This window comes from Campylobacter concisus (assembly GCF_003048775.2).
In the GTDB taxonomy this organism is placed as follows: domain Bacteria; phylum Campylobacterota; class Campylobacteria; order Campylobacterales; family Campylobacteraceae; genus Campylobacter_A; species Campylobacter_A concisus_I.
Window position 1 is genome coordinate 230687 of record NZ_CP049272.1, and the last position, 57671, is coordinate 288357.

Sequence of the window (57671 nt, forward strand, 5' to 3'; positions counted from 1 at the left end):
ATATCTATTGAGTTTGTCGCTAGATAAAACATCGCTATCGCCATCGCAAAAAAGCCAGCTGAGAGCGAGCCCATAGCAAAGTATTTTATGGCAGCCTCAACGCTTTTTGCTTTGTTGTGAAGGGCGATTAGGGTGTAGAGGCAAAGCGAGCTGATCTCAAGTCCTAAAAAGATGATGAGTAGGTTATTTGAGCTCACCATAAATAAAAATCCAGCGATCATAAACAAAAATAGCGCGTAATACTCATAAATTTTGTACTCAAAATACTCTTTTGTGCTAAGTGCGAGTGGGATAAAAAGGGCTGAGGCGATTAGGATAATGACTTGAGAGATGACCGAAATGCCATCAACTAAAAGCATATCCCAAAAGCTAAGGCTAAGACCGTTAAAATCAAGTATTAGGCCCAAATTTACAAATATTGCGATGATACAAAATACGCAGTAGAAATTTCTTGAAAGATCTTTTTTTATGGTACCAACGATCAAGATAAAAAGCGCAAAGATTATCATGCTAAGCATCGGAGCAACCGAAGATAAAGAAATTTCTTTAAGGTCTAAAAAGGCTATTTCGTTCATAGTTTGCTCCCACCATTTAAAGATGAAATTTTATCCTTTGTACTGCTATCTACCGCTCTAGTTTGCATTTTGCTTATGATATTTTGCACGCTTGGCTCAAGTGGTTTTAGGATTAAATTTGGAGCGATACCAAGGGTGATTATGAGCAAGCAAAGTGGCACAAGAGCGGCTAACTCTTTGAGATTTAGATCCTTTAGGCTTAAATTTTTCTTCTTACACTCGCCAAAAAATACCCTTTTATAAAGCACCAGCATATAAACAGCGCCTACAATGATGCTAAAGCCACCAAGTAGCGCAAAGAGCTTATTTAGCTTAAAGATGCCAAGCAGACTCAAAAACTCGCCTACAAAGCCGATCGTTAGCGGCAGGCCGATACTTGCAAGCGTTGCTATAAAAAATATAAGCGCATACTTTGGCATCACCTTGGCAAGGCCGCCAAATTCGCAAATTTCTTTTGTGTGAGCCCTCTCATATATGACGCCAACTAACAAAAATAGCGCACCACTTACGATGCCGTGGCTTATCATTAAAAATATTGAGCCACCAAGGCCTATTAAATTTAGTGAAAATATGCCAAGCATGATAACGCCCATGTGTGAAATGGAGCTATAAGCGATCACTTGCTTCATATCGCTTTGTGCGTAGGCAACAAGGGCTGCGTAGATGATCATGATGATAGCTATGACGCAGACAAAGCCGCTTAAAATTAGGCTCGCATCTGGAAAAAGTGGAAGTGAAAATCTCACAAAGCCGTAAGTACCCATCTTTAAAAGCACGCTAGCAAGCAGCACTGAGCCGATAGTCGGAGCCTCTCCGTGTGCATAAGGTAGCCACGTGTGAAACGGAAATAGCGGAGTTTTGACGCCAAAAGCGAAGAAAAAAGCTAAAAATAGCCAAATTTGAGCACTTTGTCCGATGCCAAGCTTGTACCAGTCAAGCAGGCTAAAGCTAAAGACGCCGCTTTTTTGATAGCACAGATAGCCGATAAAGATGATCGCTACTAGCATAAAGACAGAGCCTAAAAATGTATAGATGAAAAATTTAATCGCAGCGTAAATTCTATTTTTACTACCAAATGCGCCGATGATATAAAGTAGCGGTATGAGGCTAAGCTCCCAAAAGCTATAAAACAAGATCATATCAAGCGCGCTAAAGACGCCCATCATCGTGCTCTCTAAAAAGAGCACGCTAATAATTAGGTGCTTTAAATTTCCATCATCGCTAAGTGCGGCGATAGAGATGAAGCTCATAAATGCACTAAGTACGATAAGTGCTAGCGAAATGGTGTCGATGCCGACAAAATAGCTGATATTTAGGCTTGGTATGAGCGAGACTTGATGCGTTAAAACAAAGTCATAACCCTGAAAATCGACATTGATGCAGATAAAAATGGCTAGCAAAAGCTCTATGAGAGCGATGCTTGCTCCATAAAATTTTATGCTTTTATTTTCTATTAAAAAGCCAAGTATTGCGCTTATTGCAGGGAAAAATATGATGACACTTAGCATTATTTGGCTCCATTTAATAAAAACATAAAGCTTAAAAGCAAGGCAAATCCTGCGACCATAAATCTAAGCATGATGCTTAAGTCGCCACTTTGCATTTTGTTTGTTAAATTTGCAAATTTATTTAGCACCGTTGCGACTAGATCGACACTACGATCAATTATCATCTCATCAAATTTCTTGCAAATTTGAGAGATTAAAGCGTAGCCATTTATAAAAAATTTCTCATAAAATTTTGGGATAAAGTAGGCATTTTGTAAAATTTTATAAGCTCTGCTCTCACAAATATTCTCTTTAAAAATTTCTTTTTTATAGGCAAATACTGCAAAGCCAGCGCTTGCTAGCACTAGACTAAGTGTTAAAATAAGTAAAAAAATTTCGCTACCGTGAGATAAATTTAGTGAAAAATCTTTTAAGTTTTTTTCTAAAAACTCATTAAAGTTGCTCCAAAAAAAGCCACTTATGACTGAGAGAATTCCAAGTACGCCCATGCCAGCTAGCATATAGTTTTTAGCTTCATGCACGTGTTTCTCGCTCTTTGGCTTTGTAAAAAAGACGAGCATAACAAGCCTAAAGCTATAAAATGCCGTAAGCACCGCACCAAAGAGTAAAATGATCCATAAAAATTTATTTTCACTAAAGGCAACCTCTAAAATTTTATCTTTAGAGAAAAAGCCAGCAAATGGATAAAATCCTGCCAGCGTGCAGCTTGCGATGATAGAAAGAAGTGCGGTTGGCTTCATAAATTTATAAAGCCCGCCCATTTTTTTGATATTTAGCTCGTCATTCATCGCGTGCATGACGTTGCCAGCGCACAAAAAGAGAAGTGACTTAAAAAATGCGTGCGTGACAAGGTGAAAAAGTGCAATCTTATAAGCGCCAAGCCCAGCTGCTACAAACATATAGCCAAGCTGCGAAAGCGTCGAGTAAGCGATGATCTTTTTAAGGTCATTGTGTACTAGCGCGATGCTTGCTGCAAATATCGCTACAAATGCGCCAAGGCAAGCGATAAAATGCGATACTTCAGGTGCGTTTATAAAGATAAAATTTGCACGTATCACTAGATAAACGCCAGCTGTTACCATGGTCGCAGCGTGGATGAGTGCTGAGACTGGAGTTGGCCCCTCCATGGCATTTGCAAGCCAAGTGTGAAATGGAAACTGCGCGCTTTTACCCATGGCACCTATAAAAAGAAGTGTGGCAATAATGCCTAAATTTAGCCCATAAAAGTCGGCTCTAGCGTTAAAAACCTCGCTAAATTTAAGTGAGCCAAAGCTATAAAATATATAAAAAATGCCAACAAGCATCGCTAGATCAGCCACTCTGTTCATCACAAAGGCTTCATTTGCAGCGACGTTTGCACTAGGCCTTTTATACCAAAAGCCAATGAGTAGCCACGAGCAAAGCCCAACGCCCTCCCAGCCAATAAATAGCCCTATAAAGTTATCGCTTGATACAAGGACATTCATGCAAAATACAAAAAGCCCCAAGTAGCTAAAAAAGCGGTTAAAGCTCGCATCGTCTTTCATATAGCCAACTGAGTAGATGTGCACGATGCTTGCGACCACGCCAACGGTGCTAAGCATAACAAGGCTAATGGCATCAAGATAAAAGCCAAAATTTAAATCCAGACCACCGAAATTTATAAATTCTTTTAGTGATAAATGCAGTGGCTCATCTATGCCAAGGCTGGCTGCTAGCATGAGTGAGGCAGTTGTGCTAATAACCATGAGAAGTGAGCAAAAAACACCAATTAGTAAATTTTTACTGCTATGCGAAAAAAGTCCAGAAACGATAAAGCTAAGAAGTGGAAAAAATAGTGAAATGCAAAATAAAGTCATCTCTTAGCCTTTCATATTTGTCATCGAATCTAGGCTAATGCTGCCAGTCTTTTTGTACCAAAGTACGAGTAGGCCAAGCCCTACAGCGACTTCACTAGCAGCGATAGCCACTATAAAAAATGCAACTATTTGTCCAGTTAGATCAAAGTGGTATTTTGAAATGGCAGCAAGTGCGATATTTGCCGAGTTTAGTAAAATTTCACTTGAAAAAAATAGCATGATCAAATTTCTTCTTCGCATTATGCCAATTAGCCCTATGACAAAGACTAGACTTGCAAGGACGAGGTAGTGAGTAAGCCCTATCATAGCATCTCCTCTAGTGTATTTTGAGTATTTAGGTCTTTATGTATCAAGATAATGCCAGCAACCATTGCCACAAGAAGCATTACAGCACACATCTCAAAAGCGATCAAATACTTGCTAAAAAGCAAAATTCCAATAGCCTCGATATTGCCAAGCTCGCTAGCAATGGGACTTAATCCATCAAATTTTGCACCATAAATAGGAGCTAAAAATATAAATATCAAAAGAAGCGCTATAAAACTACTTAAAAGATAGATGGTGATCTTTGCTTTTTTGTTACTTTTTGGCTCACACTCTTTACTGCTATCAAAAAACATCATTGCAAATGCGTATAAAACGACCACAGCACCTGTGTAGACTATTATCTGTACTACGCCTAGAAATTCCGCTCCAAGCAAGAAAAATATAGCCGAGATAAAGACCATGCCAGCAGCTAGCGCAGAGACTGCATTTAGTGCGTTTTGACAAAATACACTAAAAGAAAAACTAACTAAAACCAAGGCGCTAAAAATATAAAATGCAAAGCTCTCATACATCTTTTGCCCTTTTAAAATTTATACTACTCATCACTTTTTGTCTCATTTTCATTTTTGCTTATAAATGTATTTGGCGTCTTTTTGATTAAGCTATCAGCATTTTTAGGAAGCGCTCCGTATCCTTCAAACTCGCTTTGATCTTTTAAAAATTTATCCTTTGTCAAAAATTCATCTTTTGTGCCAAATATAATCCTGCTCTCGCTAGCAACTTCGTACTCTTGCCCGCAGACTATCGCAAGCTCAGGGCAAACATCAGCGCAAAATCCACAATAGACGCACCTACTTAAATTTATCGAGTAGCTTGCGACCTTTTTGCGGCCATCTTCGCCAAGTGAAGTTTTCATCGAAATGCAGTTGCTAACGCAAATTTTCTCACATAGCCCGCACCCAATGCAACGTTCATTTTCACTTTCAACAAATTTTAAAAGCTTATGAATGCCCCTATATCTAGCGTTTAGCTCCATCTTTTGCATAGGGTATTTTAAAGTATGTGACTTGCTAAAGAGCATCTGCTTTATCGTGACTTTTAGTCCGATCAAAAGATCAGGCTTAAATGTGGCAGCGATGAAGTACTTAAATTTATCAAACGCACTCTTTGGCTTTAACTTTTCATCTATTAAAATATATTTTTTCTCACTCATTTTTCGCCTTAGATTAGTAACATAAAGCCAGTGATTACGATATTTAAAATTCCAAGCGGAAGTAAAATTTTCCAGCAAAATGCACTTAACTGATCAACTCTTAAATGTGCCCATGAAGCCCTTACCCAAAGAAAAAAGAAAAAGACAATGCTTGATTTTAAGATGATCATCAAAGCACCTGGGATAAATAAAAATTCGTTAAATCCACCTAAAAATAAAATCGTAATGATGATGCTAGCAGCGATCATATTTGTGTATTCGCCAATAAAAAACATCGCCCATCTCATGCCGCTATACTCGGTGCCATAGCCTGCCACTATCTCTGTTTCGTTTTCTGTTAAGCAAAATGGCGTTCTATTGCACTCCACAAAGCTTGCTATTAAAAATAGCAAAAAGGCAAGTGGCTGCTTAAATATAAGCCAGCCAAAAATTCCTTTTTGATAGTTGTTTATATCCACAAGTGAGAGTGAGCTAGTTACCATTACGACGCTTAAAAGAGCCATGCCAGCTACTATTTCGAAACTAAGGAGTGAGACTACTGCGCGAGCTGCGCTAATTAGTGCAAATTTATTATAACTTGCAAGACCTGCTGCAAGTGGAGAGAAAACGCAAACTGAAGCAACACCAGCGATGTATAAAATACCAACATTTATATCTGAGAGAACCGGACGTAATGTATGTCCAAAAATTTCAAACTCAGGCAAAAACGGCACGGGTGCAAGTGCTGCAAATGCGGCAATGGCTGATATTAGTGGAGCTATTAAAAAGATAAATTTATTCGTATTTGCTGGTACGATGTCCTCTTTTGTAAAGAGTTTTATCATGTCAGCTACTATCTGTAAAATTCCAGCAGGTCCAACCATATCAGGCCCTACGCGGCGCTGCATGTAGGCTAGTACCTTTCTCTCAGCATAAGTCGCAAGCCCTGCAAGGCTTGCCATGACGGCTAAAATGACCACGGCTTTAATGATAGTGCTTAGCACAAAAAATAGTGTTTCACTCATCTTTTGCCTTTATAATTTTAACTGCGGCGTAGTTTTTGCCATTAAATATAACGCCCACATCAAGTTTGTCGTCATAATCGCCTAAATACGCACCAACTCCGCCAAGTTCGCTGTCAAGTTCCACGCAAATGGCAAGCTTGTGCCCATCTTTTTCTAAAATAATTGCTTCATTTTGTGAAATTCTAAATTTAGCCATAAATTCGCTACTTGCATAAAGCTTCGCTCTTTTGGCTGTTTGTGTGGCATAGTTTGCAAAAAATGATGGCAAATTTATAGGATTTGCAAGACTTATAAGTGCCTCGTCGTCTTTTAAATTTACACTCTTGCTATCTTTTAAAAGTGGCTCGGTATCGTCTTTTAGTGTGAAATTTGAAATTTCTAGTTTATAACCTCTGTGACTTGTGCCGTCGTTTGCGTAAAAATTTTCTAAATCATCAAATTTAATGCCTCTATAACCCTTTTCTTTTGGTAAATTTGGCGTGTAATCAATCGTATTTTTAGCCATTAACCCAAGTGCGTTTGCGATGTCGTTTAAAAAATATCCTTTGTGTGGTATCGCCACATTTGTTGGTACTAGGGCGTTATTTATGCTTGTAAATGTGCCTTCTTGCTGATTTAGCGCGCTAGCATCGATATCGCCTTCAAAAATGCTAAATTTATAATCGCCATTCTCGTTATAGCCAAGCGTCTTGCCAGGCTTTTTCTCGCTTGCAAGAGTGCAAATTTTAGCAACGCCAAGTGAGTTTGTGCGTGGTGGTATTAGCATCACACGAAACGGCGTAGCTCTTGCGATCACTCCAGCAAGAGCGGCTAGTAAATTTGCATTTTCATCCGTGTAAAAATCGCTTCCTAAAATGAGCGTAAATTTGCTTTTGCCCTCGCTTAAAGCCGGTATATCTATGTCAAAATTTTCATCAAAATTTTCAAGCTTTGATGTAAGTGCGCTAGGTAAATTTTCACCCCAGTTTTTAAGTATAAAAAGTAAAATTTGCTCTAATTTTCCAGCTTCATGCGTTACGTAGATAAAATTTTTAGAATATTTTTTAACGATTTCATCGGCTATGTGATGAAAGTAAATTCCAGTTGCTTTATTCATTTTTAAAGCGTTATTTAACTTAAAGCTTGTCACTGGGCTTTCGTGTCTTAAGAAACTGCCAGCAGTGATGATAAAATCGCTATTTTTAATATCTTCATAGTCTGCGTTATATGAGCTAAGCCCACTAAATTCGCTAAATTTATTTAAAAATTTTTGATAATTTAGCGCCTCATTGTTTATTAGATTTAGATCAAATTTTTCTCTTAAACGCTCTAAAATAAGGCCCTCTTCGTTCGTGATAAAGCTATTAAATTTTATATTTTTGATCGTACCATTTTTAATATTTAAAACAATCTCTTCAAATTTCTCTTCATTCTTACAGGCAAGCTCGTTGTGAAAGTCATAACTAAACCTAGCTGCTCCACTTACCTCACCAAATGTAAAATCATTGCTGACGCGGTAAATTTGCTTACTTCTGTCGCTAGTGCTCTTTTCTTTTACGTCATAGTAAATTAGCTCGCAGTCGCTTTGATGTGGATTTGCTGCTGGGATAGGGTTTAGCTCCCAGATATTTGTGCTATATTGAAAATGCGAACTAATAAGCGCTCCAGTAGGGCAAACGCTAATACACTCACCGCAAAATGAGCAGTCAAGACTCTCGCCAACGCTTGGACCTATTAAGCTTTTTTGCATCTTGCTAAAAACTGCGTAGGCATCTTTTGGCATACTCTCTTTTAGCTCTTTTGGCACTTCAACGCCCCTTGGTACGGTCTTTAGCGCACTCTCGCCGATCCTATCTTTACAAACAGTGACACATCTTTCGCAGACTATGCAAAGAGCTGGATCGTAGTTGATTAGCCCCCATTTTTTATGCGGTTTGTGCGTGTCAGCGATGGCAAATTTTTGTTCATTTACTTTTAGATGCGTGGTTAAATTTTGTAGTTCACATTCGCCACTTTTGTCACAAACGCCACATTGAATCGGATGATTTACGCAATAAGTCTGCATGATTGCATTTCGCTCGGCAGCGATTTCTGGCGTGTTTGTATAAATTTGCATATCCTCTTTTGCTTTGGCATTACAGCTATAAACTACTTTGCCATTTGCCTCGACCATGCAGAGCCTACAAGCAAGAGTTGGTGAGCAGCCGCTAAGATAGCAAAGAGCTGGGATATAAATTCCATTTGCTCTTGCGATATTTAGGATGCTCTCGCCTTCATCTGCTTCTAAAATTTGATCATTTATGCTTATTTTCATTTACTAACTACTACTTGTTTAAATGCGTATCCATCAAAATTTTTTACGCCAAAAATCGCAACTGTGCCTTTTAGCGAATGGTCTAGTTTAAATTTTGCCGTCACGCTAAAATCTTTTGCTTTAAGCTCTAGCATATCGCCATCTTTTGCCTTTGCTACGATACCAAATTGCATGCCTCCTACGATCTCATCGCTTGCGTTTTTGTTTAGATAAACGACTGCTCCATCAAAATTTTCAAGCTCTTTTAGCTCGTCTATTTTGTGATAATCATTAAATTCTTTCCTGCAACCACCAGCTAAAACGACATTTTTGCCTAAAATTTCAAGTAACCAAAAGATCGCATCTTTATCTGGATGAGTAAAAAATGAATCATCAATAATGATGTTTTTAACGTCCTTTATCCACTCGCCTAGCTCTTCAAATTCCTCTTCACCAACATTGCACTCGCCACTTATCAGCCCATCATCAAGCTCGCTAAAAAATTCATCGCAAGATAAATTTGCGTATTTGCAAAGAAGAGCCAAGACGTAGCTTATTGAGCCTATTTCGCAGCGGATTAAATTTTCGCCGCCAAGCTCGCTATCTTCAAAGCATGAGATGTATTTAAACTCGTGCTCTTTTATCTTTTTTGCTAAATTTTTGTCGCTCAAGCTTAGTAAATTTGCGATGCTTAAGCTTTTGCCTGCTATTAAATCATTAAATTTCATATCTTGCCCTTTTTTATGGTTAATACCCAATCAACTTGGTTAAATTTAAGCGAGTTCATTACTTCGCAGTTTAGATTATAGGCTAAATTTACAGCCTTTGCCACGCCGTTAAAATCGCCTATCTCAAATAAAAATATAATCACTTCATCAGCCTCGCTAGCCTTTATCTGCTGTCCAAGAGCGATCAAAAACTCACTCTTTAAGTGCCTAAGATCGACCCTTCTCATCTATCGACCTCGCCTAAGATGATATTTGTGCTACCAATTATCGTAGCGACATCAGCGACGTACTGACCTACTAATAAATCTTCGTAAATGGCGCAGTGCCAAAAGCTTGGCGTGCGAATTTTTAGGCGATATGGGCTTGCACTGCCATCTGAGTTTATATAAATTCCAAGCTCTCCCTTTGGCGACTCACTGGCAAAGTAAATTTCACCTTTTGGTGGCTTTAGTCCCTGAGTTATTAGCACAAAATGCTGCATTAATGAGTAGTTTTGGCTCATTATCTGCTCTTTTGAAGCGCTCACATACTCTGGCGCATCAGCGATGAGAGCTGGAGCACTTGTGTGATATTTGCCAACACACTGCTTTAAAATTTTCACGCACTCGCGCATCTCTTTCATATAAAGTAGGTATCTCGCGTAGCAATCGCCTTTGGTGGCGTAAGGCACGTCAAATTCCAGCTCATCATAGATGAGATATGGCTCTTCTTTTCTGATATCACGTGCGATGCCGCTTGCTCTTAGCATGATGCCAGAGCAGCCAGTACTAAGGGCTAGCTCTTTGCTAATTACGCCCACATCTACAAGCCTTGCTTGCCAAATTCTATTTTCGCTTAACAGATCTTCATAAAGTGTGATGTCGCTTGGAAATTTCTCACAAAATTTAAGCAGCTCCTCGCACCAGCCATCAGGCAGATCAAGCGGCACACCACCGATCCTTATGGAGCTATGAGTTAGTCTTGCGCCGCAGTATTTTTCTATAAGATCAAGGACGTATTCGCGCTCTCTAAATGCGTATAAAAAGACGCTCATTGCCCCCACATCAAGGGCGTGCGTGGCTAAAAATAAAAGGTGTGAGCTGATGCGGTTTAGCTCTAAAAGCATCACTCTAATAATCTGCGCACGGCGAGGCACTTCGATACCACAAAGCTTCTCTACAGCCGCGCAAAACGCGTAGTTATTAGCGCTCGATGCGATGTAATCAACCCTATCAGTCACTGGGATAAATTCCTGATAGGTCATATTTTCAGCCATCTTTTCAACGCCTCGGTGCATGAAGCCAACCTCTGGCATAGCACGCACGACCTTTTCTCCGTCAAGCTCAAGAACAAGCTTAAGCTGTCCATGTGCGCTTGGGTGCTGTGGGCCAAAATTTAGTATCATCTTGCCATCATTTTGCTCAAATTCTAAATTTTCAAAAAATGGTTTTAAGCGGTTTGGTGACTGACTCAAGGTCTTTCCTTTACTATCTGGCTTTGGTTAAATTTAGCCTTTTTGACAAATTTTACGCCGCCATCTTCTTGATACTCGTACTCTTCGCTAAATACTCTTGAAAATCCAAAGGTATCTTTCTCATCCACATATGCTGGATCGCGGTTCTCTTCGCCAATTTGCTCTCTAAACTCGCTTCCAAAAATTTTATCCACCTCGTACCATTTAGCAGCCTCGTCGCCCACTAGCGGATAGCTCCTTAAGAGCGGGTGTGAGTGCCAGTCATCAGGCATGATGAGACGTTTTAAATTTGGATGATCTTTAATGAGAACGCCGCTTAAATCATACATCTCGCGCTCAGCCCAGTTCGCGCTTTTATAAAGCTCGCAAACGCTTTTTAGCATTTCATCCTTTTTTACAAAGCATTTTACGCGGACGCGTCTATTTTTACTGATACTAAGCAATTGATAAAAAACTTCATATCCGCCTTTTTGACTTGTGAAATCAAGTGCTGCAAGCTCGCTAAGCTGTTCGTAACCAAAGCTTTTTAGTGTCTTAAGAGCTTTAAAATTTTCACTAGAATTTACATAAATTACAAGCTGATCAAACTCCACATAGCTAGATAAAATTTCTACTCCGTTTTGCTCTAAGATGGCTAGCTCTTCATCAAATTTAGAACCTCTTGCCTCATCTTTTGGCGTCTGCTTTTCTATATAAAATTTTTCTTTGTAATACTGCTTTTTTTGCAGATCATTCTTTGGCTTATACTCTCTCATATCTCAAGCTTTCTTGGCTTTTGCGCCCTAAATGCACTTTGCTTTCTTATCTTTTTTTGAAGCATCATAAGTGCGTATTGAAGCGTCTCTGGACGTGGGGCACAGCCTGGGATGTAGATATCAACAGGTATTATCCTATCTACGCCTTGAACGGTAGAGTAGGTATTAAACATGCCGCCAGTGTTCGCGCAGCTACCCATCGAGATGACCCATTTTGGCTCAGGCATCTGGTCGTAAAGACGTCTTGTAAACTCAGCGTGTTTTTTAGTTAGCGTGCCAGCTATAATCATCACCTCTGAGTGTCTTGGACTTGCCCTAAAAATGGTGCCAAATCTATCAAAGTCATATCTGCTAGCGCCACTTGCCATCATCTCGATCGCACAGCAAGCAAGCCCGTAGCTAAGAGCCCAAAGCGAGTTGCTCCTGCCCCATTGAACTAGCTTATCAACGGTTGTTAAAACTACTGGCAAGCCGCCATTTGCAGCGTAGTTTATCTGATGCTTTGCCATTTAAAGACTCCTTTTTGCCAAGCATAAGCAAAGCCGATAAGTAAAATCGCCACAAAAAGCAACATTTCGATTAGTCCAAAAATTCCAAGTAGCCTAAAATCCACCGCCCACGGATACATAAAAATGACCTCAACATCAAACAAAATAAATAAAATTCCATAAAAAAAGTAGTGGATATTTATCTTGTTTGGCTGTTTTACGGTGGTTGGACCACACTCATAAAAGCCAAGTTTTAGACGCTGGGTATTGCGGTTGGCTAATTTTTTACTTATTTTTGAAGATAAGAATGTTATTAAACAAAATGAACAAGTCGCTAGTAAAAGTATGATAAATGCACCAAAATAGGTACTTTCAAGCTCTGAATGTGACATACTTTGCCTTTTTTAATTTTTAAGATTCTACTAAATTTAAATTTATTTGAGCTTGAAACGGCTTAAGAGTAGGGTGAGTATTGTGCTTTTGTGTAAAAATTACTCCTATTTTATCTTCTCAACTGCATCTTTTGCGGCACTTATTCGCTCGCTCTCGTCTAGCTCACGCACAAAGCCATCTTTTACTAAAATGATCCTAGTCGCCACGTCAAAGTAGTTATCATCGTGACTCACGGCGATAACGCTTATGCCCTTGCTTTGCAAAAATGGCAAAATTTCTTTGTAAAATTTACGCTTAAATAGCGGGTCTTGATCGGCCGCCCACTCATCAAGGATAAGGATAGACCTGCGCTCTAAAATGGCTATTAGTAGGCTTAGTCGCTTTCGCTGGCCAGTTGAGAGCTGCGTGGTGCTAAGTTTATTATCAACAACACTTACCTTTTTATCGATCTCAAGCAGCACTAAAAGCTCCTCTATATCGCTTTGGCTGGCAAAGCCATCACGAGAGAGCGTCTGTGAAAATAGATAAAAATCAGCAAATATTGCGCTTATCTTTGCCTGATAGCTTTGTAAATTTGCCTCATCTATCTTTGTGCTATCAAGGTAAATTTCGCCACTGCTTGGGCGAAGAAGGCCACAGAGAATATTTATAAGCGTGCTTTTGCCACTGCCATTTTTACCGATGATAAATGTTATCTCGCCGCGCTTGATCTCTAAATTTACCCCTTTTAGGCTAAATTTGCCCTGCTCGTAGTTAAAATTTATATCTTTTAGCCTGATGCTTTGCCACTCATCGCTTAGGCTATCATCAAATTTAAAGCCTTCTTTAAATTTATTGAGATTTAAGCTCATGATCTTTTCTAGGCTCACTTTTGCGCTAAGTGCGGCTGGTATGGAGCTAACCATACTCATAAATGAGCCCCTTAAAAATAGTATCGTAAGACTTATGCTAAGCGCTGTTTGCAGGCTCGCCCAGCCAAATGCAACGCATAAAAATACGCAAAGACCGACTGCGCCAAGCAGCATTACGTTTGTGAAATTATCACTTAATGCGTGAAATACGTCCGCTTTTACCATGCTTTGGCGCTTTTTATCACCTGTTAAATTTAGCTCATCAAAGCAGACTTGCGCTCTTACTCTATTTAGACTAAGCTCTCTGTGGCCCTCGACGATGTCGTCATAGTGCTTTTGCAGTGCGTCATCTTGCGTTCTGGACTCTTTGAAGTAAAAGTGGATCTTTTTCATCAAAAGCGTGTTTATAAAGAGTGTTGCACCGATCCAAACGGCACTAAATATAAAAACTTTTGGCGCGATGTAGGCTAGATAAAAGCTTGCACAAATGATGAAAACTAGGCTTTGTATGAAGCCAGTAGCACTCATAAAGGCAAAAGTGATCGTTTTTATGTCATTATTTAGACTAGCTATGATCTTTGCCTTGCCGATCTCGTTTATCACGCTATTTGGCGTATCTAAAATTTGCTTTACGCTTTGATATCTTAGCTCGTAGATAAATTTATGCCCAAAATTTGTAAGCGATATATTTGCGGCGATGGCGCTTATAAAAAACAAGAGCAAAACCACTATAAATTTAACCGCTATAAAGGCGTCAAATTCTTTTAAACTTACAAGCTCATTATTTATAAATGAAAGGGTCCAGACACCAAGTCCGCTAAATACGAGCGTTAATAACACTATTTTAGAAATTTGATATATGTTTTTTTTAATTAAATTTGCAAGCATTACATCGCAGCTCGTGGCTGAATGATATTTGGTTCATACTTTTGTTCAGTATTTTCGCTCATTATACGAAGCACCTTGCTTCGTTTTATCTTAGCGTCATCCTTAAATATCGCACGAACTTTGTCCATACCAGCGTAAAAATCACGCATAAGCACGATGCAGATATATTTGCCAAAAAATGTCGGCTTAATAATGCCATTTTCTTCATATATTGCATTTACAAGCTTAAGCAAGCTAAGCTCCATAAATAAGGCCTTGTTAATGTTTGTGCTATTTTCATCGTTATATCTTTTAATATCAACTCCGCCATCAAAAAGCCTTGTTAAAAACATGTATTTAAGTCGCTCTTTCTTACTAAAACCACATTTTGCGATGACTGGGCTTTGCCTATTTTTTATCCTTTTGCCGTATTCAAGTAGATTAAACGCATTTATTACAAGCTCACCGTTAAGAAAGCTAAATGCTCCGCTACCAACGCCAAGATACTCTAAATTTGAGCCAACATATTCGTCACGAAGGTCAGCACTTTTTTCATTTGAAAATGCCCAAGCGTTGCTTTGTTTGTAGTTACTTTTGCTAAATTCTTCAGTGATTATCTCATAGAATTCACGCTCGTTATCGATGTTTGAGACGCCAAGCGAGCGAGCGATGTTCTCTCTCGTTAGCTCTGATTTCATAAGTGGATAGAAGGTGATTTGTTGCGGAGAGATCGATTTTGCAGCATTTATGTCGTTTATGAGCTGCTCTTTCATTTGATTTGGCAGGTTAAAGATGAGATCCAGGCTAATGACTGGGATCTTACCAAGAGCAAGCTCAAGCTTTCTTTTTACCTCCTTGGCTGAGCCGAATTTTTCGTATCTGCCAACTCTTTTTAACGTTTCATCATCAAAGCTTTGTACGCCAACGCTTAGTCGATCAATTAATCCATCAAATCTAGCTAAACTCTCGGGTGAGATGTGATTTGGATCGCTTTCTGCTGAAATTTCATCTATACTAAAAAGCTCTTTTGCAAGCTTAAGTGTCTTCTCAAGCTCTGGCTCATTTATAAGCGTCGTGCCACCGCCAACATAAAGTGAATCAAAGTCAAATCCAGCCTCTTTAACCTGCCTCATCTCCTCACGTAAATTTTCAAAGTAAACTTTTGCGAGCTCTTGCTCATAGTGGTACTTATGAAACGAGCAATATGGACAGAATGTGTGACAAAATGGCACATGTGCGTAGAGCATATACTTTTTGTCTTTTTTTGGAGTTTTGGTGTAGGTTGTGGTTAAAATGTCTATATTAAATTCATTATATAGTGATCTTTGAATAGAATTATGAGCGTAATTTACGGCAAAATTCTCGACAATATTTTTAAATATCATAACTAATCACCTTAAATAAGTTTGGTTTTAAATTTATGTGTTAGGATAGCTAACTTTTAATAAATTTAGCCTTGTGCTAAAGAAATTTTTAGCTTAGCTAGATAAATTTGGCCTATTTTAAATTTGTAAATTTCACGTATCGATCAAATTTTAGTCCCAAAGCTTAAGGAAATTACTCCTTGGCTCTTGAGATAATTTTGCTTGCATCAAGCTCAAATTTTATTCCATCTTTCGTCTGCAGATAATAAAATTTACCAATATTACAAAGCGACTTTACATTATAAATTTTAACTGCCTTTTCATCTATCTCGCAAGAAGTTTGACCTTTACCTTTTGCCTCGCAAAACGAGCTTGGCAAAGCTTTTAAAGCGCTTTTGTCAATAAGCAAAAATTTATAATCAATATTTCCTATAGCAAGTGTTTTTGCTGTGTATTTTATAAATAAAAGAGAATTTGAAATGATCATGAAAATGAGCGCCGAATAAAAAATAATAGTAAAATCTTTCGTCTCTTTTATGCTAGCTATTCCAAGAATGAATGAGAGCATAAAAGAGCAAAATAATATCCAAAGTGCCAAAAATCCACTAATGCTATTTGAAATAACAATCGATGCGATAAATAAAATAAGCATTATAATAGTCAAGAAATATATAACAAAATTTGATCTATCCTTAAAGAAAACCGCTAAATTTACACAGATATAAGAGAGTGGAAATAGCGATAGTATCATTAGCAAATTACAAGAAAGCCTATGAGCTATAAAAGCAAAAATGAAAAATGATATGGATGTCAAAAAATATATGAAATTTGAGCTATAGAAAAAGAGAAATTTTGGCTTTTTAAATTTGTATTTTTTATTATCATTTTGATAAAGGTTCGAGACGAAAACTAAGATACCGATCTCAAAAACCGTGATAAATGCAGTCGCACAAAATAGCAAAATACCTGTAAATATCATCTCTGAGCTGTCTAAAATCGGGAAATATTTTACTTCAAAGCCAAAATATAAAAAGTAGCAAAAGATACTAGCGATTGGCACGATAAAATTTGAATATTTAAAGAAATTTGCCACGCAATTTTTTATAAAATTAGTCTTTAAATTTGCCGAATATTCGCTAAGTCTACTCTCAAAATAAGTGTTATTTAGTAAATAATTTTTAATTTTTTCAAGATATTCTGGTTCCTTGCAGCTCGCATCTATATAAATTTCATAGTTTTTCTCATCGAAATCTTTTATAATCTCATCTTTTATATCCAAAATCATAAAACAAATTTGCTTTTTTAATTCGTTAAGTTTTTTTAAAATTTCAATAAAATTTGTTCTATTTAGCTCAAGATAAGACTCATATTCTTCATTTAAAAGAGCTATGAGTTTACCTTGTTTACTGCTTGCTATGTGAGCATTTGAAAACTTTGTCTTAATGAAATTTATAAAGTTTATAGAGTTTTTAATACTCTCATCTTTTTTATTTAAAATATCTTGATAACTCAAATTTAAATCCTAAAAATTTATAAAAAACTTGCTATTTAAGCACCTTTGCGATTTCGCTCCAGCCTAAATTCTCAGCAAAATCAGCCGCCGTTTTGCCACTTTTTGTACGAGCATTTTTATTAGCGCCGTTTTCTAGCAAAAGATTTACAAGATTTAAATTTCCAGCGATCGCCTCGTGGTGAAGCTGCGTATAGCCAAATTCATCGGCGTCCGTGACCATACTTGGATGCTCTTTTATATACTGCTCCACCTGTTCATGTGTATTTTTGCTCATTGGATGCTCTATCAAATTTTCTGGATGCTCTTTTTGCTCGAAAACTACCAAAATATCGTTAAAATCGCCAAAATCAAGCCCCCACGCTTTATCGTGCTCTTTTAGCTCTTTCTTCTGCATTCGTGAGCGCATCGCCTGCACGCTAAATCCGCCGTATGCGCGTCCATCTATCGCAAATAGCCAGTCGCTCATCTCATCTATCTTCGCGGTTACTTGATCGCCTACTTTCACGTTTTGCACGGCGTCAGGCTCGTTTACGAGTGTGCCATATATCGTTTCGCCGTCAAATTCCACATCGTCTATCCACATGTGTTCACCGACTTCTTCGCCATTTATGACATCTAAGAAGCAAATTTTTACCATTGCATAGTCAAGCATAGGTACGATCCTGCGGCGCTCCCAGTAAACCTCACGCCAAAAATATCTAAAGCTCTCACGAGCTTGCTCAAATGCGCGCTGCATGTAGTCTTCGTCGCTACTTACAAAATAGATCGGCATTTGCTTGCCAAGATCGATTTGTTTACCGAGAATTTTCTTAAAAAAGCTCATTTTTTGTCCTTAGTAAAATAAATTTAATTGTAAATTTGCAAAAAACTGCCAAATTTAGGTTGAATAGCTAAATTTTAAATGAAAAATCTAGTGGCAGTTTCGCAAAATTAGGCTAGGCGATTTAAATTTTTGCAACGGGAGTTACCGAGTGGGTAATGACCGAGCAAAAATTTGAATCAACGACGCATAATAAAGCGAAAAAGTGCGTTATTTTAGATTTTTAAAGCTTATTGGGAGTTCTAAATTTAACCCCCTCACTAGCTTTATACACTCCTGTAAGTCATCTATACTTTTGCTTGTCACTCTGATCTCTTCGCCCCTGATCTGTGCGCTCACTTTGATCTTTGAGTCTTTGATCGCTTTGGTGATCTTTTTTGAGTTTTCACCATCAAGTGTGTCGTTTAGCTTTAGCATTGCCTTTAAATTTCCACCACTCGCTGGCTCCCTTTTTGTCTCCGTGATCGCAACTGGTGGGATGTTGCGCTTGATGAGCTTTGAGATCACGATGTCTTTTAGTGCGTCGATCTTATTATCACTTGAGCTAAGAAGCGTGATAAATTTCTCTTTTTCATTTAGCTCGACTTCAGCTGCAAGCCCTTTAAAATCATACCTAGCCGCGATCTCTTTTTTTGCCGTCTCAAGAGCGTTTTTAACCTCCATCATATCGACCTCGGCACTTATATCAAAACTATGCTCAGTTGCCATTTTTATCCTTTCAAATTTATTTAAATAGCCCTTTGATCTTCTCAAAAAGTGACTTTTTGCCAGTCTCTTCTTGCTTTATCGTCTCGCCAATCTGCTGCATCGCGGTCTGTGCGTAGATGATAGCGCCCTTTGGATCGCAGTTAAAGAGGTTTGAATATGAGCTTGATTTGTTTAGATCAAGTGGATTTGGCTCCACGACCTCAGTAGCCTCAAGCAGGCCTATTTCTAGCTCGCATGCGTAGTTTAGAGTATCTAAAAATGCAGGTAAATTTTGCGCGTAAAAGCCATCAATCGCTTCTTTTATCTCGCCACCTGCTTCATAGTCAGCCTTTAGTTTAGCTACGTTTTTAGCACTCACATAAGCGCCACAACAGTAGTTTTCGGTGATCTCATTATAAATTTCGCCACTAAATTTATCCAAAAACTCACTTGGTAAAATTTCTCGCCAGTTGCTGATGTAGTTTTTAAATCTCTCATTTTGCCGGGCCAAAGAGCTTAACGCTGTGCCGCGAGTGTAGAAATATTTTCTAAAAAATCCTTGCGTGACAGCTATACAAAAGCCGTGAGTTTTGTTAAAAATTTCATCGTCTTTATATTGCAGCGCGGCGCTTAGCGTATCTTTGTACTTTTGCGCGTAAAATTCCTCTACGCCAGCCTTGCTAGCAAGCGCTAAAACCTCTTCAAATTTACCAGCCCTTGCAAGCTCAAGTGCCTCAAAATACCACTTTGAAATTTCATCTTCGCTAATGGCGTGATAGCTTATATCATAGCCCATTATCTGCTCTCATTGATGAAATTTTCGATGTTTGCGACGATCTTTGTGATGAGCGTCTTTCTAGCCTCCAAGCTGCCCCATGCCACGTGTGGCGTGATTAGTAGATTTTCTTTGTTTTTTACATTTAAAAATGGGCTATTTTCGCTCATCGGTTCGCTTTCTAAAACGTCGGTACCAAAGCGTAAATTTCTCTCATCTATCGCCCTTGCCATCGCCGCTTCATCCACTATGCCGCCACGTCCTAAATTTAGCACTATTGCATCATCTTTTAGCAAATTTATCTCGTTTGCGCCTAGTAAATTTCTAGTCTTTTCATTTAGTGGTGCGTGGATACTGATGATGTCACTACTTCTTAGTAGCTCATCTAAGTTTTTTTGCGCAAACTCAATATTGTTATTTGCTCCGCTTGTCGAGTAGTAGCTCACATTTGCGCCAAATGCACGTGCTACTGCCGCCACGCCGCGTCCTATCTCGCCAAGTCCGATGATGCCAAATTCTTTGCCAGCGATCTCGCTGATATCTGCACCAAGATAGGTGAAAATTTCGCTCTTCACCCACTCGCCACTTTTTACGTAGCGATCATAAAATTTGATGTGATTTGTTAGCTCAAAAAGCATGGCAAAAGTATGCTGCACTACGCTTGCGGTTGAGTAGCCAGCAACGTTTTTAACAGCTATATTTTTAACTTTTGCATGCTCTAGATCGACATTATTCATCCCAGTTGCGCTTATGCAGATAAGCTTTAAATTTAGCGCATCCATCACAACTTTATCGATGATGACCTTGTTTGTAATGACCACATCAACGCCCTTTAGACGAGGCACGACCTCTTCACTTTTAGTTTTTTGATAGCTAATAAACTCGCCAAATTTCTTAAAAACACTAAGATCTACGTTCTCTCCCAGCGTGGCCGCGTCCAAACAAACGATCTTCATCTTTAGTCCTTAATGAAATGTCCTACAAATTTAGAGTAGTTATCTAAAATTTTGCCGCCCTTTCTATATCCAAGCGCGCACGCCTCATAAGCGTAAAATACGCCAGCTTGGTAGTTATCACCTCTTTCATCTTGATTAAACTCGTAAAATTCTTGATAGATAGCTTTATTTGAGTCGTATTCACCGTCATTACTTGCTATTTGTGCGCCGTTTTCATCGTGTATCGAGACATTTGCGCCTTCTCTACCAAATACCGGCTTTTTCACATATTTTTTGCCCTTTAGCGGCTCGTTTGAGGTTTCTAGCAAGAGTGGATGATTTGGATAAAGATCCCAAAGAATTTTTAAAATTCCCTTGCTTTGGAAAAGTAGCGTGTAGGCGGGATTTATGATGATGGCTTTTTGGTTTTTGATGATATTTGAAAGTATAAGTGCTAGCTCGCCTTCATCGATCGCTATGCTCTCCCAAGGTACGAGTTTAAACCAGTACTCGAAATTCTCATCACCTTTAAAAATGCCTTCGTTATCGTCAAAAACGACCTCGTCAACGTAAGCAAAGTCTGTCTTAAAGCCAGCCTCTTTTGCGATGTATTGCAGCAATTTCACGGTTTGCTCATCCTCAATACTACCAGCGATAGAGCTAAAGAGTATCCCCCAACCCTCGTAAACATCCTCAAAATTTACATTATCATCGCCAAGCGTAATAAGGCGTTTAAAATTTTGCTTTAGAGCTTCGTAAAGGTTATTAAATTGCTCTGCTTCATCCATATGATTTAGTTTTAGCATCGCCCACTGAATGATCGCTGTCTCAAAGACTGCCGTTGGCGTGTCTGCGTTAAATTCGATCAGTTTTATCGGCTTACCATCAAGTCCGCCTGCAAGATCAAATCTGCCATAAAGGTGCCAGTGAACGTCGTTTTCCCAGCTTTTTTTTATACTATCAACGAGATTAAACGGTATGCCTATCTCGTGGAAAAGGTTGTTGTCAATGACGTGTTGAGCGGCATTTACATACATATCGTATAGCTCATTTGCCGCTTCGTAGTAAGCGTCCGCTTCACTTGCTTTTACCTGTACGATCTCATCTGCGATATATGAGCTGTTATCATTATCTGTATGCCACGCAAAGCCGATTTTTTCCATAAATTCGTTATTTAACGGAGTGATTTTTCTTAAATTTATCATTTTTAGCCTCCAAAGCTTGATGAGCTAGAGCTTGATTTTGAGCTACCACCAAAAAATCCACTCTTGCCGCCACTGCTTCTTGCAGCAGAATTTGCTGCTTTTTGCTTATTAAAGCTATCAACGCTTCTTGTGTATGCACTTGGATTTTTGTAAGAATTTTGACGAGTAGCTTGGAAATTTTGATTTCCAAAAAGCTTACTGCCTATCCAGCTACCAAGTATCGCACCAGCTGCTGAAGCAAGGATCGTCTCGCCAAGGCTTAGACCGCCACTGCTTAGCTGTGCGTCACTCGTTTTTGTTAAATTTGAAGTGCCATTGTCAATATTTGCGTTTGCTTGAGCTAGGAGTTTATCGATCTCGTCTTTACTTAGCACACGCTCAGTGCCGTTTATATCTTTTAACACAACTCTAGTTTCAGTACTTGGATACTCTTCTAAAATTTTATAAACTCCAGGTGCACTCTCTTCGATGATAACAAAGGCGCCGTTTTTTTGCGCAACTTCGTTTAGTGCGTTTTCATCACCGCCATTGTTATTGCCACAACCAGCAAGGCCAGCCATAACGATCGCACCAAATCCGCCTACCGCAGCATAAGTAGCTATCTTTTTAATGTGTTTCATATCTCTCCTATCAACTCTTTTAAATTTTTATGTCTTCTAACAAGTATCACACCTCGTTTAAATTTTATAAATTTTGAGTGGTGTATCGCTTTTATTATCTTTTCACTGGCTTTTTTCGTTGCCTTTGGCTTTAGATTTAGCTCCTTTAAAAATTCACTTAAATTTATCCATTTTGACTCATTTTCTATCTCGGCCTCTATCGCTTCATTCTTTGCCATATCGTCATTTTTTTGTGCTAAAAGTGGCCTTTGCATGGCATTTAGAAACTGCATGAGCTTTTCATCTCTATCTTTATAAATTTGCAAAATTTCATTTTTTCGCTCGATTAGCATCTGCTCTTTTTCTTTAAAAAGCCTATCTTTATCAGCCTGTAAGTTTAAATTTAAGCTCTTTAGCTCGCTTAACTCATTTAGCAAATAATTTATAAACTCATCATTTTGGGATTTAGTTTTTGTGCTTTTTGGAGCGGATTTTGTGGCTTTTTCGCTACTTGGTTTCTCATCAAGGATGACAAATTTTATGCCATTTTCAATGACTGTATTTATCGAACCACGGCGGATTCTATTATAGACTGCTTCTTTTGTTATGCCTAAAATTTCTGCAGCTTCGTTTATAGCTAGCTTTTGCATCTAATTTCCGTTTAAAATAAAATAAAAAAATTGCTTTGATTATAAAAAAATAAGGCTAAAAGAAGAGTTAAACAAAGAGAGCAAAGCCCTCTTTGTCTTGGTTTTAGAGTCTTGACTCGTAGCGTCTAAGCATATAAAGACGTTTAAGCATTTTCTTGCGAGCTGCAATTTTTTGTTTCTTGCGGATCTCAGTTTTAGGCTCAAAGAAGCGTCTAGCTCTTGCTTCAGTTACTACTAAGTTACGGTCAGTTTGTTTTTTAAACTTTCTATAACCCTCGTCAAATGACTCGTTAGGATGTACCTTAATACCAGGCAACGTCCTCACCACCTTTCAGATTAAAATAAGCCGTGAGTATAGTTTAATTTTCATAAATTTAAGCTTTTAACTATTTTTTTTTAAAACTCTTTTAATGCCATAAGCTTTATAATCATAAAATTTCAAAAAAGGCTTATTATGTCAAAGGAGTTTCATCTTAGTTACGCCAAGAGGCGTTACATTTTTTTCGCCTGTATTACGCTATTTGTCTTTATTTTGCCATTTATCAGGATAAATGATGCGCAGCTATTTTTGCTAAGTTTTGATAAAAGTAGAGTTGATCTCTTTTTTGCAAAATTTGATATGCAAGAGCTTTATTTGTTGCCATTTTTATTTATTATTTTGTTCTTAAGCATATTTTTTCTAACGACACTTGCAGGGCGCGTTTGGTGCGGTTGGAGCTGTCCGCAAACTATTTTTAGAACGATATTTCGTGACCTTTTGCAAACTAAAATTTTAAAGATCAGAAAAAATATCCAAAATAAGCAAAATGAGCCAAAAGGACAAATTTTAAAGCGTGCTTTAGCAGTTGGAATTTGGTGTATTTTAGCTCTTGTTATTTCGGCAAATTTTTTATGGTATTTTGTGCCACCGCTTGATTTTTTTGCTTATTTAAAAGAGCCAAGTGAACATGGAGTTTTGCTTGCATTTTGGCTTGTTATAGCTATTTGGTTAGTTTATGATGTCATCATTTTAAAAGAAAATTTTTGCATTTATGTCTGTCCTTACGCTAGGGTGCAATCAGTGATGTTTGATAACGATACGATCCAAGTTATTTACAATCAAAAAAGAGGCGGCGTAATCTATAACGGAAAAGAGAAATTTAAAAAGCCAAAAGAAGAGGGCGCGCTATGTACTGGCTGCGAGGCATGCGTGAGGATATGCCCAACGCACATTGATATAAGAAAAGGCATGCAGCTTGAATGTATAAATTGTCTAGAGTGTAGCGATGCTTGCGCTAAAGTGATGAAGCATTTTGATGAAAGCTCGCTTATTGAGTGGAGAAGTATAAACTCTATAAAAGAGCAAAAAAGAGTCAAAATTTTACGCTTTAGAACGGTTGCTTATCTTGTCATTTTGGGCATTGTTTTGACAGCTGGGGTATTGATGAGTGGCAAAAAAGAAAGTATGCTTTTAAACATAAATAGAACAAGCGAGCTTTATAAAATTTTAGGTGAAAATGAAGTCGAAAATTCTTACGTATTTTTGGTGCAAAACACACAAAATAAAGAGCATACCTTTTACTTTGAAGTAGATGATAAGAATATAGAAATTTCTCGTCCAAATAAGCCATTTATATTAAAAGCTGGCGCAAAACAACGAGTAATCGTCACATTAAAATCAAAAAATGAAAATTTAAGCGATAAAGATCTTTTAAAACATATAAATATAAAAGCCTATGCCACTGACGAGCCAGCTATCAGCGTGCAAAGGCAAAGTACTTTTATCTATCCTAAAAGATGATAAAATGGCAAAAATTTAACAGGAAGCAAGATGGCGATCTCAGAAAAGGGTAAAAAAAGATACGAACTTATCGTAAAAACAGCACTTGAGCTATTTTTAGAAAAAGGATACGAAAAGACAAGCTTAAGTGACATCGTAGCGATAAGTGGCGGATCGCTTTCTAGTATTTACACGTTTTTTGAGAACAAAGAGGGGCTTTTTGAGGCGATCGTTGAGCAAGAGATAGATAGCCTTATAAAAGAGATCGATGAGAAAATAGATCTTAAAATTTCTCACAGCTTGGAGGAATTTTTAACCAAATTTGCAACCATAATATTTTCTATTACTTGCAGCAAAAGGCATATCTCTCTTGGTAGGATAATGATGAGTGAGGGTTCTAAAAATGGTGGCAAACTTGGTAAGACGTTTTTGGATCAAATTTTAAAAAAAAATCGATCTTGTGCTTATAAATTTCTTTGAAAGAGATGAGGTAAAAGCCAAGCTTGATTCAAAATTTTCAGCCAAATTTGCTGCAAAGTACTTTATACAAAGTGTGATTGGGGCTTATTACTACGATTCGCTTTTGATAAATGAAGAACCAAAGCTTAGTGAAAGAGAGCGTAAAAAGCATGTTGGCTTATGTGTTGAGTTGTTTTTGAATGGAATTAGTAAAAAATAAAATTGACTTTTTATTTGTTTTCTAATAGAATCGAGAACTTTAAATTTTTGTAACAATTATTACAAAAACTAAATATGATATTAAAATTTAAAATTAAGAGAGGTTTTTATGGCAAATTTTAAAAGTGCTCTTGTGCTTTCGGTTGCAGTTTTATTTCTAAGTGGTTGTTTTGAAAATAAAGAGAATAAAGCGGCAGCAGGTCGCCAGATGCCGCTATCTCATGTGGATATTTTTACCGCACAAAAAACAGACATACCTATTAGTTTTGATTACACTGCAACGGTTGCAAGTAGTCAAGATGTTATTATCTATCCAAAAGTTGGCGGAACTATCATAAAGCAGTTTTTTAAGCCGGGAAGCAAAGTAAAAGCAGGTGATAAGTTATTTTTGATAGATCCAGAAAAATATCAAGCTAGCTTTGACTCGCTTGATGCCTCTGTTGGCGTTGCAAATGCAAATTTGAAAAATGCCGAGACAGAGTTTAAAAGAATTTCTGCCCTTTATAAGAAAAATGCAGTCTCTCAAAAAGACTACGACGCAGCAGTTGCAGCCTATGACATTGCAAATGCGAATTTAGTAAGCGCAAAAGCAAATTTAAAAAATGCAAAAATAGATCTTGGCTACACGACTATCACAGCGCCATTTGACGGCGTAGTGGGTGATAATCAAGTAGATATTGGCTCGCTTGTCATAGCAAACCAAACAAAGCTCGTAAGACTTACAAAAATAAATCCTATTGAAGCAGAATTTTATATTGCCGATGTGGATAATCTAACTAGAAAGACAAATTTGGATAACGGCTCATGGCAACAGCTAAATAGTGACGCTGTGTTAAGTGTCAATGGCGAAAATTTTAATGGTAAAGTAAATTTTATAGATAGTGTCGTAAATACCGCGACTGGCAGCGTTTTAGCAAAGGCTAGCTTTGATAACAATGAGGGTAAAATTTTACCAGGTGCGTTTGGTCATATAAAGATGAGTGGCTTTGTTCAAAAAAATGCCTTTAACATCCCACAAGTTGCCCTTCAACAAAGCGCTACAAACTCTTATGTTTTAGTCGTAAAAGATGGCAAAGTAAGCCAAAAAAATGTAAAAATAGGATATCAAACAAAAAATATGGTAGCAGTCACTGAAGGTCTTGAAGAGGGAGATAAGATAATCGTTAATAACTTCCTTAAAATCGGAGTTGGTGCACCAGTTGAAACTGATAAAGACCTAAGTGCGGAATTTATAAACGGCAAAGATGCAAACGCTACAAGTAGCAAGTAAAGGCAGATAGATGTTTTCAAAATTTTTCATAAACCGCCCGATATTTGCGACTGTTATATCTATCATCATAGTTATAGCGGGTTTTATGGGTATCAAAGGGCTTCCTATAGAGGAGTATCCAAGTCTTACACCGCCTACTGTCTCTGTAAGTGCGACATATAGCGGTGCTGATGCGCAGACTATCGCCGACTCAGTCGCAAGTGCGATAGAAGATCAGATAAATGGCGTTGAAAATATGCTATATATGCAAAGTACCTCAAGCTCAGCAGGTACTATGAATATAAGCGTATATTTTAAGATCGGCTCATCGTCAAAACAAGCTACGATCGACGTAAATAACCGCGTGCAAGCAGCTCTTTCAAGATTACCTCAAGAAGTGCAAAATATGGGTGTAACGGTGCGTGAAAGAAGCGGCTCGATCCTTCAAGTTGTTGGCTTTACAAATCCAAATATGGATTTGATCGAACTATATAACTATGTAAATTTAAATATTGCTGATGAGATAAAAAGGGTTAGTGGTATCGGTGATACAGTATTGATAGGTACTAAAGAGTATTCTATGAGAATTTGGCTAAAGCCAGATAGACTAGCTCATTTTAAACTAACTCCAAGCGACGTCATTTCTCAAGTAAAAATTCAAAACTCACAATACGCTGCTGGCAAGATAGGCGAACAGCCATCGGATGGTGGTAATCCTTATGTTTATTCTGTTCGTACCGATGGACGTCTTAAAAATGCAGCTCAGTTTGGCGATATAATAATTAAAAGTTCCGATGGATCAGTGTTGAAGCTAAAAGATGTAGCTACCATAGAGCTTGGAGCAGCTAGCTATGCTAACGATGCGATGTTAAACGGCAAACCAGCTATTCCTCTTTTGCTATTTTTACAAAACGATGCGAATGCTCTTGCTACCGCAAATGCTGTAAAAGAAAAGCTTAACGAGCTAAAGAAAACTTATCCTGTTGGCCTAGAGCACACCATAGCTTACAATCCAACAGAATTTATAGATGTTTCAATTGATGAGGTTATAAAAACTTTCATTGAAGCGATGATACTTGTCTTAATCGTAATGTACTTTTTCCTAAAAAGTTTTCGTGCAACTATCATTCCGATGCTTGCCGTGCCAGTATCTATCATAGGTACATTTGGCGGACTTTATATTATGGGTTTTAGTATAAATTTGATCACACTTTTTGCTCTGATCCTAGCCATCGGTATCGTCGTAGATGACGCTATTATTGTCATAGAAAATGTCGAGAGAATTTTACATGAAGATAAAGAGATAAGCGTAAAAGACGCGACGTTTAAGGCAATGGAGGAGGTGCAAACTCCAGTTATCTCTATCGTACTCGTGCTTTGCGCAGTTTTCGTGCCAGTTTCATTTATGGAAGGCTTTGTTGGCGTCATACAAAAGCAGTTTGCTCTAACGCTTGTTGTTTCTGTTTGTATCTCAGGCTTTGTTGCTCTCACTCTTACGCCAGCGCTTTGTGCGGTTATGCTTAAGAAACAAGAGAGTAAGCCATTTTGGATAGTTCAGAAATTTAACGACTTCTTTGACTTTAGCACCAGACTCTTTACGGCTGGAGTGGCTAAAATTTTAAGGCATATTATTATTAGCTTTATTGTAATTGGTATTTTAGGATTTGCCACTTATAAGCTATTTGATGCTGTGCCAAAAGGACTTGTGCCTTCAGAAGACAAGGGTGCTTTAATGGTTATCACCTCACTTCCGCCTTCAACAAATATGCTAAAGACAAAAGAAGAAGTAGTCTCGATTAGCAACGCCATTTTAAGCAATCCAAATGTTGAGTTCACTATGGCTTTTGCAGGTTATGACATACTAGCTAGCTCGCTTAGGGAAAATTCAGCCGTTAGCTTTATAAAGCTAAAAGATTGGAGTGAGAGAAAAGGCGCTAACAATGGAGCTGATACATTAGCTGGACAGTTTAATGGTATGCTTTGGGGCTCAAAAAACTCAATGACATTCGTTGTAAATTTACCACCTATCATGGGTCTTTCAATGACTGGTGGCTTTGAGATGTATCTACAAAATAAAAGCGGCAAGAGTTACAACGAGATAGAAGCAGACGCTAGAAAAGTATCAGCAATAGCCAATGCAAGGCCTGAACTAACAAATGTGAGAACCACGCTTGAGACAAATTATCGTCAGTTTAAGATAACAGTTGATAAAGAAAAAGCTAAATTATTTGGCGTAAGTGAGAGCGAAATTTTTAGCACGGTAGCAGCTACTTTTGGCTCTTACTATATAAATGACTTCAATCTTGCTGGTAAATCTTACCGAGTATATGCAAGAGCTGAGGAAAGTTTTAGAAATAATCCTGAGGATCTAAGAAAAATTTTCGTCCGCTCATATGATGGCGGCATGGTGCCACTAAATTCAGTAGCAACACTTACAAGAACGATCGGACCTGATATCGTTGATAGATTTAACCTCTTTCCATCAGCTAAGATCATGGGCGATCCAAAACCTGGCTACACATCAGGTGATGCGATCAGAGCGATCCAAGAGGTCGTAAATGACACGCTAAGCAGCGAGGACTACGCTATAAGCTGGGCGGGAACGGCGTATCAAGAGGTAAATTCTCAGGGAACTGGCACAGTCGCCTTTATCTTTGGTATGATCTTTGTCTTTTTGATCCTTGCTGCTCAGTACGAGAGATGGCTCATTCCACTTGCGGTTATCACAGCCGTACCATTTGCGGTATTTGGCTCATTGCTAGCAGTCTGGATAAGAGGACTAACAAACGACATCTACTTTGAGATCGGACTCTTGTTGCTTATTGGTCTGGCGGCTAAAAACGCCATTTTAATCGTAGAATTTGCAATGCAAGAGCGTGATAGCGGAAAGAGTATCTTTGACTCAGCGATAAATGCAGCTAGACTTCGCTTTAGACCAATTGTAATGACATCAATCGCATTTACTCTAGGCGTCTTCCCGATGGTTATAAGTACAGGCGCAGGCGCTGCATCTCGTCACTCACTTGGAACTGGCGTGGTTGGCGGTATGATCGCTTCTACGACGATAGCGATATTTTTTGTACCAATGTTTTATTATTTGCTTGAAAATTTAAATGAGAAGTACTGGAAAAAGGGAGCAAAAAAAGATGAGAAATAAGGCGTTTATACTTATAACGGCGGCGTTTTTAGCTGGTTGCTCATTTCGTCCAGATATGCCAAATGTAGATACAAATTTCACATCTACTTACACTTATGAGACAAGCGATATAAGGGATCTTTGGTGGAGAGAATTTAACGATGAAAATTTAAATTCTCTAGTAGAAAATACACTTGAGAAAAATACAAATTTACGTGTTGCTTATTTAAATTTAGAGAAAGCAAAAGCAAGCCTTGGCGTAGCTGAGGCGGATTTGCTTCCTGGTATAAATTTAAATATAGGCTACGAAAAAGCAAAAAGTAGCGGCGAAACATATACTAAACAACCACAAACTCGTTATAGAAAATCAGATATAAATTTAGGATTAAACTATGAGATTGATCTTTGGGGTAGAGTAAGAAATAATGTAGCAGCGGCCGAAGAAAGCCTAAATGCAACCAAATTTGACTACGATAGCGCGAGACTAAGTATCAGCTCAAGTGTTGCAAAAAGCTACTTTGCGTTAGTTTCATTAAATATGCAAGAAGCTGTGCTAAGAGAGACTTTAAAAACCTATGAAGACACGCTAGTGCTTCGCAAAACACAGCTTGATCTTGGAAGCATAAATGAGATGACTTATTTGCAAAGCAAGGCAGCAGTAGAAAGCGCTAAGACCAATCTTACTTCTATATTAAATGCAAAGTCAAAAGCTATCACCTCACTAGCTATCTTGACTGGTAAAAGTAATAATGAAATTTTAGGTGGAGCTATTGCTAGCTCACAAAATTTACCAGCTTCTCCAGAGATAAGTGCTGGCATTAGCTCTGAAATTTTGCTAAGAAGAAGCGACGTGGCAAAGGCACTGGCTGATCTAAAATCTACAAATGCTCTTGTTGGTGTTGCAAGGGCTGAGTATTTTCCAAGTATTTCACTGACTGGACTTTTTGGCTTTTCAAGTATTGATTTTGAAAATATCTTTGTTGGAAATGCCAATACATGGAGCATAGGGGGCTCTTTAGCTCAGAAAATTTTTGATTTTGGTAGGACAAAAAATAATGTAGCAGTGGCTAAAACAAATGAACAAATTGCCGCTGTTAATTATGAAGCAGCGGTAAAATCGGCTCTTGGTGAAGTAAGAGATGCACTTGTTTCAAGGCAAAATGCAAAAATTTCTTTGGAACAAGTGAAAAATTTGCTAAAATCCCAACAAAGAATTTACTCGCTTGCTAAAGAGCAATATGATGCTGGCTATATTGGACATTTAGAGCTTCTTGATGCGCAGAGAAATTTGCTTCAAGCAAAATTACAAGATGTCTCAGCTAAGCTTGATGAGGTTGATAGCGCAGTTGAAGTTTATAGAGCTTTTGGTGGCGGTTTTAAGTTAGAAAAATAATTAAAAAAGGAGAGAAATTGGGAACTAAGATATTAAATTTCTTGTTTTCTTGGGGATTTTTTGTTTTTGCTATCGCTCTTGGCGTAGCATTATGGTTTGCGATAAATTACGTTGATACATTTAGGCTTGAGTCAAGCTTTTATGATATCGGTGAGATATTTATGATGGCGGCTGTTTTTTGTATCGCCTTTTATGTGATCGCAGCAATATTTGTTATTCCTATTAGAGCGATCAAAAAATCTTAATCTTTCATCTAAGGATAAAATCCTTAGATGAACTTCTTGGCTTCATTATGTGAAATTCTTAGATTTTTGATTGTTTATTTTAAAAATTTATTTATGAAATTTACCGCATTTATATTACTTCTAATAAGTATATTCTTAATAGCTTGCTCAGCTAATCAAGCAAATAAAAAGATAAGTAACTCTGAACTAGAAAACTTAGCTAAACAATATGGTGGAGTGTATATATTTAATCAAAAATTTGTTGATGAGATAGAGAGAAGAGAAAAAGAAAGAGAAGAGCTAGCCAAAAATTTAGGTGATAAAATAAGATCTAATCCTAGAAAGATAAAACAAGGTGATAAATTTATAACGATATATGATGTAGACATGACCTTGGTAAATCAAAAATTCCCTCAAACCCTCTCAAATGGCAAAAGATATTATACTCGTTGGATAGATTATGAAAACCAAACTGGCAAAGAAGCCAAAGTACCAGAAGTTTATATAAATAAGATAAAAGAATTTATGGGCGAAAGCAACTATGATAAATCTCCAAATTTCCCTATTTTAGTAATGTTTTATGTCAATGATAATGACAAAATAGTACCTATAAAACTATCAATGTCTTATACATACTATAAAACCAGATATGGCTTATTTGGAGATGAAGGAATGGGAATTAGATTTAAAGATGAAGAGCAAATTCTTATACGTGGTGGTAATAAATTTATATTAATTAATGACAAATTTACAAGAGTAGAAAAGTAAAAGGATTTATATTGAAATCAACTAAATCAAATAAAGAGCTAATAAATTGCTTTAAAGACTATATTGATATAGCTGATGCAAGTTATGCAATGCTTCATAATGTATTTGAGAATGAAAGAAATGGACTTGATGAGCTTTATGATAAATTTGGTAAAGATAATGTTCCTGACAACATTGCAAATTCATATAGAAAAGATGAGATAGATAAACCTATTTGGAGATATGCGGATGGTATAACAAAAGGTGATGTTTTAAAATCAGATCAAAAAGATGAGAATAATAACACAATAAAAATTACTGGTAACCCTACTGCTTATGCTCTTTGTATTGAGGCCAGATTTATGGCAGATAAATTTGTAAAAAAACCTAATGCTAAACCTAATAAAAAACCGAAACAATTAGAAAACAATGTAAAAAGATTTATAACAACTCCAACTGATGAAAAAGGTGAAGCAATAGGAGATCCTTATATTTTTTATAAGGAAAATGATCTCTCCCCTCGCACAAAACTCTTTGTTAATCGCTATGAGCTAGTAAAGCACATACCTAATCAAAAGTCAGGTTTTAGCTCAACTATATTTTATGACACGCTTAAGTCAAACTATATAATAGGCTTTAGAGGAACAGAGATGAAAATAAATGATCTCTTAGATGATGCCTTTATGGCTATCACATCAAGAGCACTTATGCAAATATCTGCTTTAAAATCACTTCAATCCTCTATGCAAGAAGCTATAAATTCTCATAGTCAAAACTTAAGTGGTTTAGATAACACCGCCAAAGACATCATCCTATCAGGTCACTCATTAGGAGGTCATCTAGCTCAAATATATGCAGTAACCTTTAAAGATAGCGGAGTAAAAGAACTTTATACTTATAACGCTCCAGGAATTTATGGTGGTATATTAGCTTCAGCTTTTACTTGGAGCTTAAGGCTTCTTAGCTTTGTGGCTAAAGCCATAGCAAAAGGTGCAAGATGGATAGCAAGGGTCATAGACAAAGATGGCTTTATAGGAAAGATGGTAGGCTCAGTCTTTAACAAGATAAAAGGTATGTTTGGCTTTAAGGATGATAAGAGTAGCGTAGATGAATACGTAGATGTAGTTAAAAATAATGAACAAGCTCAAAAGACTCTTGCAGATAAAAAGGTGAGCTCTAATATAAATAAAGCTAGCAAAGAAAAAGATATAGACATAGAGATACATCACGTAGAGAGCGTTAAACAAAGTATAAATAGAGATGAAGATAGCTTTTCAAAAGATGTAGCTGTTTTGATAGAACCTACCTTTTCAGTAATATCTGATCTAGGCTATAAGCTAGGCATAGATACAACTGGCGAAGTAAAGTATGAAAATACCGAGAATAGACACTTGGTGAATATATTAATTAGATCTCACTTTTTAAAAGAGAGCGTTTTAGTTTTATATATGTTGTGTTATCTCTTGGAAAACAAAGAAAATGAAGCCAAGATAGAGGGTAAAGATATAGCTGAAGCGCTTGATTATCTAAATGAATATATCCAGTCGCTTAAATTTAAACTAAAATGCATAAGATCGAAGTTAAATTTAGATGTAAATATAGATGATATAAGCGATGCTTCTATGCTAGATACGCCTTTATATATCTTTTATGCTTATTTAAATCTCTTTTATGAATATGGCAAATTTAGTGATGAAAATTTTAAGCAAGATATGGTCGGGTATATAATAGAAAATTTAGGCAACAACATAGATAAAAATAGCAACAAAGAGGCACATCTAGTAAAGATACTAGATATAGATGATCTAGATAAACTAGATGCGACAAAGATAGTAAGTGATGCTAGAGCTGGCGATATAGATATGCTAGTGGCTATTTGTGCTTTGAATTTATTTGTATTTGAAAAAAAGATAGATGTAAATGAGCTTGGTAAATACTTCTCTTATAGTAAAAACATCTATAAAAATATAACGATACTACGAGATAATAGAGTAGACATAGCAGAGGCTAGTATCTTCGTAAAAGATAGAATAGATATGCTAAAGAGCATAATAAATCTAAAATATGCGGATTTAGCAAAGCTAAAAGAAAATGAAAATTTTTTAGCTAGCATAGACTCTAAGGATATAAGCTCTAGTGATGAAGCTATAGTAATAGCTAATAATAAATCTGCTCAAAATAATGATGATGTAGCTTACAACAATAAAGTAGCAACCGATGATATAAAAGCTCTTATGAACGAGAGTGTGGGAAGTATCTTTTATAAAAACAACGATATCCTTAGTGTAAGTGCAGTGGATAAAAGTATAGTCGATGTTGAAGTATTAAAGGAGATATTTAAGCTAGATAGCAAAAATATGAATCAAAGAATATATCTAAACTCTGCCCTTTTGTCTAAAGCCAATGAAGAGGAGGATTATCCACTTTATTTTAAAGACGAAAAATATAATAGTGATGAGAATATACCTCTAAATTTTACTCATCAGCCAAGAGATGAGGATAAAGATATAGGAAGGCTAAATGTTGCTTATAGAAATTCTCAAGCAAATATATTAAATTATTCACTATTAAATAAGAGTCTAAATATCGATCTAAAACCAACAAGTAAAAAGACTAAAGAAGCTCTTTCGAATTTAAATCAAAGGCAAAATTTACAAAAAGATAATCAATCTAAAGAAATTTCATCTACTGCGACTTCATGCCCTGTCATAGAGGATGACACTATCATTTGCCCACATGGCGGTCATGTGATCTTAAAAAGTAGGGCAGGCAGAAGCATAAGATCAGACGAACAAGGCGTGATACTTGATGTTGATTTTATAAACTCGCCGATAGTAGGCTGCTCAGCTAGGATCCCATGTGTCATAGTAGCTTATGTGCCAAGATCGGCACTTAGTCTAAAAAGCATGAATGATCACTACGCTGTAATGCAAGATCTAGTGCCAAACTGCCTAAGCAACACCGGCTCTTCGCTAAGGTGCATAAAAAAAGAGAATAAACTAAAACTAGAGCATAGTTTAAGTAATCCTAGTATGCAAGATAGTAGTGAAATAATAAAAGATATAAATTTAAATAATGCCTACATAAGGCTTCATATAAAATCAGCCCTTAATCAAACAGATAATCTTGCCGTTTGTATATATAAGCTAAATGATGTGGAATATAAAAACCAAGAGGGATTTAAAGAAATGGAGCTAAATTTAGACGAAGGCTCTGATATAAAAGATAAGAAGCTAAAAGAGTATCTAAAGGCCCGATTTAGAGATGACAAATTTAGTATCTCATCATTTAACTTTAAATACTCGCTTATGGATAAAAATTTTATTTTTATTACTCCTAAATATACTGAGCCTATCTATAAAGATATGACGCTTCCTAAGAGTGGAATAGGATTTTTTCAGTTTGTAGATGATATGAGTGACGATAACAATCTTATCTATATTACGCCAAGTAAAGCAAAAACAGTATGTATAAAATTTGCTTGTGGGCTAGATAGTGAATATAGCGATGATATAAATATAATCAAAACAGTAGTGGTGGCATAACGATGAATGATATAAATATAACCTACTCTTGCGAAGAGAGTTTAAAAAAGATAAAAGAGTACATGGCTGATGCAAAGAGCGTGACGCTTTATACGTCTAGTTTAAACTATCTCTCTTCATATTCTGGCAATATAATTGCAGAGATTGTCTCCGATCTTATCTATTGTAAAGGTAAAGATAAAGACATATCAATAATAACTGATTTTTATGTAGACAAAGAGAGCTTTAAAGATAGCAAACTAAATAGAGTAAGGGAGTTTAAATATAAAGGCATTCCGGTAAAAGTAGTTCATAAAAAAAGTGCTATTGATAAATTCTTTGAAAATTTAAGAGAAGGGCTTACTCCTTTACAAACAAAAATACATAATCAAGAGATATTGGATTTAGCTCAAGATGAGCATGATAGAGAGTTGCTAAAAGATGGTAATGAAGTAGAAGATAAACCATCAAGTTTTTATCATATGTTTGAGCTTATTGTTTCTAATTATAATGAGGCTAAAAATATTTTAAGAGATTGTTTAAAAACTCTAAAAAATGATCTACTAAATGACGCTAAATCATTGATAGCTAGTGAAGGATTAGACGAGGCCAAATTTGAAAGAAGCATAAAAGAGTGTTTTGATGAGCTAGATAAAAATTTAAAAGAGCTAAGCTCGGAAAATGGAGAATTTATAATAAAACAAATAGCTCTTTTTATATTAAGTCTAGTTGATATAACCGATCCAAAGGCCATAATAAAAAAATCAAATCTTGGTTTTGTGGCTTATGAGCTTGGAAAGATGGCGTATGCAATTCATGAATATGATAGCAATAGGGTATTTTACGGTGTATCCTTACCAATACTAAGTTTTTTTACATCTAGGTTTGCTTCTATCGTAAATACTTTAAATATAAGTTCAAACTGCAATGTCTTGGTGTTTAAAAGTGATAAAAATTCTAGATCTGGTTTTTTCTTGGACTTTACTCACTTAAATTTAGACTACCGCCCTTTTAAATATAGCATTAACGAAAAAGAGACTAATTATAATACAGATGAAGGATATAGTGTATATGGATATTTAGATGATGTATCTGTATTTGATTACTCCAAAGAGATTTGCTCTTATGACGTGGTAAATAAAAATTTAGGCTTTGGCTCGAGTGATGATACTTTATTTAGTAGATTAAAAGATGAGATAAAAAGTACAAATGCAAATTTAAATTTTATCTGTGCTTCAAATTTTAACTCTATAAAGTTAGCTAATCTAATAGCAGATAAATCCGATAAAAATAATACCTCAGTAAATGATGAGATGAATAGTAAAGACTTCTCAAATTTAAATAAAAACTACATTATTCTTTCAAACTCTCCTTTTAGATCAAGTGCAGGATTAAGAGAGGAAGTTATTAGTAAAAGTCTTGATCAAACTATAAAAGATGATATAAATAGATCAAAAAGTAGCAACCTGGTAAAACAAAAATTTAGTGACATAAAGACTCTAAATCCAGTAAAAGACTATAGCAAATATAGTATAGATATAGATCAAAACAATGATAAATCAACTCTTTTACTAAATTTATCTCCATTTGCAAGGATAGAAAAAAGCTATATAGATAATATAGAAGAGAATAAAGAAAAATATAGTGAAAGCTATACAGAAGAAAATAGTAGCGATGCTTATGATTTTCAATTAAGCAAATTAAAGTACGATGAGCTTTTTGATATAAATGTCTCTCATATAAATGCTTATGCAAAGCAACCAAATGATATGGAGAAGATAAAAGAGAGTGAAAAAGAGTATATGGAAAAATCAACTCTAGCATTTAAAGCAGTCTTTGACAGAGTTAATAAAAATGTTAGTGATAGAATGAATTTCGAAGATGAATGCTACGATAAGATAGAAGCGATAAAAGAATATGAGATATTAGGAGATATAGACTCTGTAAAAAGTGCCGTAAAAGAGATACTAGATGATCAGCCAACTCCATACTACTCTCTTTTAGAAGTACTTTGCCTTGGCGTGGCTTACTTTATAATGACCAAAAGCTATTCAGGAGAGTTGTTAAACAAATCTATAAAAAACTCCCGTGAATATATAAAAGTAGGTGATGAAGAGATAAGTACTATAAATGTAAATTCTTTTGTAAAGTTAGGTGATAGTGATATAAGATTATTCTTTTACAAAGAAAGTGCTAAAAGTAGTGGATTAAGCAAAAATGAGTACCTATGTATAGAAGAGATTAGTGATTATATGGATGGTGCAGGAAATACTAAGAATGTATATAGCATAAAAGAACTTTTAGAAGAAAATGATAGTAGCGTAAATACAAATATAAAAGATCCTTTACAAAGTGATCTAATGAAGCTTCTAATAGAGCAAGCCAATGATATAGATGAAAGCTGCAAGAAAGATAAAACTTTGATAAAAGAAGTGATAGCTTCTAAGGATAAAGACGTCTTAAAAAAAGCCATAGACTTAGAATATAAGGCTTATCATAATGATAGAGATATGGATAAAGAGGTAAGCTCTTTACTTGTAAAAACAGCCATTGAAGGATTATTCCCAATAGCAGGCTTTGCAAGTGAAGATGGCATATCTAAAATTTATGAGATGCTTAGCTCTTTTATATTTGAAAGGGATGCAAAGAAATTAAAAGACGCCTTTTTAGACGAGCTTGGAGTATTAAATTTAATAAAAAAACTATTTAGTGCAAAAAAGACTAAACAAATAGATGAATATTTCTTGTATATCACAAGATTAAAAACTACAAATATAGTACTTCAAAGATCAAAGCTAAATTTAATTTTGCAAGCTCAAAATACCTATATACTTTATAGAACAATAGAACATTTTAAACTAAATATATCTTATAGCGAGATAACGACATATACATTTATGAGATACACGTATAGCTTTAATATAAGAGATGTAGAGCTTATGAAAAAAGAAATCAAAGACTATACTAAAACTCTTGGTAAGGACATAGGCATCTCTATGATAACAGGTCTAATAGAACTTTATAAAACCTCGTATGAAAAACTAGAAGAGAACTATAAAGAGATAATGCATACAAGATACACATATAAATTTAATGAAGCTTACGCACTAAATAATATCTCATATAAACCTATATCTATAAAAGAAGCTTATGATAAAAATAGTACAAATAGCTATTGCTACTATCCAGTGATGATCTATCAAAACTATATAAGTCTAAATTTAAATAGACTATTTCTAGGAGCTAATATAAATAGTGGAGGATTAGACTATAACTCATTTATCTACTATGATATAAACAATAAACAAAGCAAACTCTCACATAACCTTGCTTCAAAGCTAGCACTAAATAACCTTAGTGCTTATCTATGTTTAGATGAACTAAGAGGAGCTGGCAATGAAGTAGATGCAAACTACTTTAAATATGCAAGAAGTAGATATATTAACTCTGATGTAGAGATAAGAGGATTAAATTTAGATGTTAAAGAGGAGAAAGAAATTTATAGTGTCTATAACAAAGATGACAACCAAGATGGATATAGTTTCTCTTCTGCTATAAAAGCCTACCAAAAAGCTGTAGAGATAATAAACAAATTTAAAAAAGGAATCTTTAACACCAGCGATGAAAACAACCACTCTAATCTCTCAAGAGATCTAATAAAAGCATTAGATACCATAGGCAACAATAATATTAAAGGTGTGTATGTGGGGTGTAAAGTTGATTTAAAAGATAGAAGTAAAGAGAATATTCCCCCTCGTCTAATCGGTCGTCTAGCCACCACCATAGTCATGGAAGATGGTCTTTACATAGGATAAAAGATGAAAAAGATTATATTTACAGCTTTAGCTATCTTAGTAATAGCCATATCACTAATAGCAATAAATAAAAGAATGAATAAAGGAAATTTAATGGATAACAATAATACATATATGGTAATAGCTCCAAATGGAATGGAAATACCATTTGATAAAAATACAAATTTATCAGTCTCACCTCTTGATTATGGGAGTGAGACTATAGGTGTAAAAGAGCACTCCCAAATGCTTCTTCAAGCTCGCTCCATCCTAGACTCATCTCCATATAAAAACTATAAACCACTATACTATAACCCTAAACCAAATTCTTTAGGTCAAACAGACTATCTATCATTTAAGCCATGGCTAGATATTAGCTATAAACCAAGCTCAACTAAACTATCTCCTTGGACTAAATCAGAAAAAGCTTACTATGAAAGCTTAAAAGATAAAAGAGATAGATATATCTATCTAGTAAAAAGAAGTAATCTAAAATGTACTATGATAGATATTCCTGAAGATGCAATAGCTAGAGTAGATAGCAAAGGCAAACTAACTAAACCAGAATATGCTGAAATTTATGATGAAGTAAATGCTAATAAAGGTACATTAAAATCAATGCTCTTTTCTGCAGAGTGGGGAATATGTGCTGGCATACTTGGAAATCCTATGGGATTTTCACATGGAAATGAAGCAGGCTTTAAAGCAAGAGATTATCAAAGAATTTTCTTAGCAGCTCAGCTAGGAGTAGTAAAGGCTTTAGATTTTTTAGGTGATCTATTTGAATATCAAACTTACAATATAGGTCTAAACAAAAATTTACAAATGGCAGAAGAGTTTAGAAAACTATTTACTAATCCTCCACTAGATGAATATGGCATGATGCCTTATCTTGATGAGATAGTGGGAAGCTATTTCGTGATGGATTTTAATAGGGACGGAGTAGTATTTGATCCAGAAGGAACAACACATAAATTTTTAAGAGAACTTGTAGAAGATAAAGGTGAGCTATTAGATCCTAGAGACTTTGACGCTAATAAAACAACGAGGGAGGAATTTATGTCATATCTCAAAAAGGAAATGCCACATTTTACAACTAGATTTGATAAAAAAGGCTTTCCAAATAAGATGACACAAAGAGACATAGACTTATACATCGACTCCACCCTTCTAGAAGCTAAAATAATGTCTCTAACTCCACCAGAAGGATATCCAAATGCACCATACTACAACACACCAGAAGAGCTAATAAGACTATATGAGGCTGGTAAATTAGATAAAAAGCTAAATCCACTAACACCAGTAATGTATAGAGAAAGTTTTCCTGAAGATCTTAGGCAAAAGATACTAAGTTATGCCAAAGAGCATAATATAAAGGATTAAATAATAAATTTAATATCTATGGCTCCAAACGGAGCCAAATATAAATATATTAAGCCACTACAATCAAAGATCTCTACGATAACCGGCCTAATAGAACTTTATAAAACCTCATATGAAAAACTAGAAGAAAACTATAAAGAGATAATGCATGTAGGCAATATGTTTGTCGCACTATTAACTTAAAAAAATAAATTAATTTTAGGAGATAATTGGACTTTTTTATAAGAAAAATCGCGAATAGCGATCTATACAAATTTTGATAAAGAATTTCAATATATTTTAATATCAAAATGAGCTAAATTTTGAAAAAATTAAAGCATATTTTTAAACTTGCTTTTAACTTTTTTGTTATAATATCCCATCAAAAATAAAAAGGATATTTTTTATCCTAATTAAGGTTTTAAATTTGAGAGTATATTTAGACAATAACGCTACAACAATGGTTGATCCTGAAGCTTTTGAGCTTATGAAACCATATTTTTGTGAAAAATACGGCAATCCAAACTCGCTTCATAAATTTGGCTCTGAAACACATCCAGCCTTAAGAACAGCGCTAGATCAGCTCTACGCCGGATTAAATGCAAAAGATGGTGATGATATCGTTGTTACCTCATGCGCGACTGAGAGCAACAACTGGGTAGTAAAAGGCATCTACTTTGACAAAATTGCAACTGGCGAGAAAAAGCGTATCGTAACAACCGCAGTTGAGCATCCAGCTATTTTGGCAACTTGTAAATTTTTAGAAAAATATGGCGTGGAGCTTACTGTTTTAGATGTAAATAACGATGGTATAGTCACGCCAGAACAGCTAAGAGCTGTAATGGATGAGAATGTAGCACTTGTTTCTATAATGAGTGCAAATAACGAAACTGGCATGATCTTTCCTATAAAAGAGCTTGCTAGTATCGCTCATGAATATGGGGCTTTATTCCACACGGATGCGGTTCAAGCAGTTGGTAAGATAAAGATAAATGTTCAAGACCTTGACATTGATTTTTTAAGCTTTTCTGCGCATAAATTTCACGGACCAAAGGGTGTTGGAGCACTATTTATAAAAAATAGTATGCCACTAAGTAGCTTGCTTCACGGCGGCGAGCACATGGGTGGACGCAGAAGTGGCACGCTCGATGTTCCTGGTATCATCGGCATGGGTAAAGCACTTGAACTGGCAAATAAATTTATGGATTATGAGCACTCTCATGTTCGCCGTTTGCGTGATAAGCTTGAAGATGCAATTTTAAAAATTCCTGACGTTAGCGTCGTTGGTAAAAAAGAGCAACGTGTGCCAAATACCATTTTGGCTTCTATAAAAGGCGTTGAAGGCGAAGCTATGCTTTGGGATCTAAATAAAGCTGGCATCGCAGCTTCAACTGGCTCAGCATGTGCAAGTGAAACATTAGAGAGTAACCCAATAATGGAGGCTATAGGGGCAGATAAAGAGCTAGCTCACACCGCACTTAGACTATCTCTTTCTAGATTTAATACAGAAGAAGAGATTGATTATGCGATCGAGCACATAACAAAAGCAGTAAATAGACTAAGAGGTATCTCTAGTACATTTGCCTACGCCCCAGAATGGCATAAGAGTGGATTATAAAATTTAAAGGAAAATAACATGGCAAAGAATAATTTGATCGGAGGCTCTATCTGGGATGAGTATTCTAAGGTAGTGCAAGATAGGATGAATAATCCTAAATTTATGGGAGAGATAACCGAAGAAGATGCTAAAAAGGCAAACGCAAAGCTTATTGTGGCTGACTTTGGTGCAGAAAGTTGCGGTGATGCGGTTAGGCTATACTGGCTTGTTGATGAAAAGACAGACAAAATAATAGATGCTAAATTTAAAAGCTTTGGCTGTGGTACAGCGATAGCTAGCTCTGATACGATGGCTGAGCTTTGTATCGGCAAAACAGTTGATGAAGCAGTCAAGATCACAAACCTTGATGTCGAAAAGGCTATGCGTGACAATCCAGAAACGCCAGCAGTTCCACCCCAAAAGATGCACTGCTCAGTTATGGCGTATGATGTTATAAAAGCAGCAGCTGCAAGCTATAAAGGCATAGATCCAGAGCATTTTGAAGATGAGATCATCGTTTGCGAGTGCGCTAGGGTAAGCCTTGGTACGATTAAAGAAGTGATAAGACTAAATGACCTTCACACAGTTGAGGAAATCACGCAATATACCAAAGCTGGTGCATTTTGCAAGTCTTGCGTAAAGCCTGGTGGCCATGAAAAAAGAGAATATTATTTGGTGGATATTTTACGTGATACTAGGGCTGAAATGGAGCGTGAGAAGATTGAAGCTCAGGCAAATGCTCAAGCAAATCACTCTTTAGGCGACATTAGCTTTGAAAATATGACGATGGTAGGGCAGTTAAAAGCAGTCGAGTCTGTCATAGATAAAGAAATTCGCCCAATGCTCGAGATGGATGGTGGAAATTTAGAAATTTTAGATATCAGAAATGATAACGGAGAAAATACTGATATTTACATCCGCTATCTTGGTGCTTGCTCGGGCTGTGCGAGCGGCTCAACTGGCACTCTTTACGCGATTGAAAATGTCTTACAAGAGAGCTTAAGCCCAAAAATTAGGGTAATGCCTATTTGATTTTATTAACTAGCCCTTGTGGGCTAGTTTTTATTCTCTTAAAAATTTTAAAATTTCACTTCTAATTTGATTCAAATCACCCACAAATTTTTTTTCAAACTGCGAGCGATTAAAGGTTCGCTGACGTTTTGCTAACTGAGCCGTGTGTGTAGCTATGAGCTCTTCAAGCTCGTTTTGAGAAATTTCTTTATCTAAAAATTGCTTACACTCTTTTAAACCTATTGATTTTAGTGGTTTTGGCTCACTTTTGTATTTATTAAACAAAAATTTCGCCTCATCTATGAGCCCAGCTTCAAGCATGCCTTTTGTTCTCTTTTTGATACGTTCTCTAAGCTCATCTTTATCCCATAAAATTTCAAATATCGCTAGTTCTTTTATGATGCTCTCTTTAGTATTTTCTCTTAGCCAAATGCTTGGAATTTGGCTACTAAATTTATAAATTTGATACCACTTTTCGAGGCGATAAGAGTCGTTTTGGCTAAATTTACTTGCAAACTCAGGATCGATTTTTATAGCTAGTTTATAAATTTCTTCATTGCTTAAATTTAGCTCACATTTTGGCACATCTGGTGCAAGTCCGCTAAGCATTGATTTTAGATAAAAGCCACTACCTCCTGTAATGATGAGCGGGCAGTCTTGTAAGTGCGCAAATTCCTTTGCGTTTTTATAAATTTCAAAAAATGCCCCAACGCTAAATTCTTCATCAGGATAAATTTCATTTACACCAAAGTGCTTTATGGTTTCAAGCTGCTCTTTATTTGGCTTTGCGCTGGCGATATCTATCTCTTTATAAAGTGCAAGCGAATCAAGGCTTAAGATGACGCCATTAAGCTCCTTTGCAAGCTCAAATGCAAGATCGCTTTTGCCACTTGCCGTGGTGCCAATTATTGCAAATTCTTTAAACAAATCTAGCCCTCATAAAACGAGCTAAAGAGTAAAATTTCATCATTTTCCTCGTTATTTTTGCCATCTTTTATAAGATCAGCCAAAACACCGGCAAAATACGGAGCGAAGCTAAGTTCATTTAATCCATAGGCTTGGTTATAGATCAAGTTACTATATATGTTATCGCGTCCAAGAGCTGGCTTATCGTTTGAGCTAAGAAGCACGTAGTTTGCCCTAAAACTAGGCTCTTTTAGCTCGCTTATACCAAGATGTATCTTTAGCTCATTTAAAAATGCATTAATCTTTTCAGTTTTAACAAGCGTATCGATAGCGCCGACTTGTAAATTTGTAATAATCGTAACGCCATTTTTAGTTGGATAAATTTTGGCAAATAGATCATTTAAAATGATTGGTTTTTTAGGGATTTGCCCTTCATTCAGACTAAGATCAATGGTGTAAAATTTAGCCAAAATCGCATTTAAGCTCGTACCTAGCTTATTTGAAAGCTCTAAATTTTTTGAAGCGATCACAAAGCTATCAGCCTCATATTCGCCGTTATTACCAATAGCTTTTTGCACTATTTGCCCTTGCGTTTTTAGCTCATAAATTTCATCATTTATAAATTTTACACCAAGAGAATTTAGCTCATTTATCAAAGCTTTTTTGAGCTCATTTGTGTCAATACTTGCGTTTTTGGCTAAATTTATAGCACCTTTTATGTTTTTATTTATTAGCCCAAAATTTGCAAGCTCTTTATCTACGCTTAAAATTTCTTGCTCGCTATGGGCAACTTTTATCTCATCAAGCCTTTTTTTAAAGCTTTCATTATCGCTAAAAAGTAGATAAACACCGCTCTCATCGAAATTTATCTGCGGATATTTGTTGTTTAAATCTCTTAAAATTTCAAAGTTTTTCTTACCAAATTTTGAAAACAAAATTTGCATCTTTTTGTCGTGAGCTTTGGTTGATTTAAGTGTAAAATTTGTCATCCAAGCTCTAAAATTTTCATTTAAGCAAATACTTATATCAAGCTCGCTTTTTTTGCTAACTAGCCCCATAAATGAGCTAGATATCGCTCCATCTTTTGCAAGAGCGTGTGTGCCAAAAGGCGTTAAAATTCCATTTGTAAAATCATCTTTTTGGTTGCTAATAATTAAAATTTCTTCACCCTTTTTAGCTAATTCGTAAGCCGTAAATAACGCACTAAAACTATCTCCAATAATCGCTACTTTGCCCATAATAACCCTTTGTTTTAAATTAATCTTGTAATGATAATATAAATTCAAATTTAAAGCAAAATGGTGTAAAATCAACCATTTTTAAAGAAAATGGAAATTTATCAAATGATAGAAAAATTAAAAATTATCGCTGAACTTATCGTTTTTAAGCATTCTGTTTTTGCTTTGCCTTTTATTTTTGTTGCGATGATAGTTGCTAGCAAGATAGAAAGTGGCTCGGCTTGGTTTGGCTTTAAACTACTTATTTTAGGTACTTTTTGCGCTGTTAGTGCTAGAAATTTTGCTATGGCTTTTAATAGATATAAAGATGAAGATATCGATAAGCTAAATCCGCGAACTGCAAGCCGTCCAAGTGTTGATGGTCGTATCGGTAGGAGCAATATGCAGCTTTTTATAGTGGCAAATGCGTTTATTTTTATCGCATGCGCTTATTTTATAAATTCGCTCGCATTTTGGCTAAGTTTTCCTATTTTAGCTATTCTTGGCGGATATTCGCTGTTTAAGCGCTTTAGCGAGCTAGCACACTTGGTGCTTGGCCTTAGCCTAGGTCTTGCTCCCATCGCTGGCGTGGTCGCAGTGAGTGCTGCTATACCGCTTTGGAGCGTATTACTTTGCCTTGGTGTGACATTTTGGGTAGCTGGATTTGACTTGCTTTACTCACTTCAGGATATGAAATTTGATAAAGAAAACAAGCTCTTTAGCATACCAGCTATTTACGGCGACAAGGCTACACTTTTTTTATCAGCCATTTTTCATGCTTTAGCTTTTATATTTTGGCTACTTTTTGCTTGGGCGGCTGGGCTTGGAGCGATGGCATTTTTTGGAATTTTAGTAAGCGGCGTGATCTTATTTTTTGAGCATAGGATCGTAAGACGCGACTTTAGCAAGATAGATAGAGCATTTTTTACGTTAAATGGCTATTTGGGAATTTTATTTTTTATCTTTGTTTGGATTAGCGTATTATGAGTGAGATTAAGCTGTTTAAGGCACCTCTTGATATGGAATTTGAGTCTGATAAAGATGGGAGCGAGAAATTTAAAAGAGAGTTTGACTCCATCTTGCCGGGTGAAGAGGATGCGCTTGGGGCTTGGCTAAAACGAGCTAAATCGCGTGGCGAAACCAAAGAGAGCGATCAAGTTTTATTAACTTTACTGATCGAGCTTCATAGAAAAGTCGATGCTCTGAGTGATTATATTAAAAATGAGCATAAGCAATATTTGCCACTAAAAGAGAGGGCGAGTATCGAAGAAATCGGTTTTACACATATAAAAATAAGCGAAGAAAAATTTATAAAAGATGAAATTTACTACGCAAGGATTGCTATGCCTATCTTTCCAAAGAGAAATTTGAGTCTTTATTTAAGAGCTATTAGCGAAAATTTAGCAAAGATAGAAAATATGCACGAAGAGGATGAAGCCGACTGGAACGCTTACGTAACAGCTAGAGAGCGTGTAATGATAAGAGAAATGAGAGCGAATTCGTAAAGGAAAAATATGGAAATTTATATTTTTTTAGGCTTTGGTATCGTTTTGGCGATAATAGTAGCTTTAATGTTGATAAAAGATAGTGAGACAAATAAAAAATTTGCGAGATTTGAGCGAGCGATAGAAAGCGTTATGCAAGAAAATTTCAATCTAAAAAAGCAAATTTCAATGCTTGAGGGCGAGGCGTTTAAAAATAGTGAACAATATGAGCCACTTAAAAAACAGATAAAAGAAAATATTGATTTGCAAATAAATGAGAAAATTGTGCCAATAATTCGTGCGATTAAGAGCATCGAGCGAGTAATTGATGATTTTGCGACAGAGCAAAAAGATAGGATAGTTAGTCTTGAAGAGCGAACAAGAGATATTAATAAAATCGCACCAAGCGTCATCAATGAAGAAGAGCAAATTTTAAAAATGTTTAAAGACGGAAAAAGTGCAGCGATGATTGCAAAAGACCTTCATGTTGGAATGGGGCGAGTCGAGTTTGTGCTTAAATTTCATAAATTAGCCTAAATTTACAGGCTAATTTTAAAAAGACTAATCTACTCTTAAACTACAAAAATTGGCTTAAATTTTTATTTTGATTTAAATCTTTTAACATATAATTGAAAAAATTATAAAAAGCTCTAACCAAGCTTAAGAAGGTGCTTTATGCTAGTTGATAAATATGGTCGGGTTGTTGATTATTTAAGGATTTCTGTAACTCAGCGTTGCAACTTTAGGTGTAGGTATTGTATGCCTACAACGCCATTTAGCTGGACGCCAAGAGAGAATTTATTAACCTTTGAAGAGTTATTTTTATTTGTAAAAGTGGCTATTGATGAAGGTATAAAAAAGATAAGAATCACTGGTGGCGAACCGCTTGTACGTAAGGATTTGGACGTTTTTATAAAGATGATAAGTGATTATAATCCAGACATCGATCTAGCGCTTACTACAAATGGTTATATGCTTTCACACTTTGCCAAAAGGCTAAAAGATGCTGGACTAAAACGCATAAATATGTCACTTGATACGCTAAATGAGCAAAAGGCTAAATTTATTGCACAAAAAAGCGTTTTACACGAAGTTTTAGCTGGCTTTGAAGCAGCTCATGATACTGGATTAAAGGTAAAAATCAACACTGTTGCACTAAAAGGTGTAAATGATGATGAGCTTGTAAATTTGCTCGAGTTTGCTAAATTTAGAGATTCTCAGATCAGATTTATTGAGTATATGGAAAATTCACACGCAAAAGATGATCTAAAAGGGCTAAGTAGCGATGAAATTTTAAAAATCATCTCACAAAAATATAATGTCACAAAAGATGGAAAACTACCAAATGCGCCTGCGTCTATTTATAGACTTGATGATGGTTATAAATTTGGGATCATTGATCCACATAAGCACGATTTTTGCGAGAGCTGTAACCGCATCAGGCTAAGTGCTGAGGGACTTTTGATACCTTGCCTTTACTTTGAAGAGGCTCTTAGCATCAAAAAAGCAGTTGAAAAAGGTGATATTGTAGCTGCAAGTGAAATTTTAAGGCAAGTACTAGCAAACAAGCCAAAAGAGAACAAATGGGCGATAGGCGCTAGCAATGAAACCTCTTCGCGTGCCTTTTATCAAACTGGTGGTTGATGAGCAAAGAGCTAGAGCTAGTTGAAGCGTTTTTAAGCATCCAAGGCGAGGGGGCTTACCAAGGCAGACTCGCCATATTTTTACGATTTTTAGGCTGTAACTTAAACTGCTCTGGCTTTGGCGTGCAAACAAAGTCTTTAAAAACCGGCGAAAGCTTACTAGGATGTGACAGTATAAGGGCTGTCTTTAAAGGGCATTTTAATTATAAAATTTATAGTGTAGATGAAATTTTAGGCATAGTTGATAACCTATGCAAAGGCTTAATGCAAAAGCCTATTATTGTTTTAACCGGTGGCGAGCCGCTCATCTGGCACGAAAATGAAAATTTTATAAATTTGGTAAAGAAATTGCTTGAAGATTATGAAGTGCATTTTGAGACAAATGGCACTATCTTAATTGATTTTGCTAAATATGAAATTTATAAAAAATGCCATTTTGCACTTGGTGTAAAGCTAGCAAATAGCGGAGTTAGCGAGCAAAAACGTATAAATTTAGACGCTATTTTGGCTATTAAAAATAATGCAAGAAGTAGCTTTTTAAAATTTGTCCTCTCGCACTTTGACAAAAGCGAGCTAGACGAAATTATAAATATAAAAAATAGAGTGGATTTGCCAGTTTGGTGTATGGCAATAGGGGCGAATAGAGCTGAGCTTAACGAAAATGCTTTAAAAACAGCAGAATTTGCCATAAAGCATGGATTTAATTATTCAGAGCGTATCCACATCAGGCTTTGGAGCGATAAAGAAGGTGTTTGATGATTATTAGAAAGCTTTTTAGATTTGAAAATGCACATATTGTGAGATTTTGCAGCTCAAAGCGTTGTAGGACTAGTATCCACGGGCACAGCTATGTGGCTGAAATTTTACTTAGCTCAAATTTTCTTGATAACGCCGGCATGGTTTATGATTTTGGCTTAATGAAGCAAAACATAAAAACGATCATTGATAGTTTTGATCACGCTACGACAATATTTTCAGGCGATAATGTTGAGTATAAAAATGATCTAAAAAAGCACTCGGCAAGATGGATCGAGATCCCACTAAATCCAAGTGCAGAGCAGTTTTGCCGCATATTTTTTGTACTCATAGAAAGACTACTTGAGCTTAGTGTGATGAACAACGGTGAGCGTGAAGTGAAGCTTCATAGCATTATCGTGCATGAGACTGATACAGGCTATGCACAGTGCTTTAAAGAGGACGCCATAAATGCGCAAATGGGCGAGATAAAGCTAGATGAGATAAAATTTTCAGATGCTATCATAGAAGAGTGGGAAGATAAAAATTTATTCGAGAAGATGAAAAATAGGTTAAAAATAGAAAATCCAAAGGACGTTTGATGAAAAAAATTATAACTTCTTTTTTATTTATAGCTGGTCTATTTGTGGGTTGTGGAGATAAAGATGAGGCCAAAAATGATATTAGTGAGCCAGTGCCTAGTGATGTAACCATAGCTCAACCAGACGCAAATGTCACAATCGATGAACAACTCCCACCTGAGCCAGTCGTGGAAGAGAACGAGCCTTCCAAAGAGAAGAAATGAACGAGCATCTCTCCTCACTTTTTGCATACACCTTACCTTTTCATGTGATATTTTTTTATGCACTAGTTGCCTGTAATGTGCTTTATTTAATACTTACTCAGTTTGGTAGCAATAGTAAAAACTATGTGCTTCGTATAAGATATTTTTTACCGATTTATCATATGCTACTTAGTTTTCTTACGCTTACTGGACTTATTTTATGGGCGTATTATGGATATGGGTTTAAATTTAATGCCATAAAAATGTTAGTCATCTTAATAATTTTAATCGCACTTAGTGCCATAGGTTTTAAAAGGCTAAAAATTTATGCAGCTAATGGCGACTTAGAAAAATTTAAAAAATTCGCCCTTATTAAGGGATTTTTTGATCTTGTTTTAGTTATAGTTGCAGGGATTTAGATGAAATTTTTATATGATAAAAATGCAGGTAATGAAAGCTTAAAGATAGTAAATGAAGCCTTTTTGCACCTAAAAGCTAGAAGAATGCAAGCTGGTGAGCGAATAAGTGTTAGAAATTTACGAGATTTTAAAGAGTATATTTATGAAATTGATGAGATTGATAGGCGAAGTGCGAGCTTAAGTCTTGTCTTTGCCAGCTTAAATGGCGAGCAAAAATTCGACTTTACGATCGCTTGGGCTATCGTCGATCCAAAGACGATTGAAAAGACATTGCCATTTTTAAACGAACTTGGTGTTGGTAAAATAGCTTTTGTCTATACTAAATTTTCTCAGGCAAATTTTAAGATAGATATCGAGAGGCTAAACTACATAAATGCTCTCTCTTGCGAGCAGTGTGGGCGAACTTCACTAATGGAGTTTGAAGTTTATAAAAATTTGGACGAGCTAATGAGTGTTTATAAAAATGTCTCAGCTATAAATTTTGGTGGTAAAAGTTTAAATGAGAAAAAAGATGATGAGCTTTTAATAATCGGTCCAGAGGGTGGATTTAGCGAGGATGAGACGGCTAAATTTAAAAATAGCTACTGCCTAAATACTAAAAATATCTTAAGATCACAGACTGCGGTTATCTCAGTAGCGGCAAAATTCCTAGCTTAATTTATTTGATTTTTAGATTTCTTTTTATATAATCAGCAACTTTTAATGTAGATAATTAGCCCAAAAATAATAAAGGAAAAATGATGAAAAAAGATATCCATCCAGAATACGTAGATTGCACTGTAACTTGTGCTTGCGGAAACACTTTTAAAACAAAGTCAAACAAAAGCGAGATCAGGATTGACATTTGCGACAAGTGCCACCCATTTTTCACAGGCAGCGAAAAGATAGTTGATAGTGCTGGCCGTGTTGAGAAATTTAAGAAAAAATACGCTCAAAAATAAGCCTTGCTCTACTTTATTCCTACTCCAATAGGAAATTTAGAAGATATCTCGCTTCGTGCGATTAGAATTTTGCGTGAATGCGAGATAGCTATTTGCGAAGATACAAGAGTCTGCAAAAGTCTTATAAACTTGCTAAATGAACGTTTTGACGCAAGTATAAATATATCAAAATTTATTCCACTTCACACCCATAACGAAGATGACTTTTTCACAAATTTAAGTGATGATTTTTTTAGCAGAAATGTAGCCTACATGAGCGATGCTGGTATGCCAGGTATCAGCGATCCTGGAGTAAGTCTAGTAAGATACGCTCAAAAAAATGATATCAAATACGAAATTTTAAGCGGAGCAAACGCCGCACTTCTAAGCGTGGTCGCAAGCGGGCTTTGCGATAAAGAATTTGTTTTCCTAGGCTTTTTACCAAATACCGGCAGAGACAGAGCTTTAGCTATACAAAATGCTTTAAATTTAGCCTATCCAGCCGTGATCTATGAAAGCCCAAAACGCATACTAGGCTTAGTACAAAGTATCGCAAATCTAGAGCCTGAGAGAGAAATTTTTGCCATAAAAGAGGCCACAAAAAAATTTGAGAGTAAGTTTAAAGATAGTGCTAAAAATTTAGTCCAAATTTTAGAAAAAGCAAATTTAAGTGGAGAGTGGGCGATTGTCATCTCAAAAAGTGACAAAACAGCCACTCAAAATATCACAAAAGATGAGATACTTTTGCTTGATCTTGCTCCAAAAGTAAAAGCAAAATTGCTTAACAAAATAACTGGAGAAGATGTAAAAAAGATATATGATGAACTTACGAAAGCTTAAATTATAGGCCGCAAAACTACTAAGTGACATTGAAACGAAAGTGTAAAATTTACTCTAGTTACATACAAAAATAAGTTAAATTTTAATTGACTTTAGCTACCATAAGTTACCATGATAATATACGGAAAACAACTATTTTTACATATTTTGAACAAGCGACCACAGATATTAGAAGAGATATATCTATCAAAAGAGTGTGACAAAAAACTCTTCTATAAAATTTGTGGTACGGGCAAAAAAATTATTCGCGTGGATAATCAAAAAGCGCAGTCTTTAGCTCGCGGTGGAAACCATCAAGGTTTTTTAGCGAATGTTAGTGAGTTTGAATTTTCAGATATTACTGAGCTTAAAAAGCTAAATTTTATCGCCATTCTTTACGGCATAAGCGATGTTGGCAATATCGGTGCTATCGCTAGAAGTGCTTATGCTCTAGGCTGCGAAGGTCTTGTGATAGTGGCAAAAAGTATAAATATGCAAGGCGTTTTAAGATCAAGTAGCGGCGCTGCCTATGAGATACCAATAGCGATTTTTGAAGATGGGCTTAGTTTGCTAAATGAACTAAAGCAATTTGGCTTTAAAATTTATGCAACAGCAAGTAATGGAAAAAACGTAAAAGAGATGAAGTTTGCCGGTAAAAGAGCTTTGGTGATGGGCTCAGAGGGCGAAGGCATACCGCAAAAAGCTCTAGCAAAGTGTGATGAGTGTATTGGTATAAAGTTAAAAGAGGGCTGGGACTCCTTAAATGTAAGTGCAGCTTTTGCAATAATTTGTGACAGGATGATAGATGAATGAATTAGAGAATTTAAAAGAGATAGGTATAAAGGAAATTTCACGTAAAACGCATATTGAGCCTACATTTTTACAATATATTTTTGATAAAAATTTTGAAAAATTATCACGTTTAAACATTAGAGGTTATGCCAAAATTTTACAACGTGAATATGATGTTGATTTGAGCGAATTGCTCGCTGAATATGATGCCTTTATGCAAGAAAACACTCCAGATGAGAGTCACAAAACTAAAGTTACTCCAAAAATTTCTTCTTACACTCCAAAAGATATTACCATACAAAAACAAAGCGGTAGTGGCGGTGCTGGATTTTTATTTTGGCTCATCATTTTAGCTATTATCGCTGGTGGGGCATATCATTTTGATGCTTACAAATATATCGAGAATTTTTTATCGTTTTTAAATGACGAGAATAAAAGCGTGAGCTATTCGCAGTCAAGTATAGTAAATGAGGTGAAGAAAAATATCATCGATACAAATATCACCATCTCTCAAAATAGCCCTAAAATAGAAGCAAACATATCAAACGTAAAAATTTCAGCTCCAGTTGAGCAAAATGTGACAACAAGTCCTGCAAACATGGAGCAAAATGCTGTGAAGCCAAGCATGGTAGCTCAGCCAGCTCCTAAGATAGAGCAAAACATTACAAAGCCACTAAATGAGGCGGTCATTACACCAAAACAACGTGTCTGGATAGGGATAATTAATCTTGAAAATGGTCAAAAAGTATCAAACGACACAAGTAAAAGCATAAATATAAATTTAGACCAAAGACAGCTTGTGGTTTGTGGAAATGGCAACATTGAGCTAAAGATCGGCGATAAGGTGACAAAATATAATCCAAGCCGTCCAGCTAGATTTTTAGTAGAAAATGGAGAGATGAAATTTGTGAGCTATGATGAGTTTGTAGAACTTAACAAGGGTAAATCTTGGTAAGAAAAATAGCGATTTTCACCGCTTTTAGTGTATTTGCCTATGCTTTTAGCTTACAAACTAGTGCAAGTGCTTTAAGCAATGTTGAAAATGTGCAAATTTCTTTAGAAAATTTAGACCAAAATGGCTCACTCAATGTCAATGAGCTAGTATCAAGATTAAAACAAAACTCGAGTTACGATAGCATTTCATTTGGCTCAAATAGTTTGAATTTAAAATTTATAAGTGAGCAAAAGGCTCCTTCTACATTATTTGTAAAATCAATAAATTCAACTCTGGATGATGCCAACATAAGTATTTCAAGGATAAATTCTCTAAAAAATGGAGATCAAATTTCTTATGGAATTTCGGCCATAAAAAATGGTGGAATAGATCCAAGTTTATTAAGCTTAGCACTTGGTCAAAGCGGTTTTAAAATTTTAGGATTTGATAGAGTTGATGGGAATTTAGAGATATTTTTAGATGCTCAGAATATGATCCTTAAGGCTACAAAGGTAAATTTTGACGAAGAGACGCCACTTTTAAAAAGCGGTGGTACTTATTTTGTTGATGTTGAGGGTGCAAGTAGTCTGGATATCGCATCAAAAGAGTCAAATAGATGGATGCCACTTGTTAGGATTTATGATAAAAATTTAAATCAGATTGACTCTATAAAAGAGGAGCAAGCAAAAACCGCCATTTCTATAAATTTAGCAATAGGCGCAAAATACGCATTAATTAGCGACAATGTTGATATAAATAATATAAAAAATGAGATAATTATCAAGCTTATAAAATAGGAGTAAGCAGTGTTTGATGAGATAAGATTTAATACAATTGAGCGTTTGCCAAACTACGTTTTTGCCGAAGTAAATGCGATAAAAATGGCTGCACGAAGAGCTGGCGAGGACATCATCGACTTTTCTATGGGTAATCCTGAGGGCAGAACGCCACAGCACATCGTCGATAAACTATGCGAAAGCGCGCAAAAGGACAAGACTCACGGCTACTCAGCCAGTGCTGGAATTTACAAGCTCCGCCTTGCCATTTGCAACTGGTACAAAAGAAAATACGGCGTAAATTTAGACCCAGACACTGAGGCAGTCGCTACGATGGGTAGCAAAGAGGGCTTTGTTCACCTAGCTCAAGCCGTGATAAACCCAGGCGATGTGGCTATCGTGCCTGACCCTGCTTATCCGATACACACGCAAGCGTTTTTATTTGCTGGCGGAAGTGTCGCAAAGATGCCGCTTCACTATAATGATAAATTTGAACTAGATGAGAATAAATTTTTTGAAAATTTGATCCAGACTATACACGCTAGCTCACCAAAGCCAAAATATGTAGTCGTAAATTTTCCTCACAATCCAACGACCGTAACCGTGCAAAAGAGCTTTTACGAGCGCCTTGTAAGCATTGCAAAGCAAGAGAGATTTTACGTTATCTCTGACATCGCCTACGCTGATCTTACGTTTGATGGCTACAAAACGCCAAGTATCTTTGAGGTTGATGGTGCAAAAGACGTTGCAGTCGAGTGCTATACACTTTCAAAAAGCTACAATATGGCTGGCTGGAGAGTCGGCTTTATGTGCGGAAATAAAAGGCTTTGTGCGGCACTTAAAAAGATAAAATCATGGGTTGATTATGGCATGTTTACGCCGATCCAGGTGGCTGCCACAGTCGCACTTGATGGCGATCAAAGCTGTGTTGAAGAGATACGCCAAATTTATGAAAAAAGAAGAGATGTGATGATAGAGGCCTTTGCCCAGGCTGGCTGGGAGCTTAAAAAACCAAGCTCAAGTATGTTTATCTGGGCGAAACTTCCGCCAAAGGTTAGCCATCTGGGCAGCCTTGAGTTTTCAAAGCAGCTTCTTACAAAGGCGTCAGTCGCAGTTAGTCCTGGTATTGGTTTTGGCGAGGGCGGAAACGACTATGTGCGTCTAGCTCTTATCGAAAACGAAAATAGAATAAGACAAGCAGCAAGAAATATAAAAAAATATTTGAAAGAATTTGAATGAATGTAGCGATATTGGGCGTTGGAACCGTTGGCGAGTCAGTTGCTAAAATTTTGCTAAAAAACAAAAAGCTAATCGCAGCAAGAAGTGGCGAGGAGATAGTGCCAGTCATCGGAGTGGTCAGAAATTTAAATAAAAAAAGAGACGTTGGCATCCCTTTGACTGACGATATAAATAGCGTTATAAACCGCGATGATATCGACGTTTTTGTCGAGCTTATGGGCGGAGTTGAAGAGCCTTTTAGGGTTGTGAGTGAAATTTTAAAGCGAAAAAAAGCAGTCGTAACAGCGAACAAAGCACTCCTTGCCTATCATAGATACGCCCTACAAAATTTAGCCAAAAATATACCATTTGGCTTTGAAGCAAGTGTGGCTGGTGGCATACCGATCATTAGAGCCTTAAGGGAAGGCTTAAGCGCAAACCATATCGTTAGTATAAATGGCATACTAAACGGAACTAGTAACTTTATCCTAACCTCGATGATGGACGAGGGTTCAAATTTTAAAGACGCTCTTAAAAAGGCGCAAGAGCTTGGATACGCTGAGGCTGATCCTACTTTTGATGTGGGTGGCTTTGATACGGCTCATAAGCTACTTATCTTAGCAAGCATCGCATACGGTGTGCACGGCGATCCAGAGGATATTTTGATCGAAGGAATACAAGGTATTACGCCTGAAGATATATTTTTCGCAAAAGATTTCGAATACTCAATAAAACTTCTAGCAATTGCCAAAAAAAGCGAGGGTAAAATCGAACTACGCGTACATCCAGCGCTTGTGCCACAAAATAAAATGATAGCAAAGGCAAGTGGCGTAACAAATGCGATCAGTGTCGTTGGCGAGGTCGTTGGCGAGACGATGTACTATGGACCTGGAGCTGGCGGCGACGCAACGGCAAGCGCGGTGATCAGTGATCTCATAGACATCGCAAGAGATAGCAAATCGCCAATGCTTGGATATAAAGCACCGTTTGAATTAAATACGCTTGAGCTACTTGACCGCGATAGGATAAAGACAAAGTATTACTTTAGATTAAAAGTCGAAGATAAAATGGGTGTGCTAGCAAAGATTACAAATTTAATGAGCGAAAATAATTTATCGATTGATAGCATACTTCAAAAACCAAAAGATGAGAGCGAATTTGCGGTATTGTTTTTTACGACACATACGAGTCTTGAGGCTGATGTAAGAAGGACAATTGAAATTTTAAAAGAGCAAGAGTATATAAAAGAAGAGCCATTTATGATGAGGATCGAGGAGTAACTTGGGGCTAAAAGAGTATCTCTTTGGTAAAAGCTCGGAAGATAGGGCGTGTGAATTTTTACAAAAGCTTGGTTTTGTCATTTTAGAGAGAAATTTTCACTCTAAATTTGGTGAGATCGACATTATCGCGCTAAGTAGTGATAAAATTTTGCACTTTATAGAGGTAAAAGCAACTAACGGAGAATACGAGGCAGAATATAGACTAAATAAGGCAAAATATATAAAAATTTTAAAAACTATAAATTTTTATATGATGAAAAATGAGCCAAATAGAGATTTTCAAGTCGATTTACTAATTATAAAAAATGAAAATTTAGAATTGATAGAAAATATTAGTTTATAATAAAATTTATTATTTAGATAAAATTTAAATTTAATTTGTATAATTGCAACATTTTAAAAAATAAGGAGAAAAAATGGGAAAATACATCGAACTTACAAAAGAAAATTTTGATGTTACAAAAGAAGGCGTTGCTTTAGTAGACTTTTGGGCTCCATGGTGCGGACCTT

At 36.2% G+C, this 57671-nt stretch carries 58 protein-coding genes (2 of these 58 running past the window's edge); 31 read left to right on the forward strand and 27 right to left on the reverse strand.

The genetic code is table 11. The features are described from left to right. From nuoN to rpsU, 25 genes are all read right to left on the reverse strand, one after another. Positions 1–575: the beginning of an NADH-quinone oxidoreductase subunit NuoN gene (nuoN, locus tag CVT17_RS01120; protein WP_107858420.1), read on the reverse strand. It extends 916 nt beyond the left edge of the window; only the first 575 of its 1491 coding nucleotides appear in the window; it begins with the start codon at positions 573–575; its stop codon lies off the left edge, out of view. Then, a complete protein-coding gene (locus CVT17_RS01125) occupies positions 572–2083 on the reverse strand; it encodes an NADH-quinone oxidoreductase subunit M (RefSeq protein ID WP_107769836.1) in 1512 nt (503 codons plus the stop codon). The genes nuoN and CVT17_RS01125 overlap by 4 nt, the downstream gene beginning before the upstream one ends. Further along, positions 2083–3921 (reverse strand): NADH-quinone oxidoreductase subunit L, encoded by a 1839-nt coding sequence (gene nuoL / locus CVT17_RS01130; RefSeq protein WP_107769835.1) that lies wholly within the window; start codon positions 3919–3921, stop codon positions 2083–2085. The genes CVT17_RS01125 and nuoL overlap by 1 nt, the downstream gene beginning before the upstream one ends. A gap of 3 nt (positions 3922–3924) precedes the next feature. After that, the gene (gene nuoK, locus CVT17_RS01135) at positions 3925–4227 is read right to left on the reverse strand and encodes an NADH-quinone oxidoreductase subunit NuoK (protein ID WP_103588754.1); all 303 of its coding nucleotides are present in this window, start codon (positions 4225–4227) and stop codon (positions 3925–3927) included. Further along, positions 4224–4760, reverse strand: a complete 537-nt coding sequence (locus CVT17_RS01140) for an NADH-quinone oxidoreductase subunit J (protein ID WP_107858421.1) — start codon at positions 4758–4760, stop codon at positions 4224–4226. The genes nuoK and CVT17_RS01140 overlap by 4 nt, the downstream gene beginning before the upstream one ends. 23 nt (positions 4761–4783) lie before the next feature. Continuing rightward, positions 4784–5401 carry an NADH-quinone oxidoreductase subunit NuoI gene (gene nuoI / locus CVT17_RS01145; RefSeq protein ID WP_107858422.1) on the reverse strand — a complete coding sequence of 206 codons (618 nt, stop codon included), beginning with the start codon at positions 5399–5401 and terminating at the stop codon, positions 4784–4786. 8 nt (positions 5402–5409) lie between these two features. Further along, positions 5410–6405 (reverse strand): NADH-quinone oxidoreductase subunit NuoH, encoded by a 996-nt coding sequence (nuoH, locus tag CVT17_RS01150; protein WP_107858423.1) that lies wholly within the window; start codon positions 6403–6405, stop codon positions 5410–5412. Continuing rightward, positions 6398–8698, reverse strand: a complete 2301-nt coding sequence (locus tag CVT17_RS01155) for an NADH-quinone oxidoreductase subunit G (protein WP_107858424.1) — start codon at positions 8696–8698, stop codon at positions 6398–6400. The genes nuoH and CVT17_RS01155 overlap by 8 nt, the downstream gene beginning before the upstream one ends. Next, positions 8695–9405, reverse strand: coding sequence for a hypothetical protein (locus CVT17_RS01160; protein WP_107858425.1), 711 nt, complete (start codon positions 9403–9405; stop codon positions 8695–8697). The genes CVT17_RS01155 and CVT17_RS01160 overlap by 4 nt, the downstream gene beginning before the upstream one ends. Next, complete coding sequence (locus CVT17_RS01165; protein ID WP_107769830.1) at positions 9402–9632, reverse strand: NADH-ubiquinone oxidoreductase subunit E family protein; 231 nt, start codon at positions 9630–9632, stop codon at positions 9402–9404. Before CVT17_RS01165 ends, CVT17_RS01160 begins: the two co-directional genes overlap by 4 nt. After that, on the reverse strand, positions 9629–10858 hold the full coding sequence (gene nuoD / locus CVT17_RS01170) for an NADH dehydrogenase (quinone) subunit D (protein ID WP_107858426.1): 1230 nt from the start codon (positions 10856–10858) through the stop codon (positions 9629–9631). The genes CVT17_RS01165 and nuoD overlap by 4 nt, the downstream gene beginning before the upstream one ends. Next, complete coding sequence (locus CVT17_RS01175) at positions 10855–11613, reverse strand: NADH-quinone oxidoreductase subunit C (RefSeq protein ID WP_107769828.1); 759 nt, start codon at positions 11611–11613, stop codon at positions 10855–10857. Before CVT17_RS01175 ends, nuoD begins: the two co-directional genes overlap by 4 nt. Continuing rightward, positions 11610–12122 (reverse strand): NuoB/complex I 20 kDa subunit family protein, encoded by a 513-nt coding sequence (locus tag CVT17_RS01180; RefSeq protein ID WP_012001120.1) that lies wholly within the window; start codon positions 12120–12122, stop codon positions 11610–11612. Before CVT17_RS01180 ends, CVT17_RS01175 begins: the two co-directional genes overlap by 4 nt. Then, complete coding sequence (locus CVT17_RS01185) at positions 12104–12493, reverse strand: NAD(P)H-quinone oxidoreductase subunit 3 (protein WP_021090439.1); 390 nt, start codon at positions 12491–12493, stop codon at positions 12104–12106. The genes CVT17_RS01180 and CVT17_RS01185 overlap by 19 nt, the downstream gene beginning before the upstream one ends. Positions 12494–12598: 105 nt before the next feature. Continuing rightward, entirely contained in the window at positions 12599–14233 is a 1635-nt protein-coding gene (locus tag CVT17_RS01190; RefSeq protein WP_107858427.1) for a multidrug ABC transporter permease/ATP-binding protein, read from the reverse strand. Further along, positions 14233–15597, reverse strand: a complete 1365-nt coding sequence (locus tag CVT17_RS01195; protein WP_107858428.1) for a coproporphyrinogen III oxidase family protein — start codon at positions 15595–15597, stop codon at positions 14233–14235. The genes CVT17_RS01190 and CVT17_RS01195 overlap by 1 nt, the downstream gene beginning before the upstream one ends. A 172-nt stretch (positions 15598–15769) precedes the next feature. Beyond that, complete coding sequence (locus CVT17_RS01200) at positions 15770–17089, reverse strand: hypothetical protein (RefSeq protein WP_107858429.1); 1320 nt, start codon at positions 17087–17089, stop codon at positions 15770–15772. 31 nt (positions 17090–17120) lie between these two features. Then, a complete protein-coding gene (locus CVT17_RS01205) occupies positions 17121–17912 on the reverse strand; it encodes a DUF2314 domain-containing protein (protein ID WP_107858430.1) in 792 nt (263 codons plus the stop codon). 207 nt (positions 17913–18119) lie between these two features. Then, positions 18120–18617 carry a YajQ family cyclic di-GMP-binding protein gene (locus tag CVT17_RS01210; RefSeq protein WP_107858431.1) on the reverse strand — a complete coding sequence of 166 codons (498 nt, stop codon included), beginning with the start codon at positions 18615–18617 and terminating at the stop codon, positions 18120–18122. A gap of 16 nt (positions 18618–18633) precedes the next feature. After that, complete coding sequence (locus CVT17_RS01215; protein ID WP_107858432.1) at positions 18634–19392, reverse strand: hypothetical protein; 759 nt, start codon at positions 19390–19392, stop codon at positions 18634–18636. Continuing rightward, complete coding sequence (locus CVT17_RS01220; protein WP_107858433.1) at positions 19392–20327, reverse strand: D-2-hydroxyacid dehydrogenase; 936 nt, start codon at positions 20325–20327, stop codon at positions 19392–19394. The genes CVT17_RS01215 and CVT17_RS01220 overlap by 1 nt, the downstream gene beginning before the upstream one ends. Positions 20328–20329: 2 nt before the next feature. Next, a complete protein-coding gene (locus CVT17_RS01225; RefSeq protein WP_107769822.1) occupies positions 20330–21511 on the reverse strand; it encodes a glutathionylspermidine synthase family protein in 1182 nt (393 codons plus the stop codon). A 2-nt stretch (positions 21512–21513) separates the two neighbouring features. Continuing rightward, on the reverse strand, positions 21514–22131 hold the full coding sequence (locus tag CVT17_RS01230) for a UPF0323 family lipoprotein (protein ID WP_107858434.1): 618 nt from the start codon (positions 22129–22131) through the stop codon (positions 21514–21516). Beyond that, on the reverse strand, positions 22128–22760 hold the full coding sequence (locus tag CVT17_RS01235) for a DNA-binding protein (protein ID WP_107858435.1): 633 nt from the start codon (positions 22758–22760) through the stop codon (positions 22128–22130). Before CVT17_RS01235 ends, CVT17_RS01230 begins: the two co-directional genes overlap by 4 nt. Before the next feature lie 103 nt (positions 22761–22863). Then, entirely contained in the window at positions 22864–23076 is a 213-nt protein-coding gene (rpsU, locus tag CVT17_RS01240) for a 30S ribosomal protein S21 (protein ID WP_009294994.1), read from the reverse strand. A gap of 138 nt (positions 23077–23214) precedes the next feature. Between rpsU and ccoG the strand changes: the two genes are divergently transcribed. The 13 genes from ccoG to CVT17_RS01300 all read left to right on the forward strand — a co-directional run bounded on the left by ccoG (position 23215) and on the right by CVT17_RS01300 (position 43255). Beyond that, positions 23215–24540: a cytochrome c oxidase accessory protein CcoG gene (gene ccoG, locus CVT17_RS01245; protein WP_107858436.1), complete on the forward strand. Its 1326-nt coding sequence runs from the start codon at positions 23215–23217 to the stop codon at positions 24538–24540. Positions 24541–24570: 30 nt separating this feature from the next. Beyond that, positions 24571–24999 carry a TetR/AcrR family transcriptional regulator gene (locus tag CVT17_RS01250; RefSeq protein WP_230853302.1) on the forward strand — a complete coding sequence of 143 codons (429 nt, stop codon included), beginning with the start codon at positions 24571–24573 and terminating at the stop codon, positions 24997–24999. Further along, positions 24980–25198: a hypothetical protein gene (locus tag CVT17_RS09300; protein WP_230853303.1), complete on the forward strand. Its 219-nt coding sequence runs from the start codon at positions 24980–24982 to the stop codon at positions 25196–25198. Before CVT17_RS01250 ends, CVT17_RS09300 begins: the two co-directional genes overlap by 20 nt. A 108-nt stretch (positions 25199–25306) precedes the next feature. Beyond that, complete coding sequence (locus CVT17_RS01255; RefSeq protein WP_103642867.1) at positions 25307–26467, forward strand: efflux RND transporter periplasmic adaptor subunit; 1161 nt, start codon at positions 25307–25309, stop codon at positions 26465–26467. A gap of 10 nt (positions 26468–26477) precedes the next feature. Continuing rightward, positions 26478–29603 carry an efflux RND transporter permease subunit gene (locus CVT17_RS01260; protein ID WP_107858437.1) on the forward strand — a complete coding sequence of 1042 codons (3126 nt, stop codon included), beginning with the start codon at positions 26478–26480 and terminating at the stop codon, positions 29601–29603. Beyond that, a complete protein-coding gene (locus tag CVT17_RS01265) occupies positions 29593–30975 on the forward strand; it encodes an efflux transporter outer membrane subunit (RefSeq protein WP_103641408.1) in 1383 nt (460 codons plus the stop codon). Before CVT17_RS01260 ends, CVT17_RS01265 begins: the two co-directional genes overlap by 11 nt. A 17-nt stretch (positions 30976–30992) precedes the next feature. Next, a complete protein-coding gene (locus tag CVT17_RS01270) occupies positions 30993–31220 on the forward strand; it encodes a hypothetical protein (protein ID WP_021090435.1) in 228 nt (75 codons plus the stop codon). A gap of 27 nt (positions 31221–31247) precedes the next feature. Continuing rightward, positions 31248–31967 carry a tRNA 2-selenouridine synthase gene (locus tag CVT17_RS01275; protein ID WP_230853304.1) on the forward strand — a complete coding sequence of 240 codons (720 nt, stop codon included), beginning with the start codon at positions 31248–31250 and terminating at the stop codon, positions 31965–31967. 11 nt (positions 31968–31978) lie between these two features. After that, positions 31979–35491, forward strand: a complete 3513-nt coding sequence (locus CVT17_RS01280) for an Mbeg1-like protein (RefSeq protein ID WP_159070444.1) — start codon at positions 31979–31981, stop codon at positions 35489–35491. A gap of 2 nt (positions 35492–35493) precedes the next feature. Next, positions 35494–39285, forward strand: a complete 3792-nt coding sequence (locus CVT17_RS01285) for a hypothetical protein (protein WP_107769812.1) — start codon at positions 35494–35496, stop codon at positions 39283–39285. 3 nt (positions 39286–39288) lie between these two features. After that, positions 39289–40647 (forward strand): thioredoxin reductase, encoded by a 1359-nt coding sequence (locus tag CVT17_RS01290; RefSeq protein ID WP_107769811.1) that lies wholly within the window; start codon positions 39289–39291, stop codon positions 40645–40647. Positions 40648–41053: 406 nt separating this feature from the next. Beyond that, the gene (locus CVT17_RS01295; RefSeq protein ID WP_107858438.1) at positions 41054–42244 is read left to right on the forward strand and encodes a NifS family cysteine desulfurase; all 1191 of its coding nucleotides are present in this window, start codon (positions 41054–41056) and stop codon (positions 42242–42244) included. A gap of 18 nt (positions 42245–42262) precedes the next feature. Continuing rightward, a complete protein-coding gene (locus tag CVT17_RS01300; protein ID WP_107769809.1) occupies positions 42263–43255 on the forward strand; it encodes an iron-sulfur cluster assembly scaffold protein in 993 nt (330 codons plus the stop codon). A gap of 30 nt (positions 43256–43285) precedes the next feature. Here CVT17_RS01300 and miaA read toward each other — a convergent pair whose 3' ends face one another. Both miaA and CVT17_RS01310 read right to left on the reverse strand, forming a co-directional pair. Further along, entirely contained in the window at positions 43286–44161 is an 876-nt protein-coding gene (gene miaA, locus CVT17_RS01305) for a tRNA (adenosine(37)-N6)-dimethylallyltransferase MiaA (protein WP_107769808.1), read from the reverse strand. 2 nt (positions 44162–44163) lie between these two features. Further along, entirely contained in the window at positions 44164–45378 is a 1215-nt protein-coding gene (locus tag CVT17_RS01310) for an FAD-dependent oxidoreductase (RefSeq protein ID WP_107769807.1), read from the reverse strand. A gap of 105 nt (positions 45379–45483) precedes the next feature. On the opposite strand from CVT17_RS01310, the gene mqnP reads away from it, so the two are divergent. The 18 genes from mqnP to trxA form a co-directional block, all read left to right on the forward strand. Then, the gene (gene mqnP / locus CVT17_RS01315) at positions 45484–46344 is read left to right on the forward strand and encodes a menaquinone biosynthesis prenyltransferase MqnP (protein ID WP_107698271.1); all 861 of its coding nucleotides are present in this window, start codon (positions 45484–45486) and stop codon (positions 46342–46344) included. Next, the gene (locus tag CVT17_RS01320) at positions 46341–46862 is read left to right on the forward strand and encodes a hypothetical protein (protein WP_021091060.1); all 522 of its coding nucleotides are present in this window, start codon (positions 46341–46343) and stop codon (positions 46860–46862) included. The genes mqnP and CVT17_RS01320 overlap by 4 nt, the downstream gene beginning before the upstream one ends. A 9-nt stretch (positions 46863–46871) precedes the next feature. Further along, on the forward strand, positions 46872–47378 hold the full coding sequence (locus CVT17_RS01325) for a DUF6115 domain-containing protein (protein WP_021091068.1): 507 nt from the start codon (positions 46872–46874) through the stop codon (positions 47376–47378). A gap of 138 nt (positions 47379–47516) precedes the next feature. Next, the gene (gene moaA / locus CVT17_RS01330) at positions 47517–48485 is read left to right on the forward strand and encodes a GTP 3',8-cyclase MoaA (protein ID WP_107769806.1); all 969 of its coding nucleotides are present in this window, start codon (positions 47517–47519) and stop codon (positions 48483–48485) included. Beyond that, positions 48485–49240, forward strand: coding sequence for a 7-carboxy-7-deazaguanine synthase QueE (locus CVT17_RS01335; RefSeq protein WP_107769805.1), 756 nt, complete (start codon positions 48485–48487; stop codon positions 49238–49240). The genes moaA and CVT17_RS01335 overlap by 1 nt, the downstream gene beginning before the upstream one ends. Next, a complete protein-coding gene (locus CVT17_RS01340) occupies positions 49240–49821 on the forward strand; it encodes a 6-pyruvoyl trahydropterin synthase family protein (protein WP_107769804.1) in 582 nt (193 codons plus the stop codon). Before CVT17_RS01335 ends, CVT17_RS01340 begins: the two co-directional genes overlap by 1 nt. Continuing rightward, positions 49821–50024, forward strand: a complete 204-nt coding sequence (locus CVT17_RS01345; protein ID WP_084041593.1) for a hypothetical protein — start codon at positions 49821–49823, stop codon at positions 50022–50024. Before CVT17_RS01340 ends, CVT17_RS01345 begins: the two co-directional genes overlap by 1 nt. Then, positions 50021–50422, forward strand: a complete 402-nt coding sequence (locus tag CVT17_RS01350) for a hypothetical protein (protein WP_107858439.1) — start codon at positions 50021–50023, stop codon at positions 50420–50422. The genes CVT17_RS01345 and CVT17_RS01350 overlap by 4 nt, the downstream gene beginning before the upstream one ends. Further along, positions 50423–51079, forward strand: coding sequence for a 16S rRNA (uracil(1498)-N(3))-methyltransferase (locus CVT17_RS01355; protein ID WP_087586849.1), 657 nt, complete (start codon positions 50423–50425; stop codon positions 51077–51079). It abuts the gene before it with no gap. An 83-nt stretch (positions 51080–51162) separates the two neighbouring features. Beyond that, positions 51163–51363, forward strand: coding sequence for a 50S ribosomal protein L31 (gene rpmE, locus CVT17_RS01360; RefSeq protein WP_002942443.1), 201 nt, complete (start codon positions 51163–51165; stop codon positions 51361–51363). Positions 51364–51366: 3 nt separating this feature from the next. Beyond that, entirely contained in the window at positions 51367–52182 is an 816-nt protein-coding gene (gene rsmI / locus CVT17_RS01365; RefSeq protein WP_087586848.1) for a 16S rRNA (cytidine(1402)-2'-O)-methyltransferase, read from the forward strand. A 111-nt stretch (positions 52183–52293) separates the two neighbouring features. Further along, on the forward strand, positions 52294–52974 hold the full coding sequence (gene rlmB, locus CVT17_RS01370; protein ID WP_087586847.1) for a 23S rRNA (guanosine(2251)-2'-O)-methyltransferase RlmB: 681 nt from the start codon (positions 52294–52296) through the stop codon (positions 52972–52974). After that, positions 52967–53908 carry a phosphatidylglycerophosphate synthase gene (locus CVT17_RS01375; RefSeq protein ID WP_087586846.1) on the forward strand — a complete coding sequence of 314 codons (942 nt, stop codon included), beginning with the start codon at positions 52967–52969 and terminating at the stop codon, positions 53906–53908. The genes rlmB and CVT17_RS01375 overlap by 8 nt, the downstream gene beginning before the upstream one ends. Next, positions 53902–54684, forward strand: a complete 783-nt coding sequence (locus tag CVT17_RS01380) for a hypothetical protein (RefSeq protein ID WP_107769799.1) — start codon at positions 53902–53904, stop codon at positions 54682–54684. The genes CVT17_RS01375 and CVT17_RS01380 overlap by 7 nt, the downstream gene beginning before the upstream one ends. A 9-nt stretch (positions 54685–54693) precedes the next feature. After that, positions 54694–55902, forward strand: coding sequence for an LL-diaminopimelate aminotransferase (locus CVT17_RS01385; RefSeq protein WP_084109200.1), 1209 nt, complete (start codon positions 54694–54696; stop codon positions 55900–55902). Then, positions 55899–57161: a homoserine dehydrogenase gene (locus tag CVT17_RS01390; protein ID WP_103583271.1), complete on the forward strand. Its 1263-nt coding sequence runs from the start codon at positions 55899–55901 to the stop codon at positions 57159–57161. The genes CVT17_RS01385 and CVT17_RS01390 overlap by 4 nt, the downstream gene beginning before the upstream one ends. Position 57162: 1 nt before the next feature. Then, positions 57163–57504 carry a YraN family protein gene (locus tag CVT17_RS01395; RefSeq protein ID WP_107769798.1) on the forward strand — a complete coding sequence of 114 codons (342 nt, stop codon included), beginning with the start codon at positions 57163–57165 and terminating at the stop codon, positions 57502–57504. Positions 57505–57577: 73 nt separating this feature from the next. Next, positions 57578–57671, forward strand: partial view of a thioredoxin gene (gene trxA / locus CVT17_RS01400; protein WP_012001054.1) — the start only. It continues 221 nt past the right edge of the window; the window shows 94 of its 315 coding nt (coding positions 1–94); the start codon lies at positions 57578–57580; the stop codon falls past the right edge of the window.

Bases quoted from the DNA above. Each gene is read 5' to 3' on its own strand.
- CVT17_RS01125 (WP_107769836.1), bottom strand. From the start codon at position 2,083: ATGCTAAGTGTCATCATATTTTTCCCTGCAATAAGCGCAATACTTGGC.
- nuoL (WP_107769835.1), bottom strand. From the start codon at position 3,921: ATGACTTTATTTTGCATTTCACTATTTTTTCCACTTCTTAGCTTTATC.
- nuoK (WP_103588754.1), bottom strand. From the start codon at position 4,227: ATGATAGGGCTTACTCACTACCTCGTCCTTGCAAGTCTAGTCTTTGTC.
- CVT17_RS01140 (WP_107858421.1), bottom strand. From the start codon at position 4,760: ATGTATGAGAGCTTTGCATTTTATATTTTTAGCGCCTTGGTTTTAGTT.
- nuoI (WP_107858422.1), bottom strand. From the start codon at position 5,401: ATGAGTGAGAAAAAATATATTTTAATAGATGAAAAGTTAAAGCCAAAG.
- nuoH (WP_107858423.1), bottom strand. From the start codon at position 6,405: ATGAGTGAAACACTATTTTTTGTGCTAAGCACTATCATTAAAGCCGTG.
- CVT17_RS01155 (WP_107858424.1), bottom strand. From the start codon at position 8,698: ATGAAAATAAGCATAAATGATCAAATTTTAGAAGCAGATGAAGGCGAG.
- CVT17_RS01160 (WP_107858425.1), bottom strand. From the start codon at position 9,405: ATGAAATTTAATGATTTAATAGCAGGCAAAAGCTTAAGCATCGCAAAT.
- CVT17_RS01165 (WP_107769830.1), bottom strand. From the start codon at position 9,632: ATGAGAAGGGTCGATCTTAGGCACTTAAAGAGTGAGTTTTTGATCGCT.
- CVT17_RS01175 (WP_107769828.1), bottom strand. From the start codon at position 11,613: ATGAGAGAGTATAAGCCAAAGAATGATCTGCAAAAAAAGCAGTATTAC.
- CVT17_RS01180 (WP_012001120.1), bottom strand. From the start codon at position 12,122: ATGGCAAAGCATCAGATAAACTACGCTGCAAATGGCGGCTTGCCAGTA.
- CVT17_RS01185 (WP_021090439.1), bottom strand. From the start codon at position 12,493: ATGTCACATTCAGAGCTTGAAAGTACCTATTTTGGTGCATTTATCATA.
- CVT17_RS01190 (WP_107858427.1), bottom strand. From the start codon at position 14,233: ATGCTTGCAAATTTAATTAAAAAAAACATATATCAAATTTCTAAAATA.
- CVT17_RS01195 (WP_107858428.1), bottom strand. From the start codon at position 15,597: ATGATATTTAAAAATATTGTCGAGAATTTTGCCGTAAATTACGCTCAT.
- CVT17_RS01205 (WP_107858430.1), bottom strand. From the start codon at position 17,912: ATGAGCTTTTTTAAGAAAATTCTCGGTAAACAAATCGATCTTGGCAAG.
- CVT17_RS01210 (WP_107858431.1), bottom strand. From the start codon at position 18,617: ATGGCAACTGAGCATAGTTTTGATATAAGTGCCGAGGTCGATATGATG.
- CVT17_RS01215 (WP_107858432.1), bottom strand. From the start codon at position 19,392: ATGGGCTATGATATAAGCTATCACGCCATTAGCGAAGATGAAATTTCA.
- CVT17_RS01220 (WP_107858433.1), bottom strand. From the start codon at position 20,327: ATGAAGATCGTTTGTTTGGACGCGGCCACGCTGGGAGAGAACGTAGAT.
- CVT17_RS01225 (WP_107769822.1), bottom strand. From the start codon at position 21,511: ATGATAAATTTAAGAAAAATCACTCCGTTAAATAACGAATTTATGGAA.
- CVT17_RS01230 (WP_107858434.1), bottom strand. From the start codon at position 22,131: ATGAAACACATTAAAAAGATAGCTACTTATGCTGCGGTAGGCGGATTT.
- CVT17_RS01235 (WP_107858435.1), bottom strand. From the start codon at position 22,760: ATGCAAAAGCTAGCTATAAACGAAGCTGCAGAAATTTTAGGCATAACA.
- ccoG (WP_107858436.1), top strand. From the start codon at position 23,215: ATGTCAAAGGAGTTTCATCTTAGTTACGCCAAGAGGCGTTACATTTTT.
- CVT17_RS01250 (WP_230853302.1), top strand. From the start codon at position 24,571: ATGGCGATCTCAGAAAAGGGTAAAAAAAGATACGAACTTATCGTAAAA.
- CVT17_RS01255 (WP_103642867.1), top strand. From the start codon at position 25,307: ATGGCAAATTTTAAAAGTGCTCTTGTGCTTTCGGTTGCAGTTTTATTT.
- CVT17_RS01260 (WP_107858437.1), top strand. From the start codon at position 26,478: ATGTTTTCAAAATTTTTCATAAACCGCCCGATATTTGCGACTGTTATA.
- CVT17_RS01265 (WP_103641408.1), top strand. From the start codon at position 29,593: ATGAGAAATAAGGCGTTTATACTTATAACGGCGGCGTTTTTAGCTGGT.
- CVT17_RS01275 (WP_230853304.1), top strand. From the start codon at position 31,248: ATGAACTTCTTGGCTTCATTATGTGAAATTCTTAGATTTTTGATTGTT.
- CVT17_RS01285 (WP_107769812.1), top strand. From the start codon at position 35,494: ATGAATGATATAAATATAACCTACTCTTGCGAAGAGAGTTTAAAAAAG.
- CVT17_RS01290 (WP_107769811.1), top strand. From the start codon at position 39,289: ATGAAAAAGATTATATTTACAGCTTTAGCTATCTTAGTAATAGCCATA.
- CVT17_RS01300 (WP_107769809.1), top strand. From the start codon at position 42,263: ATGGCAAAGAATAATTTGATCGGAGGCTCTATCTGGGATGAGTATTCT.
- CVT17_RS01310 (WP_107769807.1), bottom strand. From the start codon at position 45,378: ATGGGCAAAGTAGCGATTATTGGAGATAGTTTTAGTGCGTTATTTACG.
- mqnP (WP_107698271.1), top strand. From the start codon at position 45,484: ATGATAGAAAAATTAAAAATTATCGCTGAACTTATCGTTTTTAAGCAT.
- CVT17_RS01320 (WP_021091060.1), top strand. From the start codon at position 46,341: ATGAGTGAGATTAAGCTGTTTAAGGCACCTCTTGATATGGAATTTGAG.
- CVT17_RS01325 (WP_021091068.1), top strand. From the start codon at position 46,872: ATGGAAATTTATATTTTTTTAGGCTTTGGTATCGTTTTGGCGATAATA.
- moaA (WP_107769806.1), top strand. From the start codon at position 47,517: ATGCTAGTTGATAAATATGGTCGGGTTGTTGATTATTTAAGGATTTCT.
- CVT17_RS01335 (WP_107769805.1), top strand. From the start codon at position 48,485: ATGAGCAAAGAGCTAGAGCTAGTTGAAGCGTTTTTAAGCATCCAAGGC.
- CVT17_RS01340 (WP_107769804.1), top strand. From the start codon at position 49,240: ATGATTATTAGAAAGCTTTTTAGATTTGAAAATGCACATATTGTGAGA.
- CVT17_RS01345 (WP_084041593.1), top strand. From the start codon at position 49,821: ATGAAAAAAATTATAACTTCTTTTTTATTTATAGCTGGTCTATTTGTG.
- CVT17_RS01350 (WP_107858439.1), top strand. From the start codon at position 50,021: ATGAACGAGCATCTCTCCTCACTTTTTGCATACACCTTACCTTTTCAT.
- CVT17_RS01355 (WP_087586849.1), top strand. From the start codon at position 50,423: ATGAAATTTTTATATGATAAAAATGCAGGTAATGAAAGCTTAAAGATA.
- rpmE (WP_002942443.1), top strand. From the start codon at position 51,163: ATGAAAAAAGATATCCATCCAGAATACGTAGATTGCACTGTAACTTGT.
- rlmB (WP_087586847.1), top strand. From the start codon at position 52,294: ATGATAATATACGGAAAACAACTATTTTTACATATTTTGAACAAGCGA.
- CVT17_RS01375 (WP_087586846.1), top strand. From the start codon at position 52,967: ATGAATGAATTAGAGAATTTAAAAGAGATAGGTATAAAGGAAATTTCA.
- CVT17_RS01390 (WP_103583271.1), top strand. From the start codon at position 55,899: ATGAATGTAGCGATATTGGGCGTTGGAACCGTTGGCGAGTCAGTTGCT.